Consider the following 45,254-nt stretch of genomic DNA (forward strand, 5'->3'; position numbering starts at 1 on the left):
TGCGGCGCGCCGCGCCCACGTCAGCCAGTCGGCGATGAGCCACTCGCTCGCGCGCCTGCGCGAGCTCTTCGGCGATCCCCTCCTCACCCCCCTCGGCCGCGGGCTCGCCCCCACGCCGCGCGCCCTCCAGCTCCGCGCGGCCCTGCCCGCCGCCTTCGAGCACCTCCGCCGCGCCCTCGCGTCCCCCGAGCCCTTCGATCCGCGCACCTCGACGCGCGCCTTCCGCGTCGCCACCGTCGACCACTTCGAGCTCACGACCCTGCCCGACGTCCTCGATCACCTGGGCAAACACGCCCCCTCCGTACGCCTGGAGATCGAGCGCTTTTCCCCCGATGTCGTCCCCGCGCTGGTCCTCGGCGACATCGATCTGGCCCTGATCGGCGCCTCCCAGCCCGTGCCCGCCGCCGGGCTCCGCCGCGCGCCGCTCCACGAGGAGCCGTTCGCCGTCGTGGTCCGCAAAGGCCACCCGGCGATCAAGCGCCGCCTCGACCTCGAGACCTACGTCTCCCTCGGCCACGTCCTCGTCAGCGTCGAGGGCCGCCGCGAGGGCGCCGTCGACCGCGCCCTCGCCCGCCTCGGCAAGAGCAGGCGCGTTGCCCTGCGCGTGCCTCACTTCATGGCCGCGCCCCTCGCCGTGCGCAGGTCCGACCTCATCTGCACGATCGCGAGCAGCGTCGCCCAGCGCGCCCGCGAGCTCTTCGGACTGCGCGTCTTCGCGCCGCCCTTCGAGCTGCCCGCCGCGCAGGTCGTGGCGCTGTGGTCGCAGCGCCACGACGACGACCCGGCGCAGCGCTGGTTCCGGGACCTCTTCTTCTCGGGCCGTGCCCTCTCGCCGCACCTGCGGGCCCTGGTCCGCCGGGGCGCGGGGTGATCTGGAGCCCTGTCCGCAAGGGCAGCAGGCCCCGCGACGAAATCATGGCCCTCGTTGATGGCTGGCCGGCAATCGACCTTCCTGGAGGAGCTCGAGGGCGGCCGCTCTCGCGCTGGAGCCCTGGTCTTGCTATCCGTGTCGGATGGCCAGACGCCGGCCGCGCCGCGACCCATCGCCCCCCTCCCCCGAGGCGCGGGTGCGGGTGTGCGACTCCGAATTCGGAGCGCTGCGTCTGATCGAGCGCACGGTGACCACGCCCGAGGGACGCAGCTTCTCGCTCTGGGACCTCCACCCCGACGACGTGCGCAAGCTCCCTCGCGGCGCCGTGCGCGCCGACGTCTCGCGCCAGGTGTTCGGCATGGGCGGCCCGGTGCTGTTCTACGTCGATCGCCAGCGGCGCTGTCGCACCTGCGGTGAAGACTTCGTGTTCCGCGCGACCGAGCAGCGGTACTGGTACGAGACGCTGCGCTTCCTGATCGACGCCGACGCTGTCGACTGCGCTCGCTGCCGGCGCGAGATCCGGCAGGGGAAAGCGCGCGCTGCGCAGCACGCCGAGGCCGCGGCGGCCGCGCACGCCCGCCCCGACGACGCCGGCGCCCAGCTCGCCCTCGCCGCCTCGACCTGCGCGCTCCGCGAGCACGCCGGCGGCGGCGACGTCGACGCCGGCATCGCCGCCGCCCGGCGCGCGCTGCGGCTGAATCCGTCGCTCGTGGAGGCGCTCTATCACGAAGGGGGACTGCAGGGCCATGCAGGGCGGCCGGGCAAGGCTCGGGAGGCGCTCGAAGCGTTCCTGAAGCGCGCAGAGGGCCTCTCCCGACGCGAGGTGAAGACGCTCGTGCGCGCGGCGCAGAAGTGGCTGGAACGAGCTGACGCCGACGACGCCGCGTCCAGCCCGAAGAGCCAGGACGGCAAGGGTCCGGAGCGGGCCTGAGCCAGCAGGTCAGTGAATCGGCCGCCGCCGGCGGGGGCGCGCCTGAATGCGGATTCCTGCACGGACCGCCCACGGGGTTGTGCAACGCAGGTGAGGAATGCGGCTTCCACGACGGCGGCTCCGACGACCTCGCGCAGAGGTCGCGCCTACGGCACCTCCGTGGTGCTGACCGAGCCGGCCGGGCCCTGACCGGTGTCGAAAGGAGCTGGGACCGAAGGGCGTCCGCGTGAACTCGATCACCCCGGGATGGATCCGCACGACGGCAGCCGACGCGCTGGTGAAGCGCCTCGCCGACCACGCCGGTACGGATGAAGACGCAGCCCGGCAGGGCATCATGAGCGCGCTCGGCGGCATCCCCATCGGGCGTCCCGCGTGGCCCGAAGAGGTCGCGGAGCTCGTCGCGTTCCTTGCCTCCGACAGGGCGGCGTCCATCCATGGGAGCGAGTACCTGATCGACGGGGGCACTGTGCCCACCGTTTGACGGCCAGTACCGGGCCCACCTTGGCGCGACGCTTGCCCGCCGAACGCCCTGCCGGTCTGCCGCTGCGCGAAGCGCGGTCGGCAGAAGCGGCTTGTTGGGCCATATGCGTACCGCAGGGCGTCCTGAGTGCCCTGCGGGTTCATAAGATAGGCTCGCGCTCTCTCTGCGACGATCGGATCCTTCGCCTCGAGGATCTCGGACCAGATGTCCGTATCAAGAATGGTTCTCGTCACCATGGATAGCCTCGCGCCCCACGCTCGAGGAGCACGACCCGAGGCTCGCGCCGCTGGACGGCCCCGCCGCTACTGGCTCGCGCCGATCTTGTGGAGGAACGCGTAATATTCGTCGACCTTGTTTCCCGGGACCACGTCGACGCCGGTGTTCACCCGGCTCGGGTCGTCCATCATCAGGGGAGAGAGGATCTGCTTGGTCGCGTCGAGGCCGATGATCTTGATGCCGTAGATGATATAGGGAGCGAGGTAGCCCTCGTAATACTGCCGCTGGGTGTGGGTGGCCTTGATGCGCCCCTGCCGCATGTACTCGACGGTCTTCGGGTCGAAGTCGAACGTGACGATGGGGAGCTCCGGCTTGCCCACGAGCTCCGCGAGCATCGCGCACCTGTACGAGATGTCGAACAGGCCGGCCATGCCCACGACGGGCGGATCCGCCTGCTCGAACTGGAACCTCATCCAGTCGAGGTCGAACTGGTCATCGCTGTCGAAGAAAGCTTGAGCCGTCACGACCTTGTAACCGGCGCCCTCGAGCACCTCCTGGGCCCCCTGCGTCCGATCGATCCCGTCGGCCCAACCCTCGACGATGTGGCCGTGGATCATCACCGTGCCTGGCGGCGGGGGCAGATGCGCGAGCAGGGTCTTCGCCGCCGTGGCACCGGCAGACCGGTTGAGGGTCCCGACGTAGAGCGAGCGCTTGTCGGGCGCCACGTCGGTGTCGAGCGTGACCACGTGGACCCCCTTCGCGACGGCCTCCTCGATGGCCTCCTTCTGGGCGTCGCCGAAGGGGGCGACGCCGATCCCTTCGGCGCCGATCGCCACCATCTCCTTGAGCTGCTTGGCCTGGATGACCTGCGCTTCATCGTCGTCGTTCCCGGTGGGCCCGAACACGTTCCCCGTGACCCCGAGCTCGCTCATGGCCCGATTCGCCCCCGTGGCGACCGGCGCAAAGAAGCCGGTGATGTTCTTCAGCAGGATCGCCATGTGCATCGGCTCGATCGGGTTCTTGTTCATCTCGGCGACGAGGCTGTCGAGCGTGGCCTCGAGCTGCACCGGTGTGAACTCACCCGCCGGGGTCGGCGCTCGCGTGAGGAACGCGACCTTCTCGCCTTCGTCGAGGTGCTCGCTCGATCCGCACGCCGCCGTCATCAACGTGAGCCCGCAGACCGCCATCCGACATCGCCCCATCATCGTCATGAGCCCCTCCTTGCCGTAGCGCGCTCGGTCGCGGCTGACGGTCCACGCCTGATCGTCTGAGGTACGACACCGAGGATCGGGCTGTCAACAGACGTGAGAACAATTCACTTCATCTGAAAAGAAACGGGGGCTCTTCGTGACGCAGATGCGATGCAGGGCACGTAACCGGTATCCGTGCCCGGCGTTCGCGATGGCTGTCCGTGGATCGCGGTTTCTGGCGCGAGAGGTGAGCATGCTCGCGAGCGTGGAGGGACCTCGGCGCAGTGCGATGGGTGAGCGATAGACCTACCGCGCCTCCTCACACCATTCGACCACGCCGCCGCAGCCGCAGCGCGCCCGGTCGAGTTCGTCGGCTCGGAGGGGCGCCTTCCGCCACGGCTCTCCGCCATGGCGGGAGGTCTCCCGGCAGGCTCAGTACTGAAGCTCCAGGACGTACTGGACCGAGTCTCCGAGCTTGATCCTGTCGTTCGGGTCGGGGGTGGCGTCATCCGGCTGACCGTGGTCGTGGAAGACGAGCACGTACGACTCTCCCTCGGGGAGGGGATAGGTCGTCGCCCGATCCGCGCAACGCGCCGGCACGGAGGCGGTCCACGTGGGCGCCATACCGGGCTCGTCCTCGACGGGCGGGCCGCTGGGATCGACGTAGGGCCCCACGCAGAGCACGGGAAGCAGGGTGTTCCCGCCTCCCGGCAGCGCCCTGACGGAGACCGCCCTCGCCCCGGTGGTCGACTTGCTGATGCGATAGACGTCCTTCTCGCCGCGCGCGAGGAAGCCCGTGACGCCGCTCTCCGTCAGCCAGACACGTGTCCCGGTGATGTGCGTCGTCATCGCTCTTCTCTCCCATGGGTGTCCATCGTCGTTCGTACCGTTCTCGATCTGAGGAATCCCCTCAAATTTTTCGGGGAATTCACATGAAGACGGGAAGTAAAGTCTCTGAGAAATCTTCCCGCCTTCTCGCCTTCATGTTCAATTTCTCGCTGGAAGCGGCCACAAAATGAGGGGATTCCTCAGGTTCTCGATACGACGTGCTGGATGGTGGTCGTGAGATATCTGCGACCGGCCACCGAGCCGTGGGAGTAACAAGTGTGTCGGGATTGCACGCGACGGCGGACACGGGCTGCGGCAGGCGCGGGAGAGCTTCGAGGGGAGCGCGGCAGAGGACAGGAGCTACGTGGAGCTCAAGGGCGCGACGCACTTTCTCCACGGGCACCGTCAGGTGTCAGGAGCCACCGCCGCCCGCGGCGCCGCTGCCGTCCCCGGCGCCGCCGCTGCCCGTGGTTCCACCACTGCCCGTGGAGCCGGTTGGCGGCAAAGGATACATGCACGCGTTCCAGGCGACGATCTGGCCCGGATCACAGGGGTCCGCATCCCAGCATCCCACGAGCATCGTCGCGCAGACGGTGCCGAGCGCGACGACGAGGGCCCGAGAGCGGGTGGGCGGCATGAGGCGAGACAGGTAGATATCCATGATTCGTTCCTCTCTCCACAGGCTCACGGCGGTATGACCTGGCCGTCGCGGATGCGCGCGATCACCTTGACGGAGGCGTTGACGTCGCTGGCGGCCACATACCCGAGGCCGCCCTCTTCCTCGGCCACCGCGCGGAGGACGGCGCCCGGACTCGACACCTTGCGCGGCGGCCGCTCGCCGGCGCGGATCTTGCGGTCGATCCAGTATCGGGCGACGCCATCGGGATCGAGGCCCAGCACCGCCCTGTCGAAGCGCTGCCGCAGCGAGGAGTCCTCAGGGGAGATTCAACGGCTTCACCGACCGGCCGTACCACTCCGTGCGCGTCGTCTGGAAGATCGGGCGGAGCGTGTCGCGCCCCGCCGCTCGCGCAGGGTTGGCCTGGTTGACGACCACGGCGATCTCTTCCTCGACAGCGAGGGACGAGGCGGGCGGGCTCATGCTGAGCAGGGCCAGGAGGAGCAGAAGGGATGAACGCTTCATCGTTGCGTCGAGCCTCTCTCAGAAGGCCAAGATCAAACGTGCCATCATGGACGTGGTGTCAACCCCCGGCGCCTCGGTCTCCTCGCGCAAGGAGGTGAAGAACACCTACCTCACCTGGGTTCGAAGCGTGACGTCCGGGGTGATGTAGAAGTTCAGGCCGCCGCCAATCTGCAGCAAGGTATCGGTCCCGAAGAACGGCCCGTACAGGGTGGCGCCCAGGATGAACGGTTCCATGTTCAAAAAATTCATCCGGTGCGCCGCCAGGACATAAGCCGAGGTCCGCCAGGCGTCCACCTCGTACATTCCGGGCACTATCTCCGGCCGGGCACCCTGATCGTAGATCACGCGGACGACCATCGCCTCCGCCCGGAGGCGCGTCTTCCCGACGTCGAGCGACATATCTCCCCCCGCGATGTAATCCCGGAAAGCCCACGTCGCGTGGACGTCCGGCTCGGGCGAGTCGGGCTTGGTGTCGGCGACCCAGTCTCGCGCCCTGTCCGTCAGGAACGAGGCCCCGAGCTTCAGCGTCAGCTTGCCGGGGTCCTCGTAGCTGGCGTGCAGGCGGCCGCCGAAGCCGCGGTTGTCGTCGAAGGCGAACGGTGCTCTCCCGTTGCTCACGTAGGCGTCATATCCGAGCTCCCACGGGCCCGCGAACATGCTGCCGTAGGCCATGACGCCGGTCTGTCGCGTGGGAAAGAGGCTCGCTATGATGAAATAGGGGTTGTCGACGGTGATGAGCACCGGGCTGCCGTGATCGACGTTGTAGATGCCGATCGGGGTGAAGAACTGCCCGGCGCGTGCGCTCGGCGCCGAGATTTACCACCCATCAACATGGTTTTCTCCCTGTCCGCAGACCCCTGTGCGGAAGGCCGACGTCGCACGTCGCTCCCCTGCGGATTCGCGACTGCCACGTGTACCATACACAGCTAGGGTGACAGATGAAAATTCAGCGCGCTCCGCCGCGATCCAACGCGCAATGCACTTGAGCCGCATCTGAAACGCCGCAGCAGCAACACCTTGAATCAGGAGGTCACGCATGGTGCGCGGGGAAGGTCCGACGGCGACCATGTAGCTAAGTGCTCCTGTCTTCGCCTGCGATGGTCGATTCGTCGGATGCGCCAGGTGAGCGCGCGGCGGGCCGACGCTGATCAGCGACAATCAGTTACTGTCGCTTGACAAGGGGCGCCGCCGGCTCCTCTGGACCGGCCGTGACCGGACGAGACAGACGTTCAATGCATTCTTTGGCTCGCTCGGCGAGGCTCGTACACAATCGATTCGGTTCATCGCCGGCGACATGTGGAGGGCATCCCTGTCTGTCGTCGAGAAGCGAAATCCGGGAGCAGCGCATGTCCTCGGCCGCTCCCATGAAGCGCAGCTGCTCAGCAAGGCCGTCGATGCCGTACGTCGCGACGAGATCCGTGCTCTCGCACCCGTGGGTTCAACCGGTATCGAAGCCGGGCTGCGGGACCGCGACCCGTTCGTGCGCAGACAGGCCGAGGCGGCGGTCGAGGACGTCGAGTGGTGTCTCGGGTGGGCGCCGGCGGGCCGGGAGCACAACCGCGGGCGGTCTGTCTGCCCACGATGAGCAACATGGACATGCTCAGCTATCTCCGGTATCACTGAACCATGAGAGCCGCCCGTCGGGAACGGTATGGAACACCGGCAGTCATCCGGATCGAAGACGTGGCGGTGCCCACGCCGGCCGATGACGAAATATTGGTTCGCGTCCACGCAGCTACGGTGAGCCGCACCGACTGCGCGTTGCTCTCGGCCACCCCGTTCATCATGCGGTTCGCGACCGGTCTTCGCAGGCCCAGGACCGAGACGCTCGGCACCGACTTCGCGGGGCGGGTGGAGGCGATCGGCGCGCGAGTACGCAGCTTTGCGGTCGGCGACGATGTCTGGGGAATCAACGATCTCGGGGCTGGGTCTCACGCGGAGTACCTCGTCATTTCCGGGGATGCCTCGGTCGCGCGCATGCCCACCGGCCTGAGCTTCGAAGAGGCTGCAGCCTGCATCGAGGGCGCCTGGTATGCTTACAGCATCATCCAACGAGCGGGCCTCAAGAAGGACCGGCGCGTGCTGATCAACGGGGCTACCGGGGCGATCGGATCGGCGCTGCTGCAGATGTCCGTGCACCTGGGCGCCGCCGTGACGGCGGTGGGGAACACAAAGAACCTGGAGCTCTTGAGGTCGCTGGGGGCCGACAGGGTCATCAACTATGAGCAAGCAGACTTTACCCGCGACGACCAGGTCTATGACTACGTGTTCGACACGGTCGGAACGAGCACGTTCGGCGCCTGCAAGCGCTTGTTGACGCCGAAGGGCGTGTACGTTTCCTCGGAGCCCGGGCCTGGCTGGCAGAATCCATTCCTGGCAGTCCTCACGCCCGCTCTCGGCGGAAAGCGGGTCGTGTTCCCGATACCCATCGATCGGAAGGCGTTTCTCGAGGTCATGCACCGGCTCGTTACCGAGCGCCATTTCCGGCCCATCATCGACCGTACCGTTACCCTGGATGCGGTCCAGGAGGCCTATGCCTACGTCGCGTCCGGACAGAAGACGGGCAACGTGGTGCTGAAGCTCATTGCGTGAGGGGCCCGTGCGCGTGCGCCGCCTCGCTCCGAGCGGCAACGCACGCGCCAAGGAAGGCCAGTACGTCGCTCAGCGGATCGGGCCGGCGACCCTCGGCGGCGAGGCGGGGGCCGCCTCCGCGGCGGGCTCGAGCGGCGCGCAGCCGTCGGCGGCGAAGGGGCCGATCACCGGCTCGCCCTTGACGAACGCCGAGACGCGGCGCATCCGCTCGGCGAACGCCGCCTCGGTCTCGGCGCGCCGCGGGTCGGCCGCGAGCGGGACGGTCCCGAGGCCCTCGCTGCGCACCGGGCAGATCTCGGCGAGGGGCGGCGCCCCCCGCCGCAGGCGCAGGCGCGCGAGCATCGCGAGCTCGGGCGCGGGGCCGGTCCTCTTCACCTTCATGATGAAGTTGCCGAGGCTGTAGAAGATGGGCCGGCCGCGGCGGAGCTCGATGCCCTGGAGCACGTGCGGGTGATGGCCGACGAAGGCGTCGGCGCCCGCGTCGATGGCGGCGCCGGCGAGCGCGCGCGCCTGGGGCAGCGGGGTGTCCAGGTACTCGGTGCCGCCGTGGTAGCTCACGACGACCGCGTCCACGCCGGGCTGCTTGCGCGCGGCGCGCACCGCGGCGGCGAGCCCGTCCCGCTCCGCGGCCGCCACGAACTCCCGCCCCGGGTGCTGCCAGAGCGAGCCCTGGTTCCAGATGCCGGTCACGGCGAGCAGCGCCACGCGGAAGCCGCGGCGCTCGATGATGGCCGGCGCGTACGCCTGGAGCCGCGTCCGGCCGGCGCCCACGTAGGCGACGCCCACGCGCTCCAGGTGGCCGAGCGTCTCGAGGAACGCGCTCTTGCCGTAGTCCCACATGTGGTTGTTCGCGAGCGACACAACGCTGATGCCGGCGCGCGCGAGCACGTCCGCGCCGGCCGGCGGGCCCGTGAACACGAGCGGCTGGAGCCGGTGCTGGGTCTCCCCGCCCTGGTCGCTGAGCTGGTTCTCGAGGTTGACGAAGCGCACGTCGGCGGAGGCGAGCAGCGCCGCGACCGGGGCGAACGGATCGTGCGCCGGATTGCGGAGCAGCTCCTGGCCGAGCGCCTTGCCGAGGCAGACGTCGCCGCCCGCGAGGAGCGTGATCGCGTCGGCCGGCGCGGCCGGCGCGGCCGGCGCGGCCGGCGCGGCCGGCGCGGCCGGCGCGGCGGGCGATGCGGCGGCGGCGGGCGTGTCGCGGGGCGCCGCGGAGGGGTCGCGGGGCGCGGCCGGCGCGACGGCGGGGGGTGGGGCGAGCCCGGCGCCCACGTTCGCGGGCCTCTCGCAGCCGATCTGCGCGGCCGCGGCGCACATCGCGAGGAAGAAAGGGGTAGGGCGCATCTCGATCGGCTTCTCGGCGTGCATTATCCACGGGTGCACGGCCGCGCCCAAGAATCCCGATCGAGGAGGCCTGTTCGAGCATTCAGCGACGTGACCGCTGCACCCGAGCGCCGCCTGCCGCTGTCGCGCGCAGCTTGCCCACGTGGCATCGGCCGCATCGAGGATGCGTCGCCAGGCGCAAGATGAACTACATTCGGTAGCACGTGTTCCATGAATCGTGCTACCTTCGCCGCGCGCCGAGCGGGCGAAGAGGGGCCGCGGCGGCCATCCCCTGCCGCGCTCTCGCGATGAAGGCTTGGTCCGCTCCAGCGCCGTCTACTCAGAAATCGGCGCGCGCTCGCGCGCGTGTTGCACTACAGGTCTTATCATCCATGATGAATCGAAGACGCCCTACTTCCCCCGGCTCGACGTTGCTTCCTTCGCGCGGCGCGACCCCGCAGAGCACCCGTATCGTACCGAGCCCCGCCGGGCGCCCCACGGACGAGGAGCGCAAGGACGGCTGGGGCTTTGCCGATACCCGATTCGTCGTCAAGCCGAGCGGCAGCGTCGTGCTCACCGGCACCCGTTACAGCATCAGCAATGTCGAGCTGCCGTCGCTGCTCCCCTGGATGTCGGCCACGCTCGGCGCGCCGCTCTCCTACGAGAACCGCAACGAGCCTCATTACCCTCCTCCGGTCGCCGACGCCAAGGTGGCGAGCGAGCTGCTGGACGCGCTGCGCGGCTCCTTGGAGGCCGATCAGATCTCGCAGGATCCGCTCGTGCGCCTGCGGCGCGGCCACGGGCACACCGGCGCCGAGATCTGGGCGATCCGCTACGAGCGTCTCGAGCGCGTCCCGGATCTCGTCGTGTTTCCCGCCTCGCACGACGACGTGGTGCGCATCACCGAGATCGCCAAGCACCATGGCGCGTGCCTCGTCCCGTTCGGCGGCGGCACCAACGTCACGGACGCCTTGCGCCTGTCGATCCACGAGGCGCGGACCGTGATCGCGGTCGACATGCGGCGCATGAACAGGATCCTCTGGCTCGATCCCGTGAACCGCATGGCCTGCATCGAGGCGGGCGCGACCGGGCGGCACATCGTCGAGGAGCTCGCCAAGCACGGGCTCACCATGGGGCACGAGCCCGACAGCCTCGAGTTCTCGACCCTCGGGGGATGGATCGCGACGAACGCGAGCGGCATGAAGAAGAACCGTTACGGCAACATCGAGGACCTCGTCCTCGACATGCAGGTCGTGACCGCGCACGGCGTCGTCGAGCGCCCGCAGGTGGCCCCGCGCGAGAGCGTCGGCGCCAACCCGAAGAACTGCATGTTCGGCAGCGAGGGCAACTATGGAATCGTCACCAGCGCCGTCGTCAAGCTGTTCCCCGTGCCCGAGGTCCAGCGCTATGGCAGCGTCATCTTCCCCGATCTCGCGCGCGGGCTCGCGTTCCTCTACGATCTCCAGGGCGCCGGCGCCCTGCCTGCGAGCGTGCGCGTGATGGATAATACGCAGTTCCAGTTCGGCCAGGCGCTCAAGCCGAAGAAGTCCGGGCTGCTCGCGCGGGCGAAGAGCCAGGCGGAGAAGCTGCTTGTGACCCGGATCAAGGGCTTCGATCCGAGCCAGCTCGCCGTCGCAACCGTCGTGTTCGAGGGGACGGAGGAGGAGGTCGATTTCCAGGAGAGGACGCTCTACCGCATCGCAGCGCAGCACGGCGGGATGAAGGCGGGCGCGGAGAACGGCGAGCGAGGCTATCAGCTCACCTTCGGCATCGCGTACATCCGCGATCTCACCTTCGAGCACTGGGCGATCGCGGAGAGCTTCGAGACGAGCGTCCCGTGGAGCCGCGCCCTCGAGCTCTACGACCGGGTGCACCGGCGTGTCCTGCGCGAGCACGAGCAGCGGCGCTTGCCGGGCAAGCCGTTCTTCACCGGGCGGATCACCCAGGTCTACCCGACGGGGGTCTGCATCTACTTCTATCTCGGCTTCTATGCCAAGGGCGTCGACGACCCTGTGCGCCATTACGCGGAGATGGAGCACGCCGCGCGAGAAGAGATCCTCTCCGCCGGAGGGTCGCTGTCCCACCACCACGGCATCGGCAAGATTCGACAGGACTTCGTGAAGGACGTCTACTCGGACGGCGCGCGCGCCTTCATGCGGCAGGTGAAGCAGGCCGTCGATCCCGAGAACCTGTTCGGCGCGGCGAACCACGGCGTGCTCGGCGAGGTCGCGCTCTCGAGCGCGGCCGCGCGCGGTCGGACGCCCTCGCAATGACCGAGGGGCGCGGCCGCTCGCGGGGCGCGGCGCGGCCGGGAGAGCCGCTCTATAGGAGCAGGAGCTAGAAGAGCTTCTTCGCGAGCCCGAGCGCGCCCTGCTTCCAGGGGACGCGGTGCGTGATCCCCGACTGGGACGCGAAGCTCTCGCGGTGGCTGCTGTACCACTCGAGGTTCCGGACCAACGCGTCCTTGTTGGAGTGCTTCGGCGTGAAGCCGAGCTTCTCCTCCGCCTTGTCGATCGACACGAACGAGTCCTTCGAGGCCGTCTCGTAAACCCACTTGTACAGCGGCGACACCCTGAGCGCCTCCAGCGCCCGGAGCGTCAGGATGGCAGGCGCCGCGGGCAGCGGGACGATCCGCTTCCCGAAGCCTGTTCGATCGAGCACGGCCTGGTAGTCCTCCTTCATCGTGGAGAACTCCTTCGCGCCGATGTTGAACGTGTCGTTCACCACGGACGCGTCGAGCGTCAGGCAGAGGTAGATCGCCTCGCAGAGGTCCTCGACGTCGAGGAGCTGATAGCGGTTGTCGCCGCTGCCGATCATCGGGAAGCCGTGCCCGTCGAGCGCCCAGTCATAGAGCAGCGCGAAGACGCCGAGCCGCTCCGGGCCGATGAACGATTTGGGTCGAAGGATCGAGGTCACGAGCCCCCGGGCGCGGTACTCGAGGCACACCATCTCCGCCTGGATCTTCGCCTGCCCGTACGGCCCCACGCCCTCGAGGCGGTCGGTCTCCACGAGGGGGTGATGATCGGGGATGCCGTAGACCGCCGTCGACGAGATGTGGACCGCGCGCTTGACCCCGAGCCGGAGGGCCGCATCCATGACCGTGCGGGTCCCCTCCACGTCCGTCGTGTAGATCTCGTCGGGCGTGTAGAGCGGCAGGGCCGCGGCCGTATGGACGACGAGGTCGGTGCCCGTCATCGCCGCTTCCACCGCTCCGCGGTCGCGGATGTCCCCCTGGACGGCGACCACCCGGTCCTTCTCCGGATAGTCGAAGGGAAGGACGTCGAACGACACGACGCCATACCCGCGATCGAGCAGGTGGCGTACGAGGTTGATCCCCAGGAAGCCGGATCCGCCTGTGATGAAGACTTTCTGCTGTACCATCGAGGACTATCACTCCCTGCAATGCGCGTGTTTCACGCGCTCCGGTGCGACCGGCGCACCGGGGCGCGATCGGTGACGAGGGCGCAGGATGCTGGCCCCGTGATCGCCGTATGCATGGGTTCGCGTCGCGCTACAACCCGAGCACGTAGGCGAAGATGAGCGGCGCCACGATGGTGGCGTCGCTCTCGATGATGTGTTTGGGGGTGTCGATGCCGAGCTTCCCCCAGGTGATCTTCTCGTTGGGAACGGCGCCGCTGTACGAGCCGTAGGAGGTCGTCGAGTCGCTGATCTGGCAGAAGTAGGACCAGAAGGGGACGTCCTTCCAGCCGAGGTCCTGGTACATCATGGGCACGACGCAAATGGGGAAATCGCCCGCGATGCCGCCGCCGATCTGGAAGAAGCCGACGCCCTTGCCGGCGGAGTTCGCGCGGTACCAGGCGGCGAGCGAGGTCATGTACTCGATGCCGCTCTTCATCGTCGTCGCCTTGAGCTCTCCCTTCACGACATAGCTGGCGAAGATGTTGCCCATCGTCGAGTCCTCCCAGCCGGGCACCACGATCGGGACGTTACGCTCGGCGGCCGCGATCATCCAGGAGTCCTTGGGATCGATCTCGTAGTCGCCCGCCATCACGCCGCTCTGGAGCAGCTTGTACATGAACTCGTGGGGGAGGTAGCGCTCGCCCCGAGCGTCGGCGTCCTTCCAGATCTCGACCACCCTGTGCTGGATCTTGCGGAAAGCCTCTTCCTCGGGGATGCAGGTATCGGTGACGCGGTTGAGGCCGCCCTCGAGGAGCTCCCACTCCTGCGCCGGCGTGAGGTCGCGCCAGTTGGGGATTCGTTTGTAATGCTTGTGCGCCACGAGGTTCATGATGTCCTCCTCGAGGTTGGCGCCGGTGCAAGAGATGATGTCCACCTTCCCCTTGCGGATCATCTCGGCGAGGGAGACTCCCAGCTCAGCGGTGCTCATCGCGCCGGCGAGCGACACGAGCATCTTGCCCCCCTCCGCGAGGTGGCGCTCGTATCCGGCCGCGGCGTCGACCAGCGCGGCGGCGTTGAAGTGCCGATAGTGGTGTAGAATGAACTCGGATACGGGGCCCCTGGTCTGGCTCATGGCTTCATTACTCTGTAGGTTCGGAGGGATCGCCTGAACAGGCGAGGTGCCCCATAGCACGCACCTCGATCTGTGGCACGACATGTCTGTTGTGTCGTGGCACAGGGCCTCCGGCGGCGATGGCGAGCCGGCGGCAGTGGCCGGCGCCGGGGCGCGCGTCCATGCTCCGGGCTGGGTGGTTCCATGATACAGGAGCAGATCGTGACAGCGCCCGGGGGAGATGGCGAGCGGGCGGGCCGTGTCGCAGGGCTCGCCGGCGTGGTGCTGTGCGGCGGGCAGAGCCGTCGGATGGGGCGTCCGAAGGCGTGGCTGCCGTTCGGGGGCGAGGCGCTCCTCCAGCGGGTCGTGCGGCGCCTCGGCGAGGCGGCGTGGCCGATCGCGGTGGTCGCGGCGCCGGGGCAGGAGCTGCCGCCGCTGCCGGACGGGGCGCTGCTCGTGCGCGATCCGGTGGAGGGCCGCGGACCGATGCAGGGCATCGCGGTCGGGCTCGAGGCGGTCGCGCCGCTGGCCGAGCGGGCGCTCGTCACCTCGACCGACGCCCCCTTCCTGCACCCCGCGCTCGTGCGGCGCCTCGCGGAGCTCCAGGCGGGCGGCCCAGCCATCGCCGTGCCGCGGGCGGACGGCCGCCATCACCCGCTCTGCGCTGTGTACGCCTGCTCGGTGCGCGGCGAGGCGGCGGCCCTGCTCGCCGAGGGCCAGCTGCGGCTGACCACCCTGTTCGAGCGGGCGCGCACGCTGGTCGCGGGGCCGGAGCTGCTGCTCGAGGATCCGGGGCTCGGCGCCGCCGACCCGGACCTGCGATCGCTGCGCAACGTCAACACGCCCGAGGAGTACGCGGCGGCGCTGCGCGAGCTCTACGGCGCGCCGCCGGGCTGATCCCTCGCGATCAGGATCCGCTGCTCGCCGTGCCTGGGCAGGACCACCCGATCCGGCCCGAGCCCGCGCGCCGCCATGACGCGCCGGAGCTCGCGCGGCGCCTGGCCGAACGTGTCGGTGCTGTTGATGAAGGTGTCGAAATGGATGGCCATCATCCGCCGCGCCCCGAGGTCGAGGTAGGCCTGGACCGCCTCCGCCGGATCGACATGCTTTGTCTCCATGAAATCGCGCGGCCCGACCGGCGCGATCGGGATGAGGGCCAGATCGATCGCGGGGAATCGCGCGCGCGTCTTCACGAAGAGATCGCGATCATAGGCGGTATCGCCGCCGAAGTAGACCGTGATCCCGTGGTACTCGACGACATAGCCCGTGAAGCTCTCCGTCATCCAGTCCCGGTCCAGCCCGTAGCGATAACCGGAGTGCCGCACCGGGACCGCCGTGATCTTCAGATCGCCCTGCCGCCACGTCGTCCAGGTCGGGACCTCGACCGAATCGAAGCGGTAATTGGGCACGTAGACGAGCCCGGCCCGGGGCACGAGCAGCGTCCGGACCTTCGGCTCGATCAGGGACAGCGAGCCGAGCGAGAGGTGGTCGAAGTGCATGTGCGAGATGAGGACGGCGTCGATGGGCGGCAGGTCCTCCGGATCGAGCCCCGGCTCGACGAGCCGCTTCACGATGAGCCCCACGGTGTCCGTGAAGACGGGGTCCGTCAGGATGAGCTTGTCGTCGATCTGCACGAGCACGGTCGCGTGCCCGACCCAGAGGACCGCGAGCCGCGCCTCGGGCCGGTAAGGCGCGCGCACCTTGCCCGGCACGGGCCGCGGGGTCGCGAACAGCCTCGCCACGTTGCTCTCGAGGATGCGCGCGGGCACGCCGCACGACAGGCCCGCGAGCGCGAGGAGCGCCGCGGCGAGCAGTCGAGCAGGCAGCGAGGAGGGGCGCGGGGCCATGCGCGGCGTCAGAAATATCGGATGCTGAGCGTGAACGTGGTCGATCGCAAGGCGGCTGTCGGCGTGTGGGTCACCTGGACGCCCAGGGCGCCGAAGAGGGTATAGACCCCCGCCTCGTACGAGGCGCCCAGCCGCTCGCGCGCGTAGACCGCCGAGCCGCCGAGCGAGCAGGACATATAGTCTCCCCGGTGGAGGAGCGGAAAATAGGCGCGGACACCGCCGCGGAGCATCCAGCGCTCGCCGAACGCGCCCGGACGGGCGATGTACTCGGGAGAGCCGAAGAGCTCGATCGAGCCGGCGTGGCGCGTGAGCGGCTCCACGACGAACGCGCGCCACGGCGAGAGCTTGCGGTTCATCCCGAACGAGTAGAGCAGCGGCGTCACCTGCCAGCGGATCCCGAGGTGCGCCTCGCCCGGTCCGATCCACAGCGCGGGGCTCGGCACGACCTGGACGAGGAGCCAGGGCAGCGTGAGGCGGATGCCGGGCTCGGTGGCGGCGGGGGTCGCGGCGGCCTGACGCGGCCCTTCGGGCGCCGCATGCGCGAGCGGCCAGCCGCGCGCGAGCGGCCAGCCGAGGACGGCGGCGCAGGCGGCCAGCGCGGGGGCGCGGCGTCGGGCGATGCGGCGCGCTCGGGGCATGTCGCGGCTTACGGCGCTGCGCCGAACACCTTGCCGAGCTGCTTGTACAGGAACCGCGCCGCGTGCTCTCCATAGGGCGTCTGCGGGGCGTACACGTCGGGCGAGGCGATCGGCGCGCTCGCCGCCAGCGCGCCCGGCCGGCCGAGCCGGCCGAGATCCTCGCAGAGCGCCTCCATCGAGGGATACCGGTTCTCCGGCCGCTTGCGCAGACATTTCATGATCACCGCCTCGAGCGCGCTCGCCGCCGGGCCCCCGCCCAGGTTGGGCGGCGGGGGCGGCGTCGTGAGCTGATGGGCCAGCACCAGGGCATCTTCCATGGCCGGCGCCGGCGCCAGCGCCGGGGACGAGCTCCGCGTGACGCTGAAGGGGAGCCGGCCGGAGGACATCCGGTACATGAGCATGCCGAAGCCGTAGACGTCCGTGCGCGCGTCGGGCGGATCGCTGATGGTCTGTTCCGGCGCCATGTACTCCAGGGTGCCGACCGTCACCCCGGCCTGGGTGAGCCCCGAGTGCTCGTACAGCTTGGCAAACCCGAAGTCGACGACCTTGGCCGTCCAGGCGTCCCCCTTCTCGCCCACGAGGAACACGTTGGCAGGCTTCACGTCGCGGTGGACGATCCCGGCGCGGTGGGCCGCGCCGAGCCCGGCGGCGGCCTGCAGGAGGATGGGGACGCCGGCCTCCGGAGACAGCCGCTTCTCGCGCACGAGCAGCGAGCTCAGCGACTCTCCGAAGAGGAACTCCATCACGAGGTACGGCGACTCTTCATGAAGACCGACGTCGAGGACCGCGACGATGTTCGGGTGCTCGACGGTGGCCGCGGCCTTGGCCTCGAGGAGGAACCGCGCCTTCAGCTTGGGCACGCGGCGGAGCCTCGGCTCCAGCAGCTTCAGCGCGACGGGCGCGCCGCTCTGCGTGTCCTCCGCCAGGAACACCTGCGCCATGGCGCCGCTGCCGACCAGGCCCCGCACCCGGTACCGCTCGGCGACGACGGTGCCCACGTGCTCGGTGGGCCTCGACCGGATCCGCCGGATGTCGAGGCTCTGGACCAGCTTCTCCCCGTCATGCGGGCAGAAGCGGTGGTTTTCCGCGTACCGCCGGTGGCAACGAGGGCACAGCATGGAGGTCCCGTTCCGGGCATAGCCTCTCCACCGCCCTCTTTGCAAGGCCCCACCTCCCGCGCCGCGGGGCAACGGGCTGTCACAGCGCCTTCCCGCGCGCTCGGGCGCGGCCACAGCGCGCTCACGGCGCGCGCGGCGTCTCCGACGCGAGCTTCGCCGCGGGCTCGTTGATCCGGACCGTCTCGACGAGGCTGAAGTCGTCCAGATCGTGCGTGGCGCCCGAGACGCGCCAGCCCCGGCACCGCCGGGGCAGCCCGTCGAGCTGGTCGACGAACGAGCTCACCCACGCCTCGATGTTGCCCGGGCGCTCGTCGGGCGACAGGGCGAGCGCCGTGGTGAACGCGCCGTCGACCGCCGGTGGCGTCTCCGGGAGGAGCGACGAGACAGGCGGCGGGACAGCGCGCGAGAGGCTCGACAGGACGGTGGCGTGCTCGTCTCCGGCCACGACGCGCCGCCCGGTGAGCGCCTGATAGGCGACCGCCGCGAAGGAGTAGATATCGCAGCGCGCGTCCACCGGCTTGCCGCTCGCCTGCTCGGGGGCCATGTACAGCGGCGTCCCCAGGAACAGGCCCACGGACGTCACGCCGGCGTCGGCCGACATCTCCTTGGCGATGCCGAAATCGAGGATCTTGACGCGGAAGCCGCCCGGGGACGTCGACGGGACCAGGTGGATGTTCTCCGGCTTCACGTCGCGATGCACGAGCCCCGCCGCGTGCGCGGCCCCGAGCGCCGACGCCCCCTCGCGCAGCAGCAGCGCGACCTGGGGCGGCGTCCCGGGCCCGTTGTGCTGCATGGCGTGCGCCAGATTGCAGCCGTCCAGCCACTCCATCACGATATAGAGCGAGCCGTCCTCGATCTCGCCCGAGTCGTACACCTCGACGACCGACGGGTGCTGGATGCGCGCGACGAGGCGCGCCTCGCGCTCGAAGCGCGCGCGCACGTCGTCGTTGTGGAAGAGCTCTGTCCGGATGGCCTTGACGGCGACCTTGCGCCCGAGCCGCTCGTCCTGGGCCTGGAACACCCGGCCCATACCGCCCTCCGCGACGACCCGGGTCAGGCGATATCGCCCCGCGATGCGGTAAGGGAACGGCCGCGGCATGCTCAGCGGGGCGCCGTCGTTGCTGCACTGCTGCGTGTTCTGGTCGTAGCAGCGGTGGCAGCGCGGGCACATGTGCAGGACGTCGATCCCGCGGCCCACCATGTCCTCGACGGTCGCTCTCCGGCGCTCCGCCGCGCCGGCGAGCTCCTTGCGCAGGCGCGACAGCTCGAGCGCGCTGCCGAGGTGGTGAGCGAACGAGTCGACGAGCCGCTTGGTCGTGTCGCTCCACACAAGGCGGCTCCCGACGACGACCAGGGCGCCGTGGATGTCGCCCGACAGGCCGACGACGGGGACCACGACATCCGACGACCGCAGGAACGACTGCCTGGCGAGCGCGGCGCTGCGGACCGACTCGGTCGACGGGGCCTCGGTGGTCGTCTCGGTGAGGCTGACCATCCGCTGCTCCTCGGCCTTCCACACCGCGACCTCGAGCGCCCCGATGGCCTCCGCGACCTGCGTCGCCGCGGCGGACGACCACGTCGCCACGTCGTCGAGCGCCTGCGCCGAGGAGGCGACGAGCTCCGCGAGCTTCTCCTGCTCCTCCGCGAGCTGGCGCGCGAAGTACTGCACCGCGGCGTAGGCGATGGCCGACACCGTGAGGATGTTCATCGCGAAGAAGCAGGCGATGAGGGCCGGGGGCGTCGCCGGCGCGTGCGCCGAGAGCCAGGGATCGACGGCGCCGGCGATCACCACGAGGAGCGCGTAGGCGGTGAACCAGGGGATGGACGCCCGCGACCCGTGAAACAGCAAGAACGTCAGCGGCGCGAGGAGCGCCCACAGGACGACGCCGCTCGAGGCGACGAACCCTCCCCGGCTCGCGTGCATCAAAAACGGCAGCGCGAAGATGAGCAGCGCCTGGCGGAAGCGGAACCCGGAGAACGCCTTGGTCCGGGCGAAGTGGACGAGGCTCAGGACAGTGCAAATCACGTAGCCGAGCGGGATCGCCGCCGAGCGAACATCCCCGCTCGCCGCATAGGCGATCACCCAGACGGGACACGCGCACGCCTTGAGCGCGGCCGTGAGCGTGAGAATCCTCTTGTGCTGGCGCAGCCCCGGATCGTCCCCTGGCTTCAGCCCGAGCCGAGCGATGGCCTGCGACAACCTCATTTCCGTCGAGTCTACGACGATGGCCAGGCGGCCTCAAGCATCGCGCGCTCGTGTCAATCGGGTGAATCGGGGCAATCGTGTCAACGGACGCGCCTTCGTCAGGCGCCGCCGGGGTCGAGCTCGGTGAGCCGGCCCACGAGCGGGTCGTCGGCGCCGAGCTGCTCGAAGCTGACCGGATCGCCCTTCTCGAGGGCCGCCAGCAGCTGGCCCAGCCCGCGCCTCGATCCGTAGTAGTTCGACATCTCGTGATCCTCGTCGGTGATGCAGGCGCGCACCGCGCTGCGCGAGACCTGCGGGAGCCGCAGCGCCTTGAGCGCCATCGACCACAGGCCGTCGATGAAGTTCTGGTCCGCGGGGAACTCCAGGAGACCGGCCATCGTGAGGAGCATGGCGCAGCGCTGGCCCCGCGGCGTCGACAGCGCCTCTCCGCCGGAGAGATGGCCGAGATCGAAGGCGCGGCGCATGGCGTCGGCCGCGCACAGCAGGCGCTTCAGCTCCTGGGCCGCGTGGCTCAGGTGGCTGTGGAACATGACCTCGACCGAGAGGCCGCCGAGCGCGCCCTGGGTCTCCTGATAGCGGGTGACGGCCGGGAGCCGCCCGAGGTCCTGCTGCGCGGCCTTGCCGGTGGGCACGTCGTGCGGCGGCTCGCGGTGGCTGTAGAAGCCCCCCGACTGGAAGACATAGTAGAGCTCGCTCTGGCCCGCGAGCCCGGCCCAGATGTCCGAGTACTGCGCGACGCGATTGAGGCTGCCCGCCGCCCAGTTGAGGCCCGCCGCGGCGTCGCCGCTGATCTGCGACGCGCTCACCCCCGGGTCGCGCGGCGTCATCGAGCCCTCGATGTCCTCGGCGATCTCGGTGAGCTGGAAGTCGAGGAAGCCGTCGTAGTAATCGGCGCGCCCGTCGCGGTTCACGTCGGAGTAGCGGGCGACGACGAGCGGGTGCGAGGGCCCGACGAACTGCGAGAACCCGGGGGCCTTCTCCTGGGGGTGGCGCCACTGCGCCTTCCGGATGCGCGCGTCGAGCTCGGTGTGCGGCGCGCGCTCGCTCATCCCGCGCAGCGCGGCGACGAAGCAATCGATCCCCTCGGAGGAGCTGACCACGCCGTCCGACCCGACCCGGAAATACGTCGAGTCCCACGAAGAGTAGATGTCCGCGTCGGGGAACATCTGGGAGATGGCAAAGCGCGTGGTGAGCCCCGCGCATTGCGAGTTCATCATCAGCTTGTAGCCCTCCTGTCGCACCTTCACCGCGGCCGCGCGGAGGTCGAAGGCGCCGAGCTGGGCGTGCCGGTTGATGAGCAATCCGATGAAGAACGTCATCCCCATCTCGAGGTTCTCGTCGCGCGGCGTGGCCGTGCGGGCAAAGACGCGGATGGGCTCGCCGGCGGGCGTCTTGAAGGGGGCCTCGAAGGCGCGGTAAGGGTTCGAGCCGCTCGGCGACGGGGGCGCCTCGGGCGGGAGCGCGATCGGCTTGAAGCCGTAGGTCGACACGAGGATGCGGCACTCGCCCTCGTGGAACTCCGCGGCGCTGCACACGGCGAAGCTCCACGGGCCCGTGAGCTCGTCGTAGGGCGGCGCCTCGCGGAGCAGCCCGCGGACGAGCCCCCGCGCGCGCTCCTGCTGGGCCGCCGTGAGCGCCGGGGCGCGCAGCTGGAGCAGGTGGATCGCGTGGGCGCGCAGCGCCGGCCGGGCCGCCTCGTCGCCCGCCTCCCTGTCGATGAGCGCGAAAGTCAGCTCGGCGGCGCGCTCGGCGACCGACGAGAAGCCGCGGTCGTCCAGCGACGTCGCGATGAGGTGCGACAGGACGGTCACCGCCGCCGAGCGGAGGGTCGCGGCCCCGACCGGGTCGCGCTTCGCCTCCTCGCCGCCCACGGCCGCGAGCTCGAGCGCCGCGCGCGCCTGATCCAGGAGCGCCATGCCCCGGCCCGCCGAGAGCCGCTCGTTGCGCACCGGCTCCTCCGGATGGAACGCGCTCGGCGGGAAGAGCTGCGTGAAGGTGCTCGTCCGCCTCGAGGAGATCCACCGCGCGGCGGTGACGAGGGCGTCCCGGGCGGCGGGCCCGTCGGGGCCGTGGGTCGGGCTCGCGCTGAACACCCCGACGGGCAGGAGCCAGAGCGGCGCGGCACCCTCGCGCCCGGAGGTCAGATCGATCGGGGCCGCCTGCGACGCCACGCCCGGATCCGGGACGACCTCGACGGTGGAGACAACCAGGGCCTGCAGCCGCCGGCGCACCGGCGAGCGCCCGGCAAACGCGATGAGCACCGCCTTGCCCTCGCGCTCCCGGAGCGCCGCGAGGCTCTCGGCGGGCACCGGCGCCTGCAGCGAGATGGCATAGTCGCTGTCGCTCACCGCCGCTGCGAGCAGGTGAATGCCCGGCGTGGACTTGCGCTCTTCGAAAGCGGACGACGCGGCCGGCCCTGAGGCATCCACCGTGCCAGGCAGGTCGACGATCCCGCGGGGGGAACGGATCCGGACGATGACTTCGGTAGGCATGCCTCTCTCCTGAGCAGGTGAGAGAACGTCACCCTGTCCAGGAGCCGGCGCAACAGGAATCCGACCCTGTCCGAACACCGTCTCAGCGCGTCACGACAGCGGTCAGGGAGGGCCTTATGCTCGATCTTCGGGCATCGGGCATCGGGCTTCGGGTTTTTCCCTCAAGGCATCTCCGGTTGATCCGGAGTTGGCTTGCGCACCTCGTTGCTCGGCGGTGCGTCTGTGTCGCTCGACCCGTTTGTCGCCGGCGCGATGAGGAGGAGGCGCGGCGCGTCTTGTTGTCCCCGAGAGGTCGAACAGCGAAGCAGCGACAGGCCTGCTCCGGCGGCGAGGAGCACGCCGGCGGCGATGAGCTTGAGCCCCGCGCTCTTCGCGCCGCGCTCCCTCGCCGGCGAGGCGGCCGCTCCCTCGTCCACGGGCGCGGCGGCATCGCCGGACGCCGCCGGCGGCCGGCGATCGAAGAGCGCCGCGTCGCCTCGCGGCGTCTCCAGGGCGACCGCGCCGGCGCGGCGCGCGGACAGCGGAGAGCTCGACGGGGGCGCTGGCAGGAGGCTGCCCGCGCGCAGCGTCGCGGTCGACGCCTCCCCGTCCAGATCGGCGGCGCCGGCCTCGAGCGCGTCGCCGATGCGGGCCTCGAGCGCGTGCGCGTCGCCCTCCGGCTCCCGCGGCGCCGCGGGGGGCCCGAACGGGCGGAGCGCGGCGGCCGCGTGGCGCGCGAGGAGCGCGCCGACCTCGCGGAGATCCGCGGGGCGCTGCGCGCGGTCCGGGCTGAGCATGCGATCGATCATCGCCGCGACGTCGGCGGGCAGCGCGGGCGCGATCTCCCCGATCGGCCGGATGCTCCCGGTGAGGATCCGCTTCAGCACCTTGCCCATGTTCTCGGCCTCGGTGGGCCGGACCGAGGTGAGGCACTCGTAGAGGATGACGCCGAGCGACCAGATGTCGGCGCGGTGATCGACGTCGTGCTCGCCGAGGATCTGCTCGGGCGACATGTAATATGGAGTCCCGAGCATCTCGCCGGTGCTCGTGCGCCCCGAGGTCCAGCCGGTCTCGCCGTGCGCTGCGGTGAGCTTGGCGATGCCGAAATCGAGCACCCTGACCCGGGCGCTCGCGTCGTCACGCCGGTCGTCCGGGACACAGGGCACCGGCCGGGCGCCGCGGCCCTCCTCGGCGGCGCGGGGGTCGGGCCCGGGCGCGCCCTGCGCCGCGGCCACGTCGGGCGCGAGCAGGAAGATGTTGTCGGGCTTGAGATCGCGGTGGACGATGCCCAGGGCGTGCGCGGTGCCGACCGCCGAGATGACCGGCAGCAGGATGCGCGACAGCTCGGGGACGGGGATCTGCGCCTCTCGCACGAGCTTGTCGCGGAGCGACTCCCCCTCGAGCAGATCCATGACCAGGAACGGGGTCCCGTCGTCGAGCTCCAGCACGTGGTGGATGGACGGCACGTTCGGGTGATCGACCGCGGCCGCCGCGCGCGCTTCCCGGAGGAGGCGCCGGCGGATCGAGGCGTCCTCCGTCGCGCCGGGGCGCAACAGCTTCAACGCCACACGCTCGCCGCTCGCGAGGTGGGTGGCGGCCCAGATGACCCCCATGCCTCCCTCGGCCAGCTGGCGATCGACCCGATAGCGACTCGCCACCAGGGCGCCCGGGACCAGGTGATTGGTCACGCGCAGACAGGATACCACGCGCCGTCCGCGCGGCCGGCGCCACGCGCCTGAGACGCCATAACGCCGCTCAGGTCGGACAAATATGCGAGAGACGCAGCGGACCGAGCCCGGGAGGCGCGATGTGTGTGCGCTGCTGTCGTTGCAGATGAGCTGGTGAGTACGTCTACACGGCTGGCCACACCGAGCCTGCGCGGCGGCGCTCGGTGTAGGCGTCGGCCGAGAGCGCGTAGCGCAGGAGCTCGTTCGACACCGGGTGCTGCAGGAGCAGGCGCGGCTCCTCGGTCGAGCGGGCGATGTCGCGATCGTACCGGCGGAGGTAGTCGATCGCGGCGAGCGCGTCGCCGCAGAGCAGGTAGCCGATGCGGTACTCGCTCCGGCGCAGGCCGATGACGAACGCGCGCGCGTCGTAGGACACGGCGACGGTCGACGCGACCTCCTCCAGCATCTTGCGCTGCCGGCGGCCGATCGCCCGCTGCACGCCGGGGAGCATCTGCTGGGCGGCGTGCTCGCGCGCGGGCGAGACGGCGCCCGAGCCGAAGCCTGGATCGATCGTGCGGATCGACGCGAGCAGCAGGCCGTCGGTGGCCTCGGCCGGGATCTCGTCGAGGAACGTGAAGCCGACCGCGACGCGCGCGAAGAGGCGCGCGAGCGCGAAGGTCTGCTCGAGCTCCGGGAGCTCGGTGAACGAGGTCGGCGCGACGAGGGCAGGGGGATCGCCCGGGAAGACGCGGGCGGCGCCCTGCCACGAGGGGACGAGGTAGAGCTCGAACGCCTCGATGCCGAGCGCCCGGCCGATCCGCTCGGCGAGCTGCCGCGTCGGGTGGTTGTCGCGCGGGCCGATCCGCTCGCGCGAGCTGACGCCGAGGTTGCTCAGCTCGAAGCGGATCGCCTTGGCGACGATCGGCGCGATCGCGAGCGCCACGTCGATCCACGAGCTCCGGGCCTCCGGGAGGAGCAGCCGGCCGATCTCGGGGCCGGCGAAGGCCCCGGCGTACGGCGCCTCCGACGGGACGCGCCGGCCCCTGAGCCGGAGCATGCGATCGGGCGTCACCTCGCCGAGGCAGGCGCGGACCTCCTCCACGGTGACCCGCTCCTCGGCGCGCCCGTCCTTGGCGAGCGCCGCCTCGAGCGCGGCGAGCGCGGGGCCCATGTCCGGCAGCCGCGTGATGACCTCCGGGTCGGCCGTGAGGACGTCCCGCAGCACCTGGACCGCCTCCGCGTTGCGCCCCGCGGCCTCGAGGCCGCGGCCGAGGGCGGTGCGCGACTCCGGCGGGGCGCCCGGGAGCGCGACGGCCTGCTGGAGGCGCGCGAGCCCGTCGCGCGGCCGGACGAGCAGGGTCGACTCGAGCAGGCCGAGCGTCGTCAGCCAGCGCGGATCGAGCGGGACGCGGCGGGTCCCGGCGAGCTCGAGCAGCTGCGCGAGCGCCTTGGCGTAAGCCGCCGCCCCCTCGCTCGTCTCGACGCGGTAGAGGCGGGCGAGCGCCGTCCACCCGCGCGTGTCGCCGCTCGGCGCGCTCACGATCGCGTCGCAGAGCGTGCGGACCATCCCCGCCGTGTCGCCGGCGTCGCGGTAGGCGTCGGCGAGGCGGAGGTCGGCCTCGACGCGCGCGCCCGCGTCGGGCGAGAGCTCGACGAGGCGCCCGAGCGCGCGCAGCGCGAGCGCGTGGTCGCCGCGCGTGACGCCGAGCTTGTGCAGCCGCTCCAGCGCGGGCCGGTGCTGCGCGTCGATCGACAGGACCGCCTGGAGCGCGTCCTGCGCGAGCGCCGGGTTCGCGAGCGGCCCCTCGTACAGATCGGCGATCAGGAACTGCGCCGCGATCTTCGTCTCGGCGTCGGTCGCCGCGGCCACGGCGCGCTTCAGGGCGTCGCGGGCCTCCAGCCAGACGCGCTGCGCGGTGAGCAGCCGGGCGAGGAGGAGCAGCGCCGCCGCGTCGTTCGGGATCGTCGCGATGACGCGCCGGACGGCCGCGATGCCCACGCCGGGGTCGATCGCGCCCGGGCGGCCCTGGTGCTGCAGCACCGACCGGGCGATCTCGCTGCCGAGCAGCGAGATCGCCTCGCGGCCCGCGGCCTTGCCGAGCGCCTCGCCGAGGCGGTCGGTGAGCCGGTGGGGGTCGCCCGCGAGCCGCTGGGCGAGCGCGCGCGCCGCGGCGACGCAGCCCGGATCCGCGCGCAGCGCGCTCTCGTACAGCTCGAGCGCGCGCGCCGCGCCCTCGGGGGACGCGTCGCCGGCGGTGAGCTCCGCCGCGCGCACGAGGTGCATCGCGCGCGCGGGCTCCCCGAGGACGAGGTCGGCGAGCGCGAGCTGGGCGGTGACCACGCCCGCGCGGTCGCCGAGGCGCTGCGCCAGCCGATCGAGCCCGCGGGCCGCGAGGAGGCTCTCCGGCCACAGCGAGAGCGCGCCGCGGAAGCCGGCGAGGGCGGCGTGCGCGGCGGCGGGGTCCGCGTCGGCCTGCGCCTCCGCGAGGAGCGCCTCCTCGATGCCGTAGAGGGCGCGCGCGATGGGGTCGGTCGTCAGCTCCCGGCTGTCGCGGATGGCGCTGGCGAAGAGGACCTGCACCCGCGCTCCGGCTGGATCGGAGGGGCCGTCCTTGCCGGCGATGCGGAGGATCGCCAGGTGCGCGGCCGCGTCCCGCGGCGCCTCCTTGACGATGCGCGCGAGCGCCTCGAGCGCGGCGCCCGGCCCGAGCTGCTCCTCGAGCGACGCGAGCTCCCAGAGCGCGCCGCCGCGCGCGATCGTGGAGGTGAACACGTCGGCCTCGGCGCGGAGGACCGTCGCGAGCGACGTCGGCGCCTCGAGGAGCCGGTAGAGCTGCTCCAGCATGCGGAGCGCGGGGACGTGGTTCGGCACGACGGCGACGAGCCCCTCCAGGATCTCGACGGCCTGGCGCGGGCTGTTCTCGGCGAGGACCAGCGCAAGGGAGATCCTGAGCGCGTGATCGACGAGCGCCGGCGGCTTGCGCTCGAGCCAGCGCGCGTACAGCCCCGCGAGCTCGCTCGCGATCATGGAGTGGGACATCCCCGGCAGGCTGGACGCCGCGCGCGCGCCGGACGCCGGCCGCTGGGCCGCGGGCGCGCCGAGGCCCACGCCGAAGCCGGCGCCGCCGGCGCGGACGTAGATGCGCTCCATGGCGTCGAGGATCGCCGGATCGGGCTGGCTCCTGGCGAGCGCGGCGTCGGCGCGGGCGAGGAGGCGCAGCGCGTCCTGATCGCGCCCGAGCGCGAGCTCCTGCACCTCGGCCGCCTGGAAGAGCAGCCGGGCGTGGTCGTCGGGCCGCTGCGTCTCGTCGGCGAGAGAGCTCAGCACCTCGACGAGCTTCTCGTAGTTGCCTGTCTCGCGGAGCAGCCGCGCGATCTCGATCCGGGGCAGCGGGTGGGAGGGCCGCTTCCGCGCCGCCTCCCGGTACGACTCGACGGCGCTGTGCGGCCGCTTGAGGCGCCGCTCGTCGAGCGACGCGACCTCGAGCCACAGGCTGAACGCCGCGTCGGTCGCGGGATCGCGCTGGATGAGCTTGAGGAGCGCGCGGCGCGCCTCCTCGTACCGGCCGGCGCGCTCGTCGAGGCGGACGCGCGCGCGGAGGGCGTCGGGATCGGACGGATCGATCGCGAGCGCGCGGTCGACGAGGGCCGATGCCCGGTCGCGATCGCCGAGCCGGAGCTCGGTCACGTCGGCGGCGCGCAGGAGGAGCCTGCGCTGCTGGCCCGGGCTCTCCGTGAGATCGGCCTCGGCGCAGAGCGCGCGCGCGAGCCGCTGCGCGTCGCCTGCCCGCGCGGCGTTGCGCTGGAGCGCGAGGATCGCGGCGCGCCGCTCCGGGTCGATCTCGAGGATCTTCTCGATCTCCTCCACGGCGCGGGCGGGTTGGGCGAGCTCGTCCTCCCAGATGGAGACGAGCTTCTCGAGCAGCCCGATCTTGCGCGCGGGGTCGTCCGTCGCGCCGGCGGCCTGCGTGTAGAGGTCGAGCCGCGCCTGCACGCCGCGCGGATCCTCCTCGACGGCCAGGGGGTCCGGCGCGAGCAGGGCCGAGAGCGCGTCGAAGACGGAGCTGTTGCCCGGGTCGATCGCCCACGCGGCGCGCAGGATGGCGAGCGCCTCGTCGCGCCGCTTCAGGTGGTGCTCGGAGATGTCCGCGGCGCGCAGGAGCGCCGCGACGCGGACGTGCGTGGGCCGGTCCGCGTTGGCGACGGCGGTCCACACCTCCACGCGCTCGGCGTGGTGGCCGAGGCGCTGGAGGGCGCGGTCGAGCCGCTCCCGCGTCGAGCTGTCCTCGGGATCGAGATCGAGCGCGCGCGTCGCGTGGAGCGCGGCCTGCGTCGCGTTGCCGAGGGTGTCGTAGAGCTCCGCGAGGCGGACGTGCTCGTGGACGATCGCCTCGTTGTCGGTGAGGAGCGCGAGCTCCTTCTGGCGCACGCTGGCGGCGAGCTCGAGGGCGCCGCTCGCCTCGAGCAGGCGGATCAGCTCGCCGACCACGCGCCGCGCCGTCGGCGAGCCGGCCGGGGCGCGCGCGGAGGCGCGCGTCAGCAGGGGCACCGCGTCGGCCGGGGAGCGGATCTTGTCGATGAGCAGCCGCGCCGCCGTGTAGAGCAGCCGCGACGCGCGCTCGTCGTCGCGCTCGTGCTCGGCCTCCAGGGAGAGCGCGCCGACGAGCCCGACGATGCCGTCGTGGTGCACGAGGTGACGGCGGAGCGCCTCCCGCACGGGGCCGGGCCCTGGATCGAACGCGATCGCGCCCTCGAGGGACGCGAGGGCGAGCTCCGGCCTGTGGAGCTTCCGATCGAGCACGGCGGCGCGCTCGACGTGGACCCAGGCGGTGAGCTGGCCGTCGCCGTCCGGCCGTCCGCGCCCGGGGGCGTAGGCGTCGGCGAGGCGATCGAGGTGCACCGCGAGGTCCTTGGCGGCCTGCTCGGTGCCGCGCGCGCTCTCGCGACGGAGGGCGATCTCCAGCCCGCGCAGCGACGCGGCGTGGAGCGGGACGAGCCGCAGCGCCTCGGTGAAGGCGTCGCAGCTCTCCGGCGTCCGTCCGAGCGCCTGGAGCAGGCGCGCCCGCTCGGCGAGGAGGTCGGCCCGGAGGGCGTCGGTCTCGGCGACGCGGAGCTTGTCCTCGACGACCTCGAGCGCGACGGCGAGCTCGGTGCGCGTGTCGAGCAGGCGATGGACCCGCGAGAGCGCGGGCTCGAGCTTGCGGGACAGCTGCCGCGCCTGCTCGTAGGACCGACGCGCGGCGGTGGGATCTCTGAGCACGCGCTCTTCATGGATGCCGAGCTCCACGAGGGCGCGCGCCGCGCCGATCGGATCGCTGCCCTTGCGCTGCTCGGCGCGCTGCTGGAGCTCCGTGACGAGGTCCGGCGCCGCGATGTGCGGGCTCTGCGGGGGCGGCTCGGGCGCGCTCGCGGCCGAGCGCGGGGTCGCGGGGAGCGGCGCGCTCGCGACGGAGCGCGCCGTCGCCGGAGACGGCTGGACGGGCGGGACGGCGGGCGTGAGCGTGGCGGGCGCTGCGGGCGGCGCGGGCGGGGTAAGCGCGGCGGGCGGCGCGGGCGGGGCAAGCGCGGCGGGCGGCGCGGGCGGGGCAAGCGCGGCGGGCGGCGCGGGCGCGGCGGGCGGCGCGGGCGGGGCAAGCGCGGCGGGCGGCGCGGGCGGGGCAAGCGCGGCGGGCGGCGCGGGCGCGGCGGGCGGCGCGGGCGGGTCCGGCGCCGCGATCGGCTCGATCGACTCGACCGAGATGGGCGTGGGCGACGAGCTCGGGTCGACCGAGATGGGCAACGGCGTCGCGGTCGGGTCGACCGAGATGGGCAACGGCGTCGCGGTCGGGTCGACCGAGATGGGCATCGGCGTCGTGCTTGCGTCGAAGGCGACGGTCGCCGGCGATGCCTGGGTGGGTACGCCCGGCTGGGAGCTCGGCGCCGGCTTGCCCGCGGGCTGCGTCGCGGTGCGGTTCGGGTGCGGCGGGCGCTGGGCCGGGACTCGAGGCGAGCGGGCCGGCGGCGGCAGCTCTTCGCGGGACGCGGACACCGGAGCGCCGGCACGGCTGGAGCCGGGTCCCGACGCTTGCGCCCTGGGCGCGCCGCTCGGCAGCGGCGGCGGGGGCCTCGACGGCGGCGCCAGCGGCGGCGGCATCGAGCCGCTGGCGACGCTGCCGTCCTTGCGGCGGATCAGCGGCGGCGGCCTGCTCGGTCCTGCCGGCGCCGCACTCGGGACCGGCGTCCGGTTCGGTCCCGGCGGCGGCGCGCTCGGCGGCGGCGGCGGGTTCGGTGGCGGCAGCGCGCTCGCACCTGCCGGCGGGTTCGGTGGCGACAGCGGGGTCGCGGTCGCCGTCGTGTTCGGCAGCGGGGTCGCGGTCGCCGTCGTGTTCGGCAGCGGGGTCGCGGTCGCCGCCGCGCTCGGCAGCGGGGTCGCGGTCGCCGCCGCGCGCGGCAGCGGGGTCGCGGTCGCCGCCGCGCTCGGCAGCGGGGTCGCGGTCGCCGTCGCGCGCGGCAGCGGGGTCGCGGTCGCCGTCGCGTTCGGCAGCGGGGTCGCGGTCGCCGCCGCGTTCGGCAGCGGGGTCGCGGTCGCCGTCGCGCGCGGCAGCGGGGTCGCGGTCGCCGTCGCGCTCGGCAGCGGGGTCGCGGTCGCCGCCGTCGCGCTCGGCAGCGGGGTCGCGGTCGCCGCCGCCGCGCTGGGCAGCGGGGTCGCGGTCGCCGGCGGTTCGCCTTCCGGCGGCGCGTTCGCGTTCGGCAGCGCGCCGAGCTTCGGCGTGCCTGTGCCGACGAGCAGCGTCTTCGCGCCCGGATGAGGTTGCGCGCTTGCGCGCGTCATTTGAGCGTTGCCGGCGTTGGCTTCCCAGCCAGCTTCGTCCGGCGTTCCGGGCAAGCTAGGGAAGCCAGGTCGGCGCGACGCTCCGTCTTGCGGATCATCACCGTGGGCCACCGCAGCGGATGCTACACATCCGCCCGCTCTCAATCCACAGTCCAGGTGCCCGCTCGAGCGACGCCGCGCTTGCCGATCCGGTGCGGGTCTACTTGTTGGATGGTGCTGTCATCGTGCAGCGCAGCACGCCGAGCTTCATCGCCTTTCCGGCCGGGTGCGCCACGAGCAGCGCCTCTGCGGAGGCCGCGATGGGCTCGCCGCGCCCGAGCGCCGGCTCTGCGTGCAGCCCGTCTGCGAGCTCGCCCCTCGCGGTGAGCGCCGCGAGCTGCGTCGGCCCGGAGGCGTTCGCGATCGCGAGCCATGCCGCGGCGCCCTCGCGCGCGCCGCCGGGGCCCGACCCACGAGCGCTGGCGAGGAGCGCCGGCACCCCGGCGCCCACGCCCAGCGCCGCCTCGGGCGGGCCGTCCTGCTCGCCCGCGCCGCCGACGATCACGCGCGGCTCGCTCGCGCCGCCGAGCCGCACCAGCACGGCGCTGATGCGTCCTCCGATCGAGCCGCTCGGGGTGTCGTCGTCGCGGAAGGCCAGGAGGAGGCCGTCGTCGTCGCTGAGCGTCAGGTCGTACGCGAGCACGTGCCCGTCCCTGGGCGTGACCGCGCGCGGCGTGGCGGTGAGCGCGCCGGTCTCGTCGAGCGGGACCACCTCGAGCCACTGGTGGGTGATCGTCTCGCCTGCCGCGGCGGTGTCCTCGTTGCCGTCGCTCGGCTCGGTCGGGGCCTCTCGCGCCGGCTCCTCGGCGCGCGCGATGTACGCGAGCCAGTAGCCGCCCGGCCGGCCGAGCACGCGCGGCATCTCCGCGTCGGTGCTCGGCTGGGAGACGGGGCGGGCCGAGGTGACGGAGCGCAGCGTGCCCACGTCGGCGGACGCGAGCATGATCCGCGACCGCTTGCCGTCGCGGGTCACGTCGTCCCAGACGATGACCGCGCGCTCGCCGGACGCGGCGATGTCGAGCGCGAGCGACTCGTCCCGCCCCTCGGCGAGCTCGGCCCCCCAGGTGACGTGCTCCCCTTCGACCCTGGCGACCTTGATGGCGCGCCCGCCGGCGTTCGGCTCGAGCATCGCGGCGAGGATCGCGCCGCCCGCGCCGGCGACGACCGGAGGATCCATGTCGCCCCGCGATCGCGCGAGCCGGATGAGCTTTCCCTGCGCCCCGTCGGCCGAGAGCGTGGCCACCATCGCGACGGTCCCGCCCTCCGCCTCCCGCTGGGCGCCCACGGCGAACCCGCCGGCGAACGCCGCTCCGCGGCCGACCTCGACGGCGAACGGCGCGAGGTCCTCGGCGCTGTCCACCGCGCCGCCCCCCGCGCCGTCGGGCCCGCGCGCGGGCGGCGGCGCGTCGCCGATGACGAACGGCGCCGCGCTCGCGGCCGCGCAGCGCGGCGCCGCCGGCTGCGGCGTCGCGGCGGGATCGGCCGGATCGCTCGCCGCGGGGCTCGCGCCGCGCGCCGCGGCGGCGTCGCTCGCGGCGCGCTCCGGCGTCGAGCAGGCGCGCCACACCACGAGGCCTCCGACGGCGAGCGCGACGGCGAGGGCCCCCTTCCAGGCGACGCCCTCGGGCTCGTCCTTCGCCTCCGGGCGTCGATCCGGCGTCGGCGTGGGCGAGCGTCGATCCGACGTGGGCGGGCGGCGATCCGCGCTCGTGTTCCCCGGGGGGGCGCGGTGGTTTGGCTCCATGGGCGGTGCGTGTTAGCGCTGATCGCGGCGTGAGGGCAGGGGGTGGCGCGCCTGCTCGACGCCGGAGCGCGCCGGTCCGGCCCGGCTTCCGCTGTCGATCCGGAGCGCGCGGGCGCGGCGGGCGGGGCCGCATCCACGAGAACTTTCCCTCCGGCGCCGGCGGGGGTATCGCCGGCGAGAGCGACGCCGGGGCGTCGCCGCGGGCCTCCAGCGCGGGCCGGCGCGGCGGGGGCCGAAGGCGCGTCCGATCTTCGTCATGCCCAGCCGTGCTCTTTTCACCACCTTCCTCCTCGGGCTCGTCGCGCTCTCTTGCGCGGCCTGCGTCGGCGCTTCGCCCACGCCGCTCGCCCCCGCGCTCCGCGGCTCGATCGGCGTCCCGCACCACGGCGTCATCACCGATGCCGTCGAGCTGCCGAGGCACGGCGAGGGCTACCGCCTGCTCCGCAGCAACGGCGTCCGGTGGGGGACGGCGGGGCTGGTCGCCGCCGTCCAGCGCGCCGCCGCCGAGGTGGCGCGCGCGCGGCCTGGCGGCGAGCCGCTCTTCGTCGGCGATCTCTCCGCGCGCCACGGCGGCGCCACCCGGGGGCACCGCTCCCACCGCACCGGGCGCGACGCGGATCTCCTGCTGTACGCGCTCACCCCGGACGGTCGCCCGGTGCGCTCGCCCGGCTTCGTCGAGTTCGGGCCGGACGGGCTCGCGCGGCTCGGCGACGACGCCGCGGCTCCCGCGTCGTCCGGCGCAGGCGGGTACGTCCGCCTCGACGTCGAGCGGCAGTGGCTGCTCGTGAAGTCGCTCGTCCGCTCTCCCGACGCGCACGTCCAGTGGCTCTTCCTGGCCCGCTGGATCGAGGCGCTGATCATCGAGTACGCCCGCGCGCTCGACGAGGACCCGGAGCTCATCTGGTATGCCGAGAGCGTGCTGCTCCAGCCGGGCGACAGCACGGCGCACGCCGATCACATCCACCTCCGCGTCGCGTGCGCGCCGGACGACTTCCTGTCCGGCTGCCTCGGCGGCGGCCCTTACTGGCCGTGGCTCCCTGCGGTCCCGCAGCTCGTCGCGCCGTCGGACGACGACCTCGCCGCCGCGCTCCTCGACGACCTCCTGCCCGGAGGCGCCGCCGCGGGCTCCCGCGTGGCGGCTCCCGACAGCGCGCTGTGAGCCACCTCTTCGCGCTTGGCGACGCCGCCGACGTCTGCGCCGCGCTCCCCGCCGAGGTGCGGTTCGATCTCGTCTACCTCGATCCTCCCTTCGGCGTCGGGACGACGATGACCGCGCGGGCGGCGCGCGGCCAGGCGCGCGGGCGGCGCAGGCCGGAGAGCGGCCCCGACGCGTACGACGATCGCGCGAGCGCCGATGCGCTCGTCGCGATGCTCGCCCCGCGCCTCGAGGCCATCCGCGATCGCATGACCGAGGGCGCGACGCTGTACCTGCACCTCGATCACCGCGCGGTGCACGACGCGAAGGTCGCGTGCGATCGCCTCTTCGGCCGCGGCGCGTTCCTCGGCGAGATCATCTGGGCGCCGGGCAACGGCGGCCGCGGCGCGCGCGGCTTCTCCGTCACGCACCAGACGATCCTCCTCTATGCCCGCGCCGCGAGCGAGCGCGGCCAGGTCGTCTACAACGCCGCGGATCCGACGCTCCGCGAGCCCTTCGCCGAGACAAGCCTCGCGATGCATTTCAAGCACCGCGACGACGACGGCCGCCTCTATCGCGAGCGGGTCCTCGGCGGCAAGGCGTACCGGTACTACGCCGACGAGGGCCGCCGGCTCGGGAGCGTGTGGACCGACATCCCCGGGATGGTCGCCAACACCCCGCTGCGCCGCGAGGCCACCGGCTACCCCACGCAGAAGCCGGTGCGGCTGCTCGAGCGCATCGTCCGCGCGTCGTCAGCGCCCGGCGCGATCGTCGCGGATCTCATGTGCGGCAGCGGCACGACGCTCATCGCCGCGGCGCGGCTCGGCCGCCGCTTCGTGGGCGGCGACCGGAGCCCGCTCGCCTTCGCGACGGCGCGGGAGCGGCTCGACCGGGAGGGGGTCGCCTACGAGGTGTACGAGGTCCCGGCGGCGCCGTGCGACGGCGCGGTGCCCTAGCGGCCGAAGGGCGTGAGGCGACCCGAACCGCGCGCCGCCGCGGCGTCATTCCCCTTGAAAGGCCGTCCCCGGAGGCGCAGACGCCGGCTTCAACGCTTGAAATGGCCCGCTCGGTCACCGAGTGGCGCATTTCAACGCTTGAGATGGCTCACTCTGGCATCCAGGCGTGTATTTCAACGCTTGAGATGGCCCACTTTGGCGCCGAGCCACCGACTTCAACGCTCGAGATGGCCCTCTCGGCGTTCGAGAAGGCCGTTTCAACGCTTGCATCAAGCTTTGCAACGACCGGTGCGTCCACCTCGACGCGCGCAACGTGGCGCCGGCGCCGCGGCCCCGCCGGAGCGTCGCAGCGACCCCTTGAGCGCCGCGCGGTCCGGATCTCCGCCGGGCGCGGCCCCTCGTCAGACGAGATCGTCGATCGGCCCCGCGCCCTCGCGGACGACCTGCACGTCGCCCTGGCTCAGGTCGATCACGGTCGTCGGCACCAACCCGCCGGTCCCCGCGTCCAGGACGAGCGCGAGCCCCGGGAACCGGTCGTCGATCTCGCCGGGATCGATGATGGGATCCTCGCCCGGGGGCGCGGCGGTGGTGCTGATGAGCGGCCGCCCGAGCGCGCGGACCAGCGCGAGCGCGACCGGGTGGTTCGGCACCCGGATGCCGACCGTCTTCTGCTTGAGGTGCACGTACTTCGGCACCTCGCGCGTGGCGGGGAGGATGAACGTGTACGGCCCGGGCAGGAAGCGCTTGAGGATGCGGTACGCCTGGTTCTCGACGATCGCGTAGCGCGCGATGTCGCTCAGATCGGGGCAGATGAACGCCAGGTTCTTGTTCTGGCGCATCCCCTTGATCTGGTAGACACGCTCGATCGCCTGCTTGTTCATCAGGTCGCACCCGAACCCGTAGACGGTGTCGGTCGGGTAGCCGATGACCTCTCCCTTCTGGATGAGGTCGATCGCTCGCGCGATCTTGCGCGGTTCCGGATGATCGGCGTTGATGGGCTGAAGCACGGGACCGACACCATGGGGCCGCCCGACCGGCTCGGCCAGTGCTGGCCGTGCAAGGATCGGCCGGCGCTGGGTAGCCGAGGAGCGGGCGCTGGGGTGAAAGGGGACGGAGCGAGGCCCCGAGAGACCAGCCGGTCGCGCGCTGGCCGCTGGCCATGCGCGCGCGAGGCGGCCGTCAGGGGCCCCTCGCAGGGCCGAAGGCGCGCGGCGCTACTCCTTGAGCGCCTCGCTGCCGCCGATGATCTCCATGAGCTCCTTGGTGATCGCCGCCTGCCGCGCCTTGTTGTACTCGAGCGTCAGGCTGTCGATCATCTCCTTGGCGTTCTTGTTCGCGGCATCCATCGCCGTGAGCTTGGCGCCGAGCTCGCTGGCCATCGACTCGTAGAGCGCGCGCAGGATCGAGATGTCCAGGTACATCGGGACGAGCCGCTCCAGGAGCGCGCCCTTGTCCGGCTCGTAGAGGAACTCCGACGTCGTGCCGGAGGGCGAGGCGTGGCCGCCCTCGCCTCCCTGCTCCTGCTTCTGTTCCTGCGCCGGCCCGCCGGCAGGCAGGAGCCGTTCGACGACGACCGTCTGCGTGATGGCGCTCTTGAACTCGTTGTAGACGAGGTAGATCGCGTCTACCTCGTTCTTGTTGAACGGGGCGAGGAGCTTCGCGCCGACGGCCTGGGCCGTCTCCAGGCTGAGCTTGTCCCAGACGCCGGGCAGGTACTCGAGAATGGGCGCGTTGCGGCGGTTGAAGTAGTCCCGCCCCTTGCGGCCGATGATCGCGAGCTGGACCTCCTGACCGGCCTCGGTCCGGCTCTTCCACTCGCGCTCGGCGCGCTTGTTGATGTTCGTGTTGAAGGCGCCGCAGAGGCCGCGGTCGCTCGTGAGCACGAGGAGCAGCACGCGCCGCTCCGGGCGGGCCACGAGCAGCGGATGCGGCGCCCCGTCGCTCCCCGTGAGCGCGCTCGCCTCGCCCTCCGCCCCGGTCCCCGCCTCCGCCGCGGCAGCCGCCACGGCGTCGCGCGTGATCTGCCAGAGCACCTCCTGCACCTTCACGGCGTAGGGCCGGAGCTCGGTGATGCGCAGCTGCGCCTTGTTGAGCTTGGCGCCCGCGACCATCTTCATGGCGCGGGTGATCTTCTGCGTCGACTTGACGCTCGAGATCCGCTTGCGAATGGACTTGAGGCTGGGCACGGCTGCCTACTTTTCCTTGGCCTTCGAGGCGCTCTTCCCGCTCTTCGACTTCGCCTTGGGCGCTTGCGGCTCGTCCTCGTCGCTCGCCTCGTCCGCGGCCTCGGCCTTCGCGCCGCTCGCGTCCATCACGAACCGCTTCTTGTAGGCCTCGATCGCCTTCGTCATCCGGGACTTGAGGTCGTCGTCGAGGACCTTCTTCTCCCGGATGTCCGTGAAGATCTGGGCGTGCTTGCTGTCCACGAACTTGTAGAGCTCGTCCTCGAAGCGCGCGAGCGAGCTGACCGGCAGGTCGTCGAGCAGGCCCTGCGTGCCGGCGTAGATGATGAGGATCTGCTTCTCGACGGCGAGCGGCACGTACTGGCCCTGCTTCAGGATCTCGGTGAGGCGCGCGCCGCGCTCGAGCTGCGCGCGCGTCTTCGCGTCGAGATCCGAGGCGAACTGGGAGAACGCCGCCATGGCGCGGTACTGCGCGAGATCGAGGCGGAGCGTCCCGGCGATCGACTTCATCGCCTTGATCTGCGCGTTGCCGCCGACCCGGCTGACCGAGATGCCGACGTTGATGGCCGGGCGGACGCCGGAGTAGAAGAGGTCGGCCTCGAGGAAGATCTGCCCGTCCGTGATGCTGATGACGTTGGTCGGGATGTACGCCGACACGTCGCCGGCCTGCGTCTCGATGACCGGCAGCGCCGTGAGCGAGCCGCCCGACTTCGGATCGCGGACGATCTCGTAGTCGCTCGCCTTCGCCTTGTCCGAGAGCTGCTGCTCGAGCTTCTTGATCTCGTCCTTCTTCTCTTCCTTGCGCGCGAGCTCGAGCTTCTCGAAGACGGCCGCGTCGACCGTCTTCCAGAGCGAGTCCTTCGCCGAGTGCATCCCGTGCGCGCCGACGTGCGCCTTGCCATCGACGCCGCGGTACGCCGGGTCGCCGCCCTCGATCTTCGTGCCCTTCGCCACGACGTAGAAGATGTCGGCCATCTTCGCCGCGCGCTCGAGGAGCCGGGAGTGGAGGTAGAAGACGTCGCCCGGATACGCCTCGCGGCCCGGCGGGCGGCGGAGCAGCAGCGAGAGCTGGCGGTACGCCACGGCCTGCTTCGACAGGTCGTCGTAGATGCACAGCACGTGGCGCCCGCTGTCGCGGAAGTACTCGCCGATGGTCACGCCGGTGTACGGCGAGATGAACTGGAGCGGCGCGGTCTCGCTCGCCGTCGCGGCGACGATGATCGTGTACTCGAGCGCGCCGTGCGCATCGAGCCGGTCCACGACCTGGCGCACCGTCGACAGCTTCTGGCCGATCGCGACGTAGACGCAGATGACGCCCTTGCCCTTCTGGTTGATGATCGCGTCGACGGCGACGGCGGTCTTGCCCACCTGCCGGTCGCCGATGATGAGCTCGCGCTGGCCGCGGCCGACAGGGATCATCGCGTCGATCGCCTTGATGCCGGTCTGCATCGGCTCGGTGACCGGCTGGCGCTGGATGATGCCGGGCGCCTTCACCTCGACGCGGCGGCGCTCCTTCGTGTCGAGCGGCCCCTTGCCGTCGATCGGCATGCCGAGCGCGTTGACGACGCGCCCGAGGGTCGCCTCGCCGACGGGCACCTCCATGATGCGCCCGGTGCGCTTCACGGAGTCGCCCTCCTTGATCAGGCTCGTATCGCCGAAGATGGCGGCGCCCACGTTGTCCTGCTCGAGGTTCAGCACGAGCCCCATCAGGCTGCCCCCCTCCGAGCCGGTGAACTCGACGAGCTCGCCGGCCATGGCGCGGCTCAGGCCGTGCACGCGGGCGATGCCGTCGCCCACCGTGAGCACGGTGCCCGTCTCGGTGACCTGAGCGGCCTTGTCGATGTTCTGGATTTGCTTCTTGATGATCTGAGAGATCTCTTCGGCGCGGAGCTGCATGCGGAGTCCTCTTTCCGGAGACGCTTGGGCTTCGGAATCAACGTCGTCAAGGCAAGGGGGCGGCGAACGCCGAGCCCCGACCTCGTGTGAAACAGGGGCGCGCGCTCGCGTCCCCCTCAGGTTCGGAGCAGGTTGTCACGGAAGGCCGACAGCCGGGTCCGGAGGCTGCCGTCGATCACCTGATCGTCGATCTGGGTGACCACGCCCGCGATGAGCGAGGGATCCTGCTTGTGGATGATCGAGATCTTCCTGCCGGTGGCCCGCTCGAGCTCGCCCCGGAGGCGGTCGAGGTAACCGTCGCTCAGCGGGCCCGCGCTCGTGACGACGGCCCGGGCGAGGTTCTGCTCTCGATCGACGAGGAGCGCGAGCTGCCGGGCGATCTCGGGCAGCGCCGGGAGCCGCCGGCGACGCGCGAGCAGGAGCAGGGTGTTCTTCGTCACGTCCGAGAAGCCGGCGCGGGCGCCGATCTCGCGGAGCAGCTCCTCGCGCTGGGCCTCCGGGATGAGCGGGTTGTCGAGGACCAGGCGGAGCTCCTCGCTCGCCGCGTACGTCGCGCTGGCGTCCCCGATCTCCCGGGCGAGGGACGCCAGGGTGCCGGTTTCCTTGCCGATCTCGAAGATCGCGCGACCGTAGCGTCGGGCGACGGACTCGTAGCTCATATCGCTGCTCCGGTGGTCTTGGCTCCGCGGGCCGCGCCGGCGGAGACGGCCGCGGGGATGGCCTTCAGGTACTCTTCGTTGGCCCGATCGAGGTCCTCAGCGCCGACGCGCTGCCGGAGCAGCGCCTCCGCGGCGCCGACGGCGCTCTGCACCGCCTCCTGGAGGAGCATGGCGCGCGCCGACTTGAGCTCCTGATCGATGCGGAACTCGGCGTCGCGTCGCATCCGGAGCCGGCGCTGCTCCGCCTCGGCGAGCACGTGGGCCTTCTCGAGCTCGGCCTGCGCCGCGTGCTCGGCCTTGAGCTCGGCGAGCGTCTCCTCGAGGCGCGTGAGCTTGTCCTCGTAGTCGTCGAGCCGCTTCTCGGCCTCCTGCTTGAGGCGCGACGCGTTGTCGAGCTCCTGCATGATCGTCTGCTTGCGCTTCTTCAGCGCCTCGGCGATCGGCTTCCTCCCGAAGCGGACAAGGATGAGCCCGAGCAGCCCGACGTTCAGGACCGAGGCGAGGAACGGCGGCGGCTGGTTCTTCGGGTCGCAGGGGTTCTTCTCGTTCTTGTAGCGCCAGAGCAGCGAGTTGATGCCGCCCTTGGCGGCCGCCTCGTTGTTCACGCCGATGAGGCCCTGCCACCAGTTGACGTGCGGCGGCGGATCGGTCGGGCCGTGCCCGGGGCAGTGCTCCTCGCCGTGCGACGCGTGCTCCGCGGGCGCCGGCGGCGCCGCCGGGCGCGCGCGCTGCATGCTGCCCTGCGGGGCCCGGAGCCCGTGGCCGGGCGGGAGCGGGCGGCCGCCCGGACCGAGCGGACGGGCGGGCTGCGCATCGCGCGGGCGGGGCAGCACCTGCGGCGAGCCCGGCTGGGCTGCCCCGGGCTGGGCCGGCTGGGCCGCGCCGCCGACGGGCGGGTGCCCGGGGGGCAGCGCCGGCTGCGCGGCCGGCTGTTGCGCGAGGGCCGTGCCCGCGGCGAGCGCCGCGGCCAGGCCGAGGGCGAGCGATGAGCGGTGGAGCGGGTTCTTCACTGGCGCACCTCGCGGCCGAGCATGCTGGCGGCGATCTCCGCGGCGAGCGCGGGCTGGGCGGCGGCGAGCTCGCCGCGCATGCGGGCGACCTCGGCCGCGATCTTCGCCTTGCCATCCTCGAGGATGCGCGCGGTCTCGACGCGGGCCTCGGTCATGATCTGCGCCTCGATCTTCGCGGTCTCGGCGCGGAGCCGCTCGCGCTCGACCCCGGCCTCGCGCCGGACCTGCTCGATCTCGGCCTCGTAGCGGGTGAGCAGCTCGCCCGCGCGCTCGTCCATCTCGCGCGCTTCGCGCTTGGCGCCGTCGGTGCGCCGCTCGCGCTCCTCGAAGACGCGGAGCAGCGGATCGAACAGCAGCGGCTTGAGCACGACGATGAACGTCGAGAACAGGACGACCTGCGCAAGGAACGTCAGATCGAAGTCGACGGCGATGGCGCCGGACGCGAGGAGAGGGTGCATTGCGTTCGGGTTCACGGGTGCTTGTTCGGCGACGAGGGCGGCGCAGCGGGAGCCGCGCGCCGCGCGCGCCCCCCGGGAGGGGCGGTTTCGCGAGCCGGCACCTAGCACGTGTCAGTCAAAGCTGGAAGGGCTCTCGGCCAAAGGTGGGAGGGCTCTCGGCAGGGCGGAGGGGCCCGCCTCGTCGAGGCGCGCCGCGCTCGCGAACCGCGGGCGTTCGCCGCGCGCCGCGCTCGCTCGTCGGCGCGAGCACGCCTCCCCGCCGCGCGCGATTCGTCGCGCGTGGGAGGAGACGATCGGCTAGAGGCTCGCGAGCGACCGCAAGACCTCGCCGAGGCCCGCCTCGAGATCGGCCTCGCCGGCGCGCCTCGACGTCGGCGAGCGCAGCGCGCTGTCCTCGTCGCGGAGGGCCTCGGCCGCGCGCGGATTGCGGAACCAGTCCTCGTCGAAGCGCTCGATCAGGTCGCGCCGATCGCGCGCGGCCAGGAGCGCCCCGGCGAGGCGCGCGGCCGCGCCGGGATCGAGCGCCGGGACGACCCCGGCGAGCGCTCCCGGGATCGGCGCGCCGAGCGCGCGCGCCGTCGCCTCCTCGAAGCGATCCCTGCGGTCGCGCGAGGCCCGGAGCAGCACGTGCCCGTCGCCGTCCTGGCCTGAGTGGAACACGAGCGCCACGGTCGCGGCGTCGAGGCGGAGCGAGAGGAGGAGGCTGCGCGCGGTCGCGCGCGCCTGATCGAGCGCGCGGCCCTGGCCGAGCCCGAGCGCGCGGGCGCAGAAGACGGGATCGGCGACGAGGCCGCCGAACAGCGCGGCGCGGCGCGCGCGCCGGAGATCGAACGGCGCGTGGGCGAGCGCGAACGGTCCGCGCCCCGAGGCGAGCGCGAGCGCCGCGCCGAAGCGGGCGAGCGCGCGCGCGAACGAGGCGGCGCCGAGCGGGCGCGGCAGCGGTCCGAGATCGATCGCGAGGCCCTCGGTGAGCTTCGTCGGGCGGAACAGCTCCTCGATCCACCGGGGGCTGAGCCGCGCGGGCCACCCCGACGCGGCGTCGCGGCCCACGGCGCGTCCGAGTGCGCCGTACCAGGTCGGCTCGGGCTGCAGCATCGGCTCGGTCCGGTAGAGCAGCGCCTCGGCGGCGCCGAGCGCGGCGCCCGGAGGATCGCAGGGGATCTCGATGGCGCGGAGGCCGTCCTCCGCGAGCAGCCGCGCCGCCTCGTGCCTCCGCTCGACGAGGACGCGGGCGGCGTCGGCGACCGCTCCGGATCCGCGGGCGAGCACCTCGGCGAAGGTCTTCCGTCCGGCGTCGGTCGGGTCGGCGAGCAGCCGGAGCCGCGCCTCGTGGGGCGACACGCGCGCCGGCTCGGGCAGGTCGATCGTGAGCGACGCCGCGTGCCACGCGGCGGCGAGCCGGACGCGATCGGCCCAGACGACCCGCTCCAGGGTCAGCAGGTAGACCCAGTCCGCGAGCGGGGCGGCGAGGCCGGTCGGGTCCGGCGCGGCGGGCGACGCCGGGCTCGCGAGCCCGAGCTCCGCGCCGAGGCCGGGGGTCTTGCCGGTGAGCTCGAGGTAGGTCGTCCGCGCGCTGACGCGACGGAACGGATCGAGCGGGTTCTCGAGCCGGGCCCTCGCCTCGGCGGCGCTCGGGCTGTCCTTGTCGGCGGCGGGCGGGGCCGGACCGCGCCGGGTGAGGTCGCCGAGCGCCGCGCGCCACGCGCGCGCCGCCCGAGCGACGTCCCGATCGAGGCGGATCAGATCGATGTCCATGCTCACCTACCCGTGCACCGCGGGTGCCGTCCCGAGCCGCCCGGCGATCTCGCCCTCGGCGCGCGCGAGCTCGGCCAGCCGGCCGCGCGTCGCGCGCTCGTCGCCGGCGATCTCGACGGCGAGGTCGACGAGGGTCCGGTAGTGCCGGGCCTCCGACGCGAAGAGCTCCTCGTAGAGCGGCGCGAGCTCGTGCGCGCGCGCCGCGAGCCCGTCGGCGAGCAGCCGGAAGCGCTCGCAGGAGCGGGCCTCGATGAGGGCGCCGACGAGCAGCCGATCGATGAGCGCGGCCTTCGCGTTGCGCGCGCAGGTGCTGGAGGCCGCCTTGCGCAGCTCGCTCGCGTAGACGTCGGTCTCCGGCTTGCCGAGCGCGAGGCCGCGCTGCTCGATCACGTCGAGCAGCGCGCGGAAGTGCCGGAGCTCCTCCTCGGCGAGATCGACGAGCGCCCGCGCGAGGCGCGGGATCGACGGCCAGCGCGCGGCGAGGGACAGGGCGTTGGAGGCCGCCTTCATCTCGCAGTGGGCGTGGTCGGTCAGGAGCGCCGGCAGGTCGGCGAGCGCCACGTCAGCCCAGCGTGGATCGGTCGGTAGGGTCAGGCACAGCACGTAGGGCCGACCTAGAGCAGGCGCGGCGCGGCGAGAAGGGGGAGGCGGGCCTCGACGGGGGCGCGGCGCGCTCTGCGGTCGGGCCGCGCCGACGCGCTCGCGCCCGCCGCCGCGCGCCGGAGGCGCCGTCAGGGCGGCGGAACTAGAAGCCGTCGGACGTCGCTCGGGTCAGCCCGCTCGATTCGAGGTGGTACGAGAGCCCGACAACGAACGTGGTGGGCCCGCCGCCGGCGAGCGCCCGCCGCACGGTGCCCTCGACGGCGAACTGTGGGCCCACGTAGGCGGCGCCGAGCGACAGCGCGTGCTGGTCGGCGCCCTGGTCGAAGCGGTAGCCGGCGCGGAGCGGGAAGTGATCGGCGACGAGGTACTCGCCGCCCGCCATGAGGCGGTAGGTGGTGTCGCGGTAGGAGCTGAGGTCGGCGAGCCCATCGACCTCGATCGAGAGGTCGTCGGTGCCGAACCCGATGCCGCCGCCGACCGTCGTGGGGAGCAGCCCGTGGCCCGGGTAGGAGAGGTTCTGCCCGACGGCCGCGATGAAGAGGTTGTCGGTCGCCTTGACGGTGAGGGCGGCGTCGAACGTGAACTCGTCGACGAAGGCGTGCCGGCCGACGACCTTTCCGTCTTCCCGTTCGCGCAGCCCGCGCGAGACGTAGCTGTCGCCGAGGCCCCCCTCGCGCAGCGTCCCGTCCTGCGTGATCTTGGCGTAGCGGCCGGTGACGCCGACGAAGAGGCGCTCGGTGATGGGGTAGGCGAGGGCCGCGCGCGCGTCGAGGAACGAACGGTCGATCCCGTCGCCGTCGACGAAGCCGCCCACGAAGGAGATCGCCCCCGCGAGCTTCCCTGTGACCGAGTCGACGACGACGCCGCCGTAGGTGTGCCGGCCGGCCTCCGGGCTGCCCTGGAAGAGCGCCTGGAGGTGGTAGACGCGGGTCTCCACCATGGCGGACGGGTTCAGGAAGACGGCCGAGGTCCCGTTCCCGAGGGCGCGCAGCGCGCCGCCGAGGGCCGCCGCGCGGGGCGTCTCGTTCTCGCCGTAGGCGTAGGCGAGCTGGGGCGGCAGCTCCTCGGCCGCCGCCGGCCCCGCGGCCGCGGCCAGCGCGAGCGCGCCGGCTGCCGAGAAGGCCCTGGCCCGCGCGGCGCTCGCCGACCGGCCCGACGGCCGCTCCGGCCGATGAGCGAGGCGTGCCCCCCTTGTCAACCGGATCCCCGACGGCATCGCTTCGCCATACCCCAGACCGGGGCCCTGGGGGCAAATTCTCGGCCCCCGAAAATGGCTCCCGGCCGGCCGTTCTGTGCTGGACGAGCTCCGTATTTCTAAAAAAAGCTGGAAAACCAGCCCCCTTTAGCCTCTTGACGACGAGATGAGCGGGTTTTGCTCTGCAATCGTGAGCGCGTCGTGAAAATCACCGACCCGCGTCGGGGGTTTTGGCGCCTTGTGTCCGAGGGCCAGAGCGAGGCGGCCGCGAAGCTTTTTTCGCAGTGCGCCACGGACTGAATTTACACCAGTTATATTCGATACTTGAATCGAGTTTCGCAGTTGGGGATAGACGCCCGGACTCACCCGGTGCTACCTCGGATTCGTCCTCGGGGCGGTCCTGTGCCGCACCGGGTCCTCCAAAGGGTGGCTCCGAAAGGGGCGCTGCGGGCTACCGAGCTCTGTGAGGCGGTATGGGGGACGGCTGTGCCGATCTGTCTTCCAATGCAATGGACCTCGACGCGACGGTTGCACCCCCACCTCGATCGGTGTGCTCGGCTGAGGCCGAGCCCAGCGCCGGTGCAGTGGGGCCGTACCATCGACCCGCATTCTGTGGAGGCATGCGGACGATTTTCCGAGGACGAAGTGGACGTGGGCGGACTGTTGAAAAGTCGACACGCCCTTCGATTACATTCAGAATAACATAGAGATCTCCAGGAGTTGGAGGCGAGTCCTCGCTGTGAGACCTGTGGATAAGTTGGGGGCGACGGTTCTTCGGTCGCCCCCGAAACCTATTTTCGTGGAGCGGACTTCAGAGCAGCG

General features: G+C 72.1%; 35 protein-coding genes and 1 pseudogene (1 of these 36 cut by a window edge). 10 read left to right on the forward strand and 26 right to left on the reverse strand.

Translation table 11 applies throughout. The features are described 5' to 3' along the window. The 3 genes and pseudogenes from WMF17_RS45855 to WMF17_RS45865 all read left to right on the forward strand — a co-directional run. Window positions 1–871: the 3' portion of a LysR family transcriptional regulator gene (locus WMF17_RS45855; RefSeq protein WP_437647238.1), read on the forward strand. Its footprint begins 101 nt before the window's first position; only the last 871 of its 972 coding nucleotides appear in the window; its start codon lies off the left edge, out of view; its stop codon occupies window positions 869–871. A 142-nt stretch (window positions 872–1,013) separates the two neighbouring features. Continuing rightward, complete coding sequence (locus WMF17_RS45860) at window positions 1,014–1,802, forward strand: zinc-ribbon domain containing protein (protein WP_437647239.1); 789 nt, start codon at window positions 1,014–1,016, stop codon at window positions 1,800–1,802. Between the two features lie 199 nt (window positions 1,803–2,001). Beyond that, a pseudogene (locus WMF17_RS45865) lies at window positions 2,002–2,283 on the forward strand (SDR family oxidoreductase); the annotation flags it as partial. Between the two features lie 302 nt (window positions 2,284–2,585). Here the strand turns inward: WMF17_RS45865 and WMF17_RS45870 are convergent. The 6 genes from WMF17_RS45870 to WMF17_RS45895 form a co-directional block, all read right to left on the reverse strand. Then, window positions 2,586–3,710 (reverse strand): sugar ABC transporter substrate-binding protein, encoded by a 1,125-nt coding sequence (locus WMF17_RS45870; RefSeq protein WP_437647241.1) that lies wholly within the window; start codon window positions 3,708–3,710, stop codon window positions 2,586–2,588. Window positions 3,711–4,121: 411 nt separating this feature from the next. Beyond that, window positions 4,122–4,538, reverse strand: a complete 417-nt coding sequence (locus WMF17_RS45875; RefSeq protein WP_437647243.1) for a hypothetical protein — start codon at window positions 4,536–4,538, stop codon at window positions 4,122–4,124. Window positions 4,539–4,929: 391 nt separating this feature from the next. Further along, a complete protein-coding gene (locus WMF17_RS45880; protein WP_437647245.1) occupies window positions 4,930–5,178 on the reverse strand; it encodes a hypothetical protein in 249 nt (82 codons plus the stop codon). Window positions 5,179–5,201: 23 nt separating this feature from the next. Then, on the reverse strand, window positions 5,202–5,417 hold the full coding sequence (locus WMF17_RS45885; RefSeq protein WP_437647246.1) for a hypothetical protein: 216 nt from the start codon (window positions 5,415–5,417) through the stop codon (window positions 5,202–5,204). 34 nt (window positions 5,418–5,451) lie between these two features. Beyond that, a complete protein-coding gene (locus WMF17_RS45890) occupies window positions 5,452–5,658 on the reverse strand; it encodes a hypothetical protein (RefSeq protein WP_437647248.1) in 207 nt (68 codons plus the stop codon). Window positions 5,659–5,763: 105 nt separating this feature from the next. Beyond that, window positions 5,764–6,399, reverse strand: a complete 636-nt coding sequence (locus WMF17_RS45895) for a hypothetical protein (protein WP_437647250.1) — start codon at window positions 6,397–6,399, stop codon at window positions 5,764–5,766. Between the two features lie 424 nt (window positions 6,400–6,823). On the opposite strand from WMF17_RS45895, the gene WMF17_RS45900 reads away from it, so the two are divergent. Both WMF17_RS45900 and WMF17_RS45905 read left to right on the forward strand, forming a co-directional pair. After that, window positions 6,824–7,243 carry a transposase gene (locus WMF17_RS45900; RefSeq protein WP_437604381.1) on the forward strand — a complete coding sequence of 140 codons (420 nt, stop codon included), beginning with the start codon at window positions 6,824–6,826 and terminating at the stop codon, window positions 7,241–7,243. A 41-nt stretch (window positions 7,244–7,284) separates the two neighbouring features. Beyond that, window positions 7,285–8,250, forward strand: a complete 966-nt coding sequence (locus WMF17_RS45905; RefSeq protein ID WP_437599884.1) for an NAD(P)-dependent alcohol dehydrogenase — start codon at window positions 7,285–7,287, stop codon at window positions 8,248–8,250. A 69-nt stretch (window positions 8,251–8,319) separates the two neighbouring features. On the opposite strand, the gene WMF17_RS45910 is transcribed toward WMF17_RS45905, so the two are convergent. After that, window positions 8,320–9,591, reverse strand: coding sequence for a CapA family protein (locus WMF17_RS45910; RefSeq protein WP_437599885.1), 1,272 nt, complete (start codon window positions 9,589–9,591; stop codon window positions 8,320–8,322). Between the two features lie 371 nt (window positions 9,592–9,962). Between WMF17_RS45910 and WMF17_RS45915 the strand changes: the two genes are divergently transcribed. Continuing rightward, the gene (locus WMF17_RS45915) at window positions 9,963–11,843 is read left to right on the forward strand and encodes an FAD-binding oxidoreductase (protein ID WP_437599886.1); all 1,881 of its coding nucleotides are present in this window, start codon (window positions 9,963–9,965) and stop codon (window positions 11,841–11,843) included. A gap of 64 nt (window positions 11,844–11,907) precedes the next feature. Here the strand turns inward: WMF17_RS45915 and WMF17_RS45920 are convergent, their stop codons facing one another. Both WMF17_RS45920 and WMF17_RS45925 read right to left on the reverse strand, forming a co-directional pair. Beyond that, window positions 11,908–12,951, reverse strand: a complete 1,044-nt coding sequence (locus WMF17_RS45920; protein WP_437647252.1) for an NAD-dependent epimerase/dehydratase family protein — start codon at window positions 12,949–12,951, stop codon at window positions 11,908–11,910. Between the two features lie 130 nt (window positions 12,952–13,081). Continuing rightward, a complete protein-coding gene (locus WMF17_RS45925; RefSeq protein ID WP_437647253.1) occupies window positions 13,082–14,062 on the reverse strand; it encodes a deoxyhypusine synthase family protein in 981 nt (326 codons plus the stop codon). 183 nt (window positions 14,063–14,245) lie between these two features. Here WMF17_RS45925 and mobA point away from each other — a divergent pair, with 183 nt between their 5' ends. Next, the gene (mobA, locus tag WMF17_RS45930) at window positions 14,246–14,938 is read left to right on the forward strand and encodes a molybdenum cofactor guanylyltransferase (RefSeq protein ID WP_437647255.1); all 693 of its coding nucleotides are present in this window, start codon (window positions 14,246–14,248) and stop codon (window positions 14,936–14,938) included. Here mobA and WMF17_RS45935 read toward each other — a convergent pair. The 7 genes from WMF17_RS45935 to WMF17_RS45965 all read right to left on the reverse strand — a co-directional run bounded on the left by WMF17_RS45935 (window position 14,917) and on the right by WMF17_RS45965 (window position 29,833). Next, window positions 14,917–15,888, reverse strand: a complete 972-nt coding sequence (locus WMF17_RS45935; protein WP_437647257.1) for an MBL fold metallo-hydrolase — start codon at window positions 15,886–15,888, stop codon at window positions 14,917–14,919. The genes mobA and WMF17_RS45935 overlap by 22 nt on opposite strands. 8 nt (window positions 15,889–15,896) lie before the next feature. Next, the gene (locus WMF17_RS45940) at window positions 15,897–16,526 is read right to left on the reverse strand and encodes a hypothetical protein (protein ID WP_437647259.1); all 630 of its coding nucleotides are present in this window, start codon (window positions 16,524–16,526) and stop codon (window positions 15,897–15,899) included. 8 nt (window positions 16,527–16,534) lie between these two features. Continuing rightward, entirely contained in the window at window positions 16,535–17,644 is a 1,110-nt protein-coding gene (locus WMF17_RS45945) for a serine/threonine-protein kinase (RefSeq protein ID WP_437599893.1), read from the reverse strand. A 121-nt stretch (window positions 17,645–17,765) separates the two neighbouring features. Beyond that, window positions 17,766–19,850 carry a serine/threonine-protein kinase gene (locus WMF17_RS45950; RefSeq protein ID WP_437599894.1) on the reverse strand — a complete coding sequence of 695 codons (2,085 nt, stop codon included), beginning with the start codon at window positions 19,848–19,850 and terminating at the stop codon, window positions 17,766–17,768. Window positions 19,851–19,948: 98 nt separating this feature from the next. Next, entirely contained in the window at window positions 19,949–22,342 is a 2,394-nt protein-coding gene (locus tag WMF17_RS45955; RefSeq protein ID WP_437647261.1) for a hypothetical protein, read from the reverse strand. Window positions 22,343–22,503: 161 nt separating this feature from the next. After that, on the reverse strand, window positions 22,504–24,009 hold the full coding sequence (locus WMF17_RS45960) for a serine/threonine-protein kinase (RefSeq protein ID WP_437647263.1): 1,506 nt from the start codon (window positions 24,007–24,009) through the stop codon (window positions 22,504–22,506). A 163-nt stretch (window positions 24,010–24,172) separates the two neighbouring features. After that, window positions 24,173–29,833 (reverse strand): tetratricopeptide repeat protein, encoded by a 5,661-nt coding sequence (locus tag WMF17_RS45965; protein WP_437647265.1) that lies wholly within the window; start codon window positions 29,831–29,833, stop codon window positions 24,173–24,175. Between WMF17_RS45965 and WMF17_RS45970 the strand changes: the two genes are divergently transcribed. Beyond that, window positions 29,760–30,776 (forward strand): hypothetical protein, encoded by a 1,017-nt coding sequence (locus WMF17_RS45970; protein ID WP_437647267.1) that lies wholly within the window; start codon window positions 29,760–29,762, stop codon window positions 30,774–30,776. The genes WMF17_RS45965 and WMF17_RS45970 overlap by 74 nt on opposite strands. A gap of 222 nt (window positions 30,777–30,998) precedes the next feature. On the opposite strand, the gene WMF17_RS45975 is transcribed toward WMF17_RS45970, so the two are convergent. Beyond that, the gene (locus WMF17_RS45975) at window positions 30,999–32,582 is read right to left on the reverse strand and encodes a hypothetical protein (protein WP_437647269.1); all 1,584 of its coding nucleotides are present in this window, start codon (window positions 32,580–32,582) and stop codon (window positions 30,999–31,001) included. 256 nt (window positions 32,583–32,838) lie between these two features. Here WMF17_RS45975 and WMF17_RS45980 point away from each other — a divergent pair, with 256 nt between their 5' ends. Then, window positions 32,839–33,741: a penicillin-insensitive murein endopeptidase gene (locus WMF17_RS45980; protein ID WP_437599900.1), complete on the forward strand. Its 903-nt coding sequence runs from the start codon at window positions 32,839–32,841 to the stop codon at window positions 33,739–33,741. After that, entirely contained in the window at window positions 33,738–34,673 is a 936-nt protein-coding gene (locus tag WMF17_RS45985; protein ID WP_437647271.1) for a DNA-methyltransferase, read from the forward strand. Before WMF17_RS45980 ends, WMF17_RS45985 begins: the two co-directional genes overlap by 4 nt. Window positions 34,674–35,074: 401 nt before the next feature. Here the strand turns inward: WMF17_RS45985 and WMF17_RS45990 are convergent, their stop codons facing one another. From WMF17_RS45990 to WMF17_RS46030, 9 genes are all read right to left on the reverse strand, one after another. After that, window positions 35,075–35,680: an L-threonylcarbamoyladenylate synthase gene (locus WMF17_RS45990; protein ID WP_437599902.1), complete on the reverse strand. Its 606-nt coding sequence runs from the start codon at window positions 35,678–35,680 to the stop codon at window positions 35,075–35,077. A 207-nt stretch (window positions 35,681–35,887) separates the two neighbouring features. Further along, complete coding sequence (atpG, locus tag WMF17_RS45995; RefSeq protein ID WP_437599903.1) at window positions 35,888–36,859, reverse strand: ATP synthase F1 subunit gamma; 972 nt, start codon at window positions 36,857–36,859, stop codon at window positions 35,888–35,890. Between the two features lie 6 nt (window positions 36,860–36,865). After that, window positions 36,866–38,752 carry a F0F1 ATP synthase subunit alpha gene (gene atpA / locus WMF17_RS46000; protein WP_437599904.1) on the reverse strand — a complete coding sequence of 629 codons (1,887 nt, stop codon included), beginning with the start codon at window positions 38,750–38,752 and terminating at the stop codon, window positions 36,866–36,868. A gap of 116 nt (window positions 38,753–38,868) precedes the next feature. Next, window positions 38,869–39,411, reverse strand: a complete 543-nt coding sequence (atpH, locus tag WMF17_RS46005; protein WP_437599905.1) for an ATP synthase F1 subunit delta — start codon at window positions 39,409–39,411, stop codon at window positions 38,869–38,871. After that, window positions 39,408–40,421 carry a F0F1 ATP synthase subunit B family protein gene (locus tag WMF17_RS46010; protein WP_437647273.1) on the reverse strand — a complete coding sequence of 338 codons (1,014 nt, stop codon included), beginning with the start codon at window positions 40,419–40,421 and terminating at the stop codon, window positions 39,408–39,410. The genes atpH and WMF17_RS46010 overlap by 4 nt, the downstream gene beginning before the upstream one ends. Next, entirely contained in the window at window positions 40,418–40,894 is a 477-nt protein-coding gene (locus WMF17_RS46015; protein WP_437599907.1) for an ATP synthase F0 subunit B, read from the reverse strand. The genes WMF17_RS46010 and WMF17_RS46015 overlap by 4 nt, the downstream gene beginning before the upstream one ends. Before the next feature lie 282 nt (window positions 40,895–41,176). Then, window positions 41,177–42,634, reverse strand: coding sequence for a hypothetical protein (locus WMF17_RS46020; RefSeq protein WP_437647275.1), 1,458 nt, complete (start codon window positions 42,632–42,634; stop codon window positions 41,177–41,179). Between the two features lie 6 nt (window positions 42,635–42,640). Then, entirely contained in the window at window positions 42,641–43,237 is a 597-nt protein-coding gene (gene miaE, locus WMF17_RS46025) for a tRNA isopentenyl-2-thiomethyl-A-37 hydroxylase MiaE (protein WP_437599909.1), read from the reverse strand. Between the two features lie 142 nt (window positions 43,238–43,379). Then, window positions 43,380–44,453 (reverse strand): hypothetical protein, encoded by a 1,074-nt coding sequence (locus WMF17_RS46030; protein ID WP_437647277.1) that lies wholly within the window; start codon window positions 44,451–44,453, stop codon window positions 43,380–43,382. Window positions 44,454–45,254: the final 801 nt, after the last annotated feature.

This window comes from Sorangium sp. So ce362, assembly GCF_051519845.1.
In the GTDB taxonomy this organism is placed as follows: Bacteria; Myxococcota_A; Polyangia; order Polyangiales; family Polyangiaceae; genus Sorangium.

What these genes read in the sequence shown, in the direction of transcription:
- WMF17_RS45860 (WP_437647239.1), top strand. Translation starts at nt 1,014, where the DNA reads ATGGCCAGACGCCGGCCGCGCCGCGACCCATCGCCCCCCTCCCCCGAG.
- WMF17_RS45870 (WP_437647241.1), bottom strand. Translation starts at nt 3,710, where the DNA reads ATGACGATGATGGGGCGATGTCGGATGGCGGTCTGCGGGCTCACGTTG.
- WMF17_RS45875 (WP_437647243.1), bottom strand. Translation starts at nt 4,538, where the DNA reads ATGACGACGCACATCACCGGGACACGTGTCTGGCTGACGGAGAGCGGC.
- WMF17_RS45880 (WP_437647245.1), bottom strand. Translation starts at nt 5,178, where the DNA reads ATGGATATCTACCTGTCTCGCCTCATGCCGCCCACCCGCTCTCGGGCC.
- WMF17_RS45890 (WP_437647248.1), bottom strand. Translation starts at nt 5,658, where the DNA reads ATGAAGCGTTCATCCCTTCTGCTCCTCCTGGCCCTGCTCAGCATGAGC.
- WMF17_RS45905 (WP_437599884.1), top strand. Translation starts at nt 7,285, where the DNA reads ATGAGAGCCGCCCGTCGGGAACGGTATGGAACACCGGCAGTCATCCGG.
- WMF17_RS45910 (WP_437599885.1), bottom strand. Translation starts at nt 9,591, where the DNA reads ATGCGCCCTACCCCTTTCTTCCTCGCGATGTGCGCCGCGGCCGCGCAG.
- WMF17_RS45915 (WP_437599886.1), top strand. Translation starts at nt 9,963, where the DNA reads ATGATGAATCGAAGACGCCCTACTTCCCCCGGCTCGACGTTGCTTCCT.
- WMF17_RS45920 (WP_437647252.1), bottom strand. Translation starts at nt 12,951, where the DNA reads ATGGTACAGCAGAAAGTCTTCATCACAGGCGGATCCGGCTTCCTGGGG.
- WMF17_RS45925 (WP_437647253.1), bottom strand. Translation starts at nt 14,062, where the DNA reads ATGAGCCAGACCAGGGGCCCCGTATCCGAGTTCATTCTACACCACTAT.
- mobA (WP_437647255.1), top strand. Translation starts at nt 14,246, where the DNA reads ATGATACAGGAGCAGATCGTGACAGCGCCCGGGGGAGATGGCGAGCGG.
- WMF17_RS45935 (WP_437647257.1), bottom strand. Translation starts at nt 15,888, where the DNA reads ATGGCCCCGCGCCCCTCCTCGCTGCCTGCTCGACTGCTCGCCGCGGCG.
- WMF17_RS45940 (WP_437647259.1), bottom strand. Translation starts at nt 16,526, where the DNA reads ATGCCCCGAGCGCGCCGCATCGCCCGACGCCGCGCCCCCGCGCTGGCC.
- WMF17_RS45945 (WP_437599893.1), bottom strand. Translation starts at nt 17,644, where the DNA reads ATGCTGTGCCCTCGTTGCCACCGGCGGTACGCGGAAAACCACCGCTTC.
- WMF17_RS45950 (WP_437599894.1), bottom strand. Translation starts at nt 19,850, where the DNA reads ATGAGGTTGTCGCAGGCCATCGCTCGGCTCGGGCTGAAGCCAGGGGAC.
- WMF17_RS45955 (WP_437647261.1), bottom strand. Translation starts at nt 22,342, where the DNA reads ATGCCTACCGAAGTCATCGTCCGGATCCGTTCCCCCCGCGGGATCGTC.
- WMF17_RS45970 (WP_437647267.1), top strand. Translation starts at nt 29,760, where the DNA reads ATGGGCAACGGCGTCGCGGTCGGGTCGACCGAGATGGGCAACGGCGTC.
- WMF17_RS45965 (WP_437647265.1), bottom strand. Translation starts at nt 29,833, where the DNA reads ATGCCCATCTCGGTCGACCCGACCGCGACGCCGTTGCCCATCTCGGTC.
- WMF17_RS45975 (WP_437647269.1), bottom strand. Translation starts at nt 32,582, where the DNA reads ATGGAGCCAAACCACCGCGCCCCCCCGGGGAACACGAGCGCGGATCGC.
- WMF17_RS45980 (WP_437599900.1), top strand. Translation starts at nt 32,839, where the DNA reads ATGCCCAGCCGTGCTCTTTTCACCACCTTCCTCCTCGGGCTCGTCGCG.
- atpA (WP_437599904.1), bottom strand. Translation starts at nt 38,752, where the DNA reads ATGCAGCTCCGCGCCGAAGAGATCTCTCAGATCATCAAGAAGCAAATC.
- atpH (WP_437599905.1), bottom strand. Translation starts at nt 39,411, where the DNA reads ATGAGCTACGAGTCCGTCGCCCGACGCTACGGTCGCGCGATCTTCGAG.
- WMF17_RS46020 (WP_437647275.1), bottom strand. Translation starts at nt 42,634, where the DNA reads ATGGACATCGATCTGATCCGCCTCGATCGGGACGTCGCTCGGGCGGCG.
- WMF17_RS46030 (WP_437647277.1), bottom strand. Translation starts at nt 44,453, where the DNA reads ATGCCGTCGGGGATCCGGTTGACAAGGGGGGCACGCCTCGCTCATCGG.